The sequence below is a fragment of the Brevundimonas sp. GW821-FHT02A10 genome (genome assembly GCF_059422025.1).
This window is the reverse complement of sequence record NZ_JBWKWC010000002.1, coordinates 494,439-552,109: the sequence shown is the minus strand read 5'-3', so window position 1 is coordinate 552,109 and position 57,671 is coordinate 494,439. Positions and strand designations below refer to the sequence as shown.

Annotated in this window: 46 protein-coding genes and 2 tRNA genes (2 of these 48 cut by a window edge); 25 read left to right on the top strand and 23 right to left on the bottom strand. The window is 66.0% G+C overall.

Translation table 11 applies throughout. From position 1 onward, the window contains the following. On the bottom strand, positions 1-20 hold the start of the coding sequence (locus tag AC07U0_RS09130; protein WP_494719708.1) for a TadE/TadG family type IV pilus assembly protein. 430 nt of this gene lie to the left of the window's left edge; 20 of the gene's 450 nt are visible here — the first part of the coding sequence; its start codon is at positions 18-20; its stop codon lies off the left edge, out of view. A 270-nt stretch (positions 21-290) separates the two neighbouring features. Here AC07U0_RS09130 and AC07U0_RS09125 point away from each other — a divergent pair, with 270 nt between their 5' ends. Then, positions 291-3,728 carry a TonB-dependent receptor domain-containing protein gene (locus AC07U0_RS09125; protein ID WP_494719707.1) on the top strand — a complete coding sequence of 1,146 codons (3,438 nt, stop codon included), beginning with the start codon at positions 291-293 and terminating at the stop codon, positions 3,726-3,728. A gap of 144 nt (positions 3,729-3,872) precedes the next feature. On the opposite strand, the gene AC07U0_RS09120 is transcribed toward AC07U0_RS09125, so the two are convergent. After that, the gene (locus tag AC07U0_RS09120; RefSeq protein ID WP_494719706.1) at positions 3,873-4,805 is read right to left on the bottom strand and encodes a rhamnogalacturonan acetylesterase; all 933 of its coding nucleotides are present in this window, start codon (positions 4,803-4,805) and stop codon (positions 3,873-3,875) included. A gap of 124 nt (positions 4,806-4,929) precedes the next feature. On the opposite strand from AC07U0_RS09120, the gene AC07U0_RS09115 reads away from it, so the two are divergent. Beyond that, positions 4,930-6,570 carry a family 43 glycosylhydrolase gene (locus tag AC07U0_RS09115; RefSeq protein WP_494719705.1) on the top strand — a complete coding sequence of 547 codons (1,641 nt, stop codon included), beginning with the start codon at positions 4,930-4,932 and terminating at the stop codon, positions 6,568-6,570. Here AC07U0_RS09115 and AC07U0_RS09110 read toward each other — a convergent pair. Next, positions 6,567-7,328, bottom strand: a complete 762-nt coding sequence (locus AC07U0_RS09110; RefSeq protein WP_494719704.1) for a FadR/GntR family transcriptional regulator — start codon at positions 7,326-7,328, stop codon at positions 6,567-6,569. The two genes, AC07U0_RS09115 and AC07U0_RS09110, sit on opposite strands and share 4 nt — an antisense overlap. Before the next feature lie 107 nt (positions 7,329-7,435). Between AC07U0_RS09110 and AC07U0_RS09105 the strand changes: the two genes are divergently transcribed. Beyond that, complete coding sequence (locus AC07U0_RS09105) at positions 7,436-9,253, top strand: IlvD/Edd family dehydratase (RefSeq protein WP_494719703.1); 1,818 nt, start codon at positions 7,436-7,438, stop codon at positions 9,251-9,253. Positions 9,254-9,265: 12 nt separating this feature from the next. Here AC07U0_RS09105 and AC07U0_RS09100 read toward each other — a convergent pair whose 3' ends face one another. The 7 genes from AC07U0_RS09100 to AC07U0_RS09070 all read right to left on the bottom strand — a co-directional run bounded on the left by AC07U0_RS09100 (position 9,266) and on the right by AC07U0_RS09070 (position 17,012). Then, positions 9,266-10,096: an aldose 1-epimerase gene (locus AC07U0_RS09100; protein WP_494719702.1), complete on the bottom strand. Its 831-nt coding sequence runs from the start codon at positions 10,094-10,096 to the stop codon at positions 9,266-9,268. Next, the gene (locus AC07U0_RS09095) at positions 10,093-11,535 is read right to left on the bottom strand and encodes an aldehyde dehydrogenase family protein (RefSeq protein ID WP_494719701.1); all 1,443 of its coding nucleotides are present in this window, start codon (positions 11,533-11,535) and stop codon (positions 10,093-10,095) included. Before AC07U0_RS09095 ends, AC07U0_RS09100 begins: the two co-directional genes overlap by 4 nt. Positions 11,536-11,602: 67 nt before the next feature. After that, positions 11,603-13,036, bottom strand: coding sequence for a sugar porter family MFS transporter (locus AC07U0_RS09090; RefSeq protein ID WP_494719700.1), 1,434 nt, complete (start codon positions 13,034-13,036; stop codon positions 11,603-11,605). A gap of 60 nt (positions 13,037-13,096) precedes the next feature. Then, positions 13,097-13,855, bottom strand: coding sequence for a D-xylose 1-dehydrogenase (xylB, locus tag AC07U0_RS09085; RefSeq protein WP_494719784.1), 759 nt, complete (start codon positions 13,853-13,855; stop codon positions 13,097-13,099). Beyond that, on the bottom strand, positions 13,852-14,997 hold the full coding sequence (locus AC07U0_RS09080; RefSeq protein WP_494719699.1) for a fumarylacetoacetate hydrolase family protein: 1,146 nt from the start codon (positions 14,995-14,997) through the stop codon (positions 13,852-13,854). Before AC07U0_RS09080 ends, xylB begins: the two co-directional genes overlap by 4 nt. A 98-nt stretch (positions 14,998-15,095) precedes the next feature. Beyond that, entirely contained in the window at positions 15,096-16,085 is a 990-nt protein-coding gene (locus AC07U0_RS09075) for a LacI family DNA-binding transcriptional regulator (RefSeq protein WP_494719698.1), read from the bottom strand. 42 nt (positions 16,086-16,127) lie between these two features. Further along, positions 16,128-17,012: an SDR family NAD(P)-dependent oxidoreductase gene (locus AC07U0_RS09070; RefSeq protein WP_494719697.1), complete on the bottom strand. Its 885-nt coding sequence runs from the start codon at positions 17,010-17,012 to the stop codon at positions 16,128-16,130. A gap of 189 nt (positions 17,013-17,201) precedes the next feature. Here AC07U0_RS09070 and AC07U0_RS09065 point away from each other — a divergent pair, with 189 nt between their 5' ends. The 5 genes from AC07U0_RS09065 (at position 17,202) to AC07U0_RS09045 (ending at position 24,899) form a co-directional block, all read left to right on the top strand. Next, positions 17,202-19,385: a TonB-dependent receptor gene (locus AC07U0_RS09065; protein WP_494719696.1), complete on the top strand. Its 2,184-nt coding sequence runs from the start codon at positions 17,202-17,204 to the stop codon at positions 19,383-19,385. A 93-nt stretch (positions 19,386-19,478) separates the two neighbouring features. Beyond that, entirely contained in the window at positions 19,479-21,053 is a 1,575-nt protein-coding gene (locus AC07U0_RS09060; protein WP_494719695.1) for an AMP-binding protein, read from the top strand. Positions 21,054-21,126: 73 nt separating this feature from the next. After that, on the top strand, positions 21,127-21,882 hold the full coding sequence (locus AC07U0_RS09055) for a TetR/AcrR family transcriptional regulator (RefSeq protein WP_494719694.1): 756 nt from the start codon (positions 21,127-21,129) through the stop codon (positions 21,880-21,882). Positions 21,883-21,942: 60 nt separating this feature from the next. Continuing rightward, positions 21,943-23,259 (top strand): spinster family MFS transporter, encoded by a 1,317-nt coding sequence (locus tag AC07U0_RS09050; protein WP_494719693.1) that lies wholly within the window; start codon positions 21,943-21,945, stop codon positions 23,257-23,259. Further along, entirely contained in the window at positions 23,259-24,899 is a 1,641-nt protein-coding gene (locus tag AC07U0_RS09045) for a carboxylesterase/lipase family protein (protein ID WP_494719692.1), read from the top strand. The genes AC07U0_RS09050 and AC07U0_RS09045 overlap by 1 nt, the downstream gene beginning before the upstream one ends. 79 nt (positions 24,900-24,978) lie before the next feature. Here AC07U0_RS09045 and AC07U0_RS09040 read toward each other — a convergent pair. Next, positions 24,979-25,055, bottom strand: a tRNA-Arg gene (locus tag AC07U0_RS09040). A gap of 121 nt (positions 25,056-25,176) precedes the next feature. After that, on the bottom strand, positions 25,177-27,465 hold the full coding sequence (locus AC07U0_RS09035; protein ID WP_494719691.1) for a S8 family peptidase: 2,289 nt from the start codon (positions 27,463-27,465) through the stop codon (positions 25,177-25,179). Positions 27,466-27,656: 191 nt separating this feature from the next. Here AC07U0_RS09035 and AC07U0_RS09030 point away from each other — a divergent pair, with 191 nt between their 5' ends. Beyond that, on the top strand, positions 27,657-29,303 hold the full coding sequence (locus tag AC07U0_RS09030) for an alpha-D-glucose phosphate-specific phosphoglucomutase (protein WP_494719690.1): 1,647 nt from the start codon (positions 27,657-27,659) through the stop codon (positions 29,301-29,303). Between the two features lie 174 nt (positions 29,304-29,477). Next, positions 29,478-29,552, top strand: a tRNA-Val gene (locus AC07U0_RS09025). Positions 29,553-29,615: 63 nt separating this feature from the next. On the opposite strand, the gene AC07U0_RS09020 is transcribed toward AC07U0_RS09025, so the two are convergent. Then, on the bottom strand, positions 29,616-30,266 hold the full coding sequence (locus tag AC07U0_RS09020) for a hypothetical protein (RefSeq protein ID WP_494719689.1): 651 nt from the start codon (positions 30,264-30,266) through the stop codon (positions 29,616-29,618). A gap of 157 nt (positions 30,267-30,423) precedes the next feature. Here AC07U0_RS09020 and AC07U0_RS09015 point away from each other — a divergent pair, with 157 nt between their 5' ends. Both AC07U0_RS09015 and AC07U0_RS09010 read left to right on the top strand, forming a co-directional pair. After that, entirely contained in the window at positions 30,424-31,449 is a 1,026-nt protein-coding gene (locus AC07U0_RS09015; protein WP_494719688.1) for a class I SAM-dependent methyltransferase, read from the top strand. 89 nt (positions 31,450-31,538) lie between these two features. Continuing rightward, complete coding sequence (locus AC07U0_RS09010) at positions 31,539-32,306, top strand: class I SAM-dependent methyltransferase (protein ID WP_494719687.1); 768 nt, start codon at positions 31,539-31,541, stop codon at positions 32,304-32,306. Positions 32,307-32,318: 12 nt separating this feature from the next. Here the strand turns inward: AC07U0_RS09010 and AC07U0_RS09005 are convergent, their stop codons facing one another. From AC07U0_RS09005 to gmd, 3 genes are read right to left on the bottom strand one after another with little or no spacing between them, the layout of a single operon-like run. Then, entirely contained in the window at positions 32,319-33,422 is a 1,104-nt protein-coding gene (locus AC07U0_RS09005) for a DegT/DnrJ/EryC1/StrS family aminotransferase (protein WP_494719686.1), read from the bottom strand. A gap of 6 nt (positions 33,423-33,428) precedes the next feature. Next, positions 33,429-34,055, bottom strand: a complete 627-nt coding sequence (locus AC07U0_RS09000) for an acetyltransferase (RefSeq protein WP_494719685.1) — start codon at positions 34,053-34,055, stop codon at positions 33,429-33,431. Positions 34,056-34,100: 45 nt separating this feature from the next. Continuing rightward, the gene (gene gmd, locus AC07U0_RS08995) at positions 34,101-35,081 is read right to left on the bottom strand and encodes a GDP-mannose 4,6-dehydratase (RefSeq protein ID WP_494719684.1); all 981 of its coding nucleotides are present in this window, start codon (positions 35,079-35,081) and stop codon (positions 34,101-34,103) included. 275 nt (positions 35,082-35,356) lie between these two features. On the opposite strand from gmd, the gene AC07U0_RS08990 reads away from it, so the two are divergent. The 9 genes from AC07U0_RS08990 (at position 35,357) to AC07U0_RS08950 (ending at position 45,258) form a co-directional block, all read left to right on the top strand. Next, a complete protein-coding gene (locus AC07U0_RS08990; RefSeq protein WP_494719683.1) occupies positions 35,357-36,490 on the top strand; it encodes a hypothetical protein in 1,134 nt (377 codons plus the stop codon). After that, entirely contained in the window at positions 36,483-37,832 is a 1,350-nt protein-coding gene (locus AC07U0_RS08985) for a glycosyltransferase family protein (RefSeq protein ID WP_494719682.1), read from the top strand. Before AC07U0_RS08990 ends, AC07U0_RS08985 begins: the two co-directional genes overlap by 8 nt. A gap of 98 nt (positions 37,833-37,930) precedes the next feature. Further along, a complete protein-coding gene (locus AC07U0_RS08980) occupies positions 37,931-39,169 on the top strand; it encodes a glycosyltransferase (protein WP_494719681.1) in 1,239 nt (412 codons plus the stop codon). Next, positions 39,169-40,098 carry an FkbM family methyltransferase gene (locus tag AC07U0_RS08975; RefSeq protein WP_494719680.1) on the top strand — a complete coding sequence of 310 codons (930 nt, stop codon included), beginning with the start codon at positions 39,169-39,171 and terminating at the stop codon, positions 40,096-40,098. Before AC07U0_RS08980 ends, AC07U0_RS08975 begins: the two co-directional genes overlap by 1 nt. 32 nt (positions 40,099-40,130) lie before the next feature. Next, positions 40,131-41,441 carry a tetratricopeptide repeat protein gene (locus AC07U0_RS08970; protein ID WP_494719679.1) on the top strand — a complete coding sequence of 437 codons (1,311 nt, stop codon included), beginning with the start codon at positions 40,131-40,133 and terminating at the stop codon, positions 41,439-41,441. Positions 41,442-41,613: 172 nt separating this feature from the next. After that, the gene (locus tag AC07U0_RS08965) at positions 41,614-42,393 is read left to right on the top strand and encodes an ABC transporter permease (protein WP_494719678.1); all 780 of its coding nucleotides are present in this window, start codon (positions 41,614-41,616) and stop codon (positions 42,391-42,393) included. A gap of 38 nt (positions 42,394-42,431) precedes the next feature. Continuing rightward, a complete protein-coding gene (locus tag AC07U0_RS08960) occupies positions 42,432-43,601 on the top strand; it encodes a KpsE/RkpR family capsule polysaccharide export protein (protein ID WP_494719677.1) in 1,170 nt (389 codons plus the stop codon). Next, on the top strand, positions 43,598-44,329 hold the full coding sequence (locus AC07U0_RS08955) for an ABC transporter ATP-binding protein (RefSeq protein ID WP_494719676.1): 732 nt from the start codon (positions 43,598-43,600) through the stop codon (positions 44,327-44,329). Before AC07U0_RS08960 ends, AC07U0_RS08955 begins: the two co-directional genes overlap by 4 nt. A gap of 89 nt (positions 44,330-44,418) precedes the next feature. Then, complete coding sequence (locus AC07U0_RS08950) at positions 44,419-45,258, top strand: class I SAM-dependent methyltransferase (RefSeq protein ID WP_494719675.1); 840 nt, start codon at positions 44,419-44,421, stop codon at positions 45,256-45,258. A gap of 24 nt (positions 45,259-45,282) precedes the next feature. On the opposite strand, the gene AC07U0_RS08945 is transcribed toward AC07U0_RS08950, so the two are convergent. The 3 genes from AC07U0_RS08945 to AC07U0_RS08935 form a co-directional block, all read right to left on the bottom strand. Further along, positions 45,283-46,146 carry an FkbM family methyltransferase gene (locus tag AC07U0_RS08945; RefSeq protein WP_494719674.1) on the bottom strand — a complete coding sequence of 288 codons (864 nt, stop codon included), beginning with the start codon at positions 46,144-46,146 and terminating at the stop codon, positions 45,283-45,285. Between the two features lie 48 nt (positions 46,147-46,194). Beyond that, complete coding sequence (locus AC07U0_RS08940; RefSeq protein WP_494719673.1) at positions 46,195-47,040, bottom strand: hypothetical protein; 846 nt, start codon at positions 47,038-47,040, stop codon at positions 46,195-46,197. 218 nt (positions 47,041-47,258) lie between these two features. After that, complete coding sequence (locus AC07U0_RS08935; protein WP_494719672.1) at positions 47,259-48,440, bottom strand: polysaccharide biosynthesis/export family protein; 1,182 nt, start codon at positions 48,438-48,440, stop codon at positions 47,259-47,261. Positions 48,441-48,643: 203 nt separating this feature from the next. Between AC07U0_RS08935 and AC07U0_RS08930 the strand changes: the two genes are divergently transcribed. After that, positions 48,644-50,380, top strand: coding sequence for a gamma-glutamyltransferase family protein (locus AC07U0_RS08930; RefSeq protein ID WP_494719671.1), 1,737 nt, complete (start codon positions 48,644-48,646; stop codon positions 50,378-50,380). Between the two features lie 35 nt (positions 50,381-50,415). Here the strand turns inward: AC07U0_RS08930 and AC07U0_RS08925 are convergent, their stop codons facing one another. The 4 genes from AC07U0_RS08925 to AC07U0_RS08910 form a co-directional block, all read right to left on the bottom strand. Next, positions 50,416-51,732, bottom strand: a complete 1,317-nt coding sequence (locus AC07U0_RS08925) for a glycosyltransferase family 4 protein (protein WP_494719670.1) — start codon at positions 51,730-51,732, stop codon at positions 50,416-50,418. Between the two features lie 137 nt (positions 51,733-51,869). Then, entirely contained in the window at positions 51,870-54,086 is a 2,217-nt protein-coding gene (locus tag AC07U0_RS08920; protein WP_494719669.1) for an AGE family epimerase/isomerase, read from the bottom strand. Positions 54,087-54,253: 167 nt separating this feature from the next. After that, entirely contained in the window at positions 54,254-55,726 is a 1,473-nt protein-coding gene (locus AC07U0_RS08915) for a sensor histidine kinase (protein WP_494719668.1), read from the bottom strand. Positions 55,727-55,763: 37 nt separating this feature from the next. Further along, entirely contained in the window at positions 55,764-56,501 is a 738-nt protein-coding gene (locus AC07U0_RS08910; RefSeq protein WP_494719667.1) for a TVP38/TMEM64 family protein, read from the bottom strand. A 147-nt stretch (positions 56,502-56,648) separates the two neighbouring features. Between AC07U0_RS08910 and rpmH the strand changes: the two genes are divergently transcribed. The 3 genes in view from rpmH to yidC are tightly spaced (at most 46 nt apart) and all read left to right on the top strand, a layout consistent with a single transcriptional unit that may run on beyond the window. Next, entirely contained in the window at positions 56,649-56,783 is a 135-nt protein-coding gene (gene rpmH / locus AC07U0_RS08905; RefSeq protein ID WP_013268133.1) for a 50S ribosomal protein L34, read from the top strand. A 46-nt stretch (positions 56,784-56,829) separates the two neighbouring features. After that, positions 56,830-57,246 carry a ribonuclease P protein component gene (gene rnpA, locus AC07U0_RS08900; protein WP_494719666.1) on the top strand — a complete coding sequence of 139 codons (417 nt, stop codon included), beginning with the start codon at positions 56,830-56,832 and terminating at the stop codon, positions 57,244-57,246. Positions 57,247-57,250: 4 nt separating this feature from the next. After that, positions 57,251-57,671, top strand: partial view of a membrane protein insertase YidC gene (yidC, locus tag AC07U0_RS08895; RefSeq protein WP_494719665.1) — the start only. It continues 1,409 nt past the right edge of the window; only the first 421 of its 1,830 coding nucleotides appear in the window; the start codon lies at positions 57,251-57,253; its stop codon lies beyond the right edge, outside the window.

The window sequence follows — 57,671 nt, the reverse complement described above, 5'->3', positions numbered from 1 at the left end:
TCCAGAAGTCTCCGTCTCATGACGCCCGCCCCGTTTTCGATGGAAAGGGTCACAGATCATCGTTAAACAATGATTATGGCGTAACATTCATCGCATCGTGATGATTGAGCAGGAGTTCTAACCCCGTGTCCCTGGTGCGACGGGAAGTGCCCCAATTGTAATATGATTTGATCTTTTCAGGTCTGTGGCTTGACACCGGTGTCACGTGTCGGGTTAGTAACCGGGCCGAAACACGGCGAGATTCTGTTCAGCCTCCAGAGAGAGGCGGACGTCTTGGGAGGAGAACCGAAATGAACACGCTTCGCGTGCGCGCTCTTCAGTGCGCATCCGCCACCGCCCTGATCATGGGTGTCCTGTCCGCACAACCCGTGATGGCCCAGACGGCGCCGGCGCAGTCGGATGATGGCGCCTCCCAGGTCGACGAGGTCGTGGTCACCGGTATCCGCGGCGCCCTGCGCAGCGCCCTGAGCACCAAGCGCAATGCGAATGTGATGGTCGACGCCATCAACGCCGAAGACATCGCCGACTTCCCCGACGCCAACCTGGCCGAGTCGCTGCAGCGCCTGCCGGGCGTCTCGATCGACCGCGACAACGGCGAAGGCCGCACCATCACCGTCCGCGGCCTGGGCTCGGACTTCACCCGCGTACGCCTGAACGGCGTCGAAGCCCTGTCCACCGCTGGCGCCTCGATCGCGGGCGACAGCCCCAACCGCTCGCGCGGCTTCGACTTCAACACCTTCGCCTCGGAACTCTTCAACTCGCTGAAAGTCCAGAAGACCGCTTCGGCCGAGACGGATGAAGGGTCGCTCGGCGCCACCGTCGACCTGCAGACCGGCCGTCCGTTCGACTATCGCGGCGCCCGCTACGCCCTTTCGGTGCAGGACGCCTATTACGAGAACGGCGAAACCAACAACCCGCGCGTCGCCGCCCTGGTTTCGGACCGCTGGCGCTTCAACCATATCGGTGAAGTCGGTCTGCTGGGCTCGATCGCCTATAACAAGCGCGACCAGACCATCGACAGCTACCAGCGTCAGGCTGGGCAGTCGGACTACACCTATCGTCAGGCTACCTTCGCCGGCACGCCGAACATCGCCGCCGGCACCTCGATCCTGACCCGCCAGGGCTTCGCCGCCCCGATCGGCACCTCCTGCAACAACGGCGTCATTCCCGGCGTCAACATCACCAACATCTCCTACTGCGACGCGCTGCGCGGTTCGAACCTGGCGGCCTACAACCTGATCAACAATCCGATCGGTTCGACGCTGAAAAACAACAACGCCACCGGCACCGCCGCCGGTACGACGGTGTCCCCGGGCTCGCTGATCCGTATCCCGGCCCTGCCGACCCTGAACCAGCAGGATCTGAGCCAGGAGCGCGTCGGCATGACGTTCGGCGCCCAATGGCGCCCGAGCGACCGGACCACGATCAGCTTCGACGGCGTCTATTCGCAGCTGGACCAGGTCTCGACCAACTACCAGATCGTTCCGGTCGGCCTGAACCGCAACAACACCCAGGGCACCGCCAACCAGGCGACCTACCAGATGTCGAATGCCAACGTCGGCGGCACGGCGGCCCAGCGGCGCGCCCTGTACGCGTCCTGCAGCGCCCGCGCCGAGACAGACATCCTGGCCGGGATCGACTGCGGCCAGCAGATGTACGGAACGACGCCGGTCGCGGGCACTCTCTCGGGCTTCAGCTTTAATCCGAACAACCTCGAGCCATACGACTATTACAACAGCCCGACCTCGCGCGGTTACATTGCTGACCCGACCGGTCTGGCGATGCGGAACGCCTTGATCGGCCGTCCGTCGATTCGGCTGATCGATGCGGCCCTGAGCCCGAACGGCCAGAACGCTGACTATCTGGTGCTGGGCAATGTCGATATGCGTTCGGCCGCTGACGAAGCCCGCTACACCACCTACTTCCAGCAGGGCACGATCAACATCGACCACGAGATTACCGACACCCTGCGGGTGCACGCGATCTATGGCGAGAGCCGGTCGGTCAACAAATCCCAGGGCTCGCTGGTCGAGTTCAGCCGCATGAACTCGGGCACTGGCGTCGCGGGCGATGGCTATTTCGTCTATGACGCCCGCGGTGGTGGTGACATGCCGTCGCTGAACTTCGGCTTCGACGTCGCCGATCCGACCAAGTGGGACGTCGTCAAGGGCTTCTCCGCCATCCGCTATTTCGAACGGGTCGTGGACAACCACTACGAAGGCGGCGCGATCGACTTCGCCTATGACCACAGCGAGAACATCACCCTGAAGTGGGGCGCGTCGCAGCGCCGCTACACCTTCTACACCACCGCCCTGCAGCGGGAATCGGCGCGTGAGACCCTGAACCCCAGCCTGCTGGAAGCCGGGACCACCATCGACAAGGTCGGTCGCCTGCATTCCTTCGGCCAGGGCCTGGACCTGCCGGCGGGCACCCCGACCAGCTTCTACGCTCCGGATCTGGACGCCTTCCGCAGCCTGTTCGATTTTGAGTGCAACTGCGTCAACAAGTGGAACGACTGGCGGATTTCGACGAAGTACAACTTCGCCCAGACCTTCCAGGTCCAGGAAACCGACAGCAGCTTCTTCGGTCAGATCGACTTCAACGTGCCGGTCTTCGGCCGGACTCTGCGCGGTAACGTCGGCATCCGTCGCGCCTATACGGATCTGGACTCGGACGGCTTCACCAACCGCGGCCGGGCGATCAACGCGACCAACAACTACAAGAACGACCTGCCGTCGCTGAACATGGCCTATGAGGTCGCGGACAACATGATCGTCCGCCTCGGCATCGCCAAGGTGATGTCGCGTCCGCTGCTCGGCAACCTGGCGCCCAGCGTCACCGCGTTTACCGTGCCGAACGCTCTCGGCGCGACGACCGGCGGCGCGATCACCATCGGCAACCCGCAGTTGAGCCCCTTCACGGCGACCAACTACGACCTCAGCTTCGAATGGTACTTCCAGCCCGACGCCCTGTTCTCGGTCGCCATCTTCGACAAGGAAATCGAGAGCTTCCCGCAGACCCTGGTCGGCGACGGCACCCTGTCCTCGATCATGGACCCGACCGCGATCGCCGAGCTGCGCGCCGAGTTCGAGGCCATCGTCGCCGATCCGGCGACGACCGCCGCCAACCGTACGCTGGCCCAGAACCAGGTCGACTACATCAATGCCGACAGGCCCTTCGCCATTCGCCAGTTCCGCGATGCGCCGGGCGGCTACATCCGCGGGATCGAGCTGAACTATCAGCAGAACCTGACCTTCCTGCCCTGGTACTTCGAGAACCTGGGCATCCAGGCCAACTACACCCACCTCGAATCCGAGCTGAACTACATCCTGACGCCTCAGCCTCTGGTCACGGGCGTCGGTCCGTTCACCGGCGCCTCGCCGGACGCCTTCAACTTCACGGTCTTCTATGAAGTGCCCAAGTTCTCGGCCCGTGTTTCGGCCGCCTACCGCGCGGAATATGTGACCCAGTACCCGATCGCCTCGGGCACCACGGATCCGGGCTTCTCGGACTCGCCGCTGGTCAATGACTTCCTGGGCTCGCAGGAGACGCTGAACATCGACGCCTCGATGACCTACAAGCTGAACAAGCAGATCACCCTGACGGTCGAGGCCCTGAACCTGACGAACCAGACGACCAACCGCTGGGGTTACGCCGACGATCCGGTGGTGACCAACTACGGTTCGACCGGTCGCCAGTTCTTCGTCGGCGCTCGCGCGGTCTTCTAGGGCGAGCCGAACACTTCCCCGGGCTTCCGTCCTGCCGGAGCGTCTGAAAAGGACGCTCCGGTTCTTTTTCGGAAAGTCCGGAGCCGCAAACAGCAAAAGGCCGGGCCGTCGCGAGACGGCCCGGCCTTTCGTTTTATCAATGCGTCAGTTGATCAGGCTGCGGCGCAGGGCGGGCACGGCGATGGCCAGTTCGCGCGTCACCATGGTCGCGAAGAAGGCGGCGCCGGTCGGGCCCAGGTGGGTGTAGTCGAACGACAATTTGGCGTCGCCCATCGGCTCGACCGCGGCATTGTTCTGGGTGGGAGCCGGAGCCGGCGCTGCGCCCGCCGCCGGCGCGGGCGGAACCGGCGCGCCGGCATTGGCCGGAATCGTGGTGCCGGTCAGCAGGGCGGCGGCGACGACCGGCGAGGGCGGCGACTGGGCGAAGCCGGCGGCGAGGCTGGGGCCCATGGCCTGGACGGCGGCGGAACTGTCGGCGTTCAGATCCAGCAGGGGGGTGTTGGTCTCGGCGGCGACAGCGCGGATGGCGGCGGCCCAGGGCTCCAGGTCATTGTCCAGCTTTCCGTCCACGAACTGACGGCGCGTCAGGGGCGTGACCAGGACCGGAATGGCGCCCCTGGCCCGGGTTTCGGCGACATAGCGGCGCAGGTTCTGCGGAAACTCGGTCACCAGATCGGTCGAGCGGCCCGGCTTGCCCGGCTGGTCGTTGTGACCGAACTGAATCAGGACCCAGGTATCGACATAGGCGCCGGTGGACATCTCGGCGAGGGCGATGTCCCACGAGCCTTCCGCCCGATAGTTGCTGGTGCTGCGGCCGCCGCGCGCGAGGTTCAGACAGGCGACGAAGGACACGACGTGGTCCGAGCAGAACCGGCCGCCCCAGCCGCTGTTCGACTGGGTGGTCGAGTCGCCGATCAGGATGATTTTCGAGGCCCGGATGGGGCGCGTGGGCTCGGGGGCCGGGGCGGCGGTGGCGGCCGTTGTGGCCGCGCTCTGGGCGAAGGCGGCGGGCGCGGCGGATGCGAGCAGGGCGCCGGCGAGCGCCCCGGTTAGCAGGCGGATCACGGGATGGTTCATGGGGACGTCAACTCTCCGAAATCGGCGGCCCCCGAAGGCGATTCTTCGGCCCAGCCCCTTGTCGCCGTCTCACGCGGCGCTACGATGGATTTATAATACAAATCGGCTCGACGAGGAAACAGCCATGAAGATGACGAGACGCGGAGCCTTCGGTCTGGCCGCCCTGGGCGTGGCCGCGCCGACCCTCTCAAAAGCGCAGACGCCGTCGGCGGAAACCGCGGCGGCGCCCCTCTCCCGAGACGCCGCGCGCTCGTTCGGGGACTGGACGTCGATGACCTGGCCGAAGGGCATCGAGGGCCAGCGTCTGGCCGATCTCGGCGACGGGACCTTCCTCAATCCGATCCTGGCCGGCGACCACCCGGACCCGTCGATCCTGAAGGACGGCGATACCTATTACATGACCCATTCGTCGTTCGAATCCGTGCCCGGACTGACGATCTGGCAGTCAAAGGATCTTGTGAACTGGACACCGGTCGTGGCGGCCCTGACGAAGAACATCGGCTCGGTCTGGGCGCCGGAGCTGTGCAAGCACGACGGTCGCTTCTTCCTCTATATTCCCGCCCGCACGGATGAATACCGCTCCAGCTACGTCATTCACGCCGAGAAGATCGAGGGGCCGTGGAGCGAGCCGGTCGACCTGAAGCTGCCCAACCATATCGACCCCGGCCACGTCGTCGGCGAAGACGGCAAACGCTATCTGTTCCTCAGCGGCGGCGACATGATCCAGCTGACCGACGACGGCATGGCCACGGTCGGCGAGGTCCGCCATGTTTATGATCCCTGGCGCTATCCGGTTGACTGGGACGTCGAGGGCTTCTCGCCCGAGGGGCCGAAGGTCCTGAAGCACGGCGAATATTTCTACATGATCACCGCCGTGGGCGGCACGGCCGGACCGCCGACCGGCCATATGGTCATCGTGGCCCGCTCGAAATCCGTCTTCGGCCCGTGGGAGAACCATCCGCGCAACCCGATCGTCCGCACCGCCACCGCGCGCGAGAAGTGGTGGTCGCGCGGCCACGCCACCCTGATCGAAGGCCCCGCAGGCGACTGGTGGACCGTCTATCACGGCTATGAGAATGCCTTCTGGACCCTCGGCCGCCAGACCCTGCTGGACAAGATCGTCTGGTCGGCGGACGGCTGGCCCGACGCGACCGGTGGCGATCTGTCCCACCCGATGGCCAAACCCGCTGATCTGCCGGGCCAGCATCACGGCATGGCCCTGTCGGACGACTTCTCGACCGACAGGTTCGGGGTGCAGTGGAGCTTCTACAATCCGGGCCCGGACGAAGGCCGTCGCTTCCGTCGTGAGGGCGGGGTGCTGCACATGGCCGCCAAGGGCACGGCGCCCAAGGACTGTTCGCCCCTGACCTTCGTCCAGGGCGAGCACGCCTATGAGATCGAGTGCGAGATCGAGATCGACGAAGGCGTGACTGCGGGTCTGCTGCTCTTTTATGACTTCGGCCTCTACGCCGGCCTGGGCTTCGACGAGAAGCGCTTCGTCACCCATACCTACGGCATGGAGCGCGGTCGGCCGGGCCATTCGAACGGGCGGCGCATGCATATGCGGCTGACGAACGATAATCACATCGTCACCTGCTACTCGAGCCCGGACGGCGTGACCTGGACCAAGTTCGACCGCCAGATGGAGGTCTCGGGCTATCACCAGAACGTTCGCGGCGGCTTCATGATGCTGCGCCCCGGCATCTATGCCGCCGGCGGATCGGGCGAGGCCCGGTTCAGGAATTTCAAGTATCGGGCCCTCTAGGCCTGATGCTCGCTCTCGACCCGACGGAAGCCCGCGTCGATGACGGCGAGCATGGCGGCGGCGGCCCCCGGGCCGTCGCCCGCCTCGATGCGGTCGACGATACGTTCGTGAGCGTCGACGGTTTCGCGGTGCAATTCGGGCGCGCGGGTCGGCGGGCTGAGGGTGAAGGCCTCCAGCAGGGCGGTCTCGATGACGCTGGCGATCGAGCGCATCATCGGGTTGTTCGACGCCGCCCCGATAGCCAGGTGAAGCGACAGGTCGGCGCGGGCGAATCCGTACTCGGACTTCGTCTCCCCGCGCATGGCGGCAATGGCCATGCGCATGGCCATGAGGTCGTCCGGAGTGCGGTGCTGGGCGGCCAGCTCCGCCGCCGCCGGCTCCACCGCCCGGCGCATCTCGGCCAGATGGCGGCGGAAGTCGGCGTCCATGCCGGTGCGCACCTTCCACGACAGGACCTCGGGATCGAACAGGTTCCAGCGGACACGGTCCGACACCTTGGTGCCGACGCGCGTCTTGACCACCAGCAGTCCCTTGGCCGTCAGGGTCTTGATCGCCTCGCGCAGCGAGGTGCGCGACACCCCGAACCGGTCCAGCAACTCGGGCTCGGGCGGCAGCTTCTCCCCGGAGGCGAACCGGCCCGACAGAATGTCCTCGCCGAGCGTGCGGACGATCTGGGCATGCCCCGACAGGGCGCGATCGCCCCGTTCGGGCTGACCCTCATGTCCGATTCTGGAAGTTCTGATCGCGCGCCTGGCCATATTTCTCCGGCTGTACAGGTGTTTGCGCCGAACGACAAAATTCCGATTTGTCGGATGATAACACCAAACCTCACTCATACGCGCCGCTCTGGCGCAGGACGACCCGCGTGACCCAGACTCCCGAAAAGCCCGCCAAAGCCCTCCCCAAGGCCCTGCGTTCGCGCGCCTGGTTCGACAATCCGGACAATCCGGACATGACGGCCCTCTATCTGGAGCGCTATCTGAACTACGGCCTGACGCTGGAGGAGTTGCGCTCGGGCAAGCCGATCATCGGCATCGCCCAGACGGGATCCGACCTCGCTCCCTGCAACCGCCACCACATCGAACTGGCCAAACGGGTGCGCGAAGGCATCCGCGAGGCGGGCGGCATCGCCCTGGAATTTCCGGTTCATCCGATCCAGGAAACGGGCAAGCGGCCGACGGCGGGGCTGGATCGCAATCTCGCCTATATGGGGCTGGTCGAGCTGCTCTACGGCTATCCGCTGGACGGCGTGGTCCTGACCATCGGCTGCGACAAGACCACCCCAGCCTGCCTGATGGCGGCGGCGACGGTCGACATCCCGGCTATCTGTTTGTCAGTCGGGCCGATGCTGAACGGCTGGCTGAAGGGCGAGCGGATCGGTTCGGGATCGATCATCTGGAAGGCGCGCGAGATGATGGCGCGCGGCGAGCTGGACTATGAGGGCTTCATCAATCTGGTGGCCACCTCGGCGCCGTCGGTGGGCTATTGCAACACCATGGGCACGGCCTCGACGATGAACTCGCTCGCGGAAGCCCTGGGCATGTCCTTGCCTGGCTCGGCGGCGATCCCGGCGCCCTATCGCGAACGGCCGCAGGTCGCCTACCAGACCGGCAAGCGGATCGTGGAGATGGTGCATGAGGACCTGAAGCCGTCCGACATCCTGACGCCCGACGCCTTCCACAACGCCATCGTCGTCAACTCCGCCATCGGCGGTTCGACCAATGCGCCGATCCACATCACGGCTCTGGCCCGCCACTCGGGCGTCGACCTGCCGATCAAGGAGTGGGAGACCGTGGGCCACGCCGTGCCCCTGCTGGTCAATCTGCAGCCGGCCGGGACCTATCTGGGCGAGGACTTCCATCAGGCGGGCGGGGTTCCGGCGGTGATCAACCAGCTGATGGAACAGGGACTGATCCGTGAAGGCGCCCTGACCGTCAACGGCAGGACGATGGGCGAGAACTGCAAGGGCGCGGAGATCGTCCTGCCCGACGTCATCCGGCCGTTCGATCAGGCCCTGATGACCGACGCGGGCTTCCTGGTGCTGGGCGGCAATCTGTTCGAGAGCGCCATCATGAAGACGAGCGTGATCTCGCCCGAGTTCCGCGACCGCTATCTGACCGACCCCGAGGACCCCGAGGCCTTCGAAGGCCCCGCCGTGGTCTTCGACGGGCCCGAGGACTATCACCACCGCATCGACGATCCGGCGACGGGGATCACCGAGCGGTCGATCCTGTTCATGCGCGGGGCCGGCCCGATCGGCTATCCGGGCGCGGCCGAGGTCGTGAACATGCGGCCGCCCGCCTACCTGATCGAGAAGGGGGTCACCGCCATCGCCTGTATCGGCGACGGGCGGCAATCGGGCACCTCGGGCTCGCCCTCGATCCTCAACGCCTCGCCGGAAGCGGCTGCGGGCGGCAATCTGGCCCTGTTGCGCGAGGGGGACTGGATCCGCGTCGATCTGAAGACCCGCCGCGTCGATGCGAAGGTGTCGGACGCCGAGATGGCCGAACGCCGCGCGGCGCTGGAGGCTGCAGGCGGCTTCCAGTATCCGCCGTCGCAGACGCCCTGGCAGGAGCTGCAGCGCGCCACTGTCGGCCCGTTGCAGACCGGCGCCGTGCTGGAGCCGGCGGTCAAGTATCACCGCATCATCGACAAGTTCGGCAACCCTCGCGACAACCATTAGGGGCCGAGCGCGTCAGTCGCGCCCGATCGTCATCCAGATAGACAGGGTCCCGCCGGGCTCGAGCACGGTGTAGCCCTGCTCGCCCGGCGCCCCCTGATTGAAGACATCGGGGCGGTGTGTCACCGGCTCGACGCACAGGAAGTCCTCGCCGGTCGGGACATAGACGTGCAACCGGTCTGCGGAGGCGCGGACGGTCGTGGTCCCGGCGGCGTCGGACAGGCGCGCCTCGCCGGACCAGCCCTCGAAGCAGTGGTCCACGAACGGGGCGTCGGCGACCGCGCGGTCGGTCCAGTCGATGACCTCGGTCAGAGGGGCGAGACAGTCAGGGACAATGTCTTCGCCGGTCCAGACCCCGGTCGCGGGCGCGTTGAGGCGGCTGTTCGCATGGCGCGGGAAATAGGGGTGCAGGCCGATCCCGGCGGGCATGGGCGTCGTGTCGCGGTTGATGACCGACAGGTCGATGCGCAGTCCATCGTCGGACAGACTGAAGGTCTGGCGCGCCTCATAGCGCCAGGGCCAGCCGTCGGCGCCGAAGCTGAGGGTCAGGCGGTCGGCGGCCTGTTCCAGCACGGTCCAGACGCCCAGCCAGCCCTCGCCGTGCAGGGCGTGGGGCGCGAAGCGCGGCAGGACCGGCAGGCGGATGTCGCGGTCGTCGAAGATGAACCGGCCCTGCGCGATCCGGTTGGCGTAGGGGACCAGAGGGAAGCAGGCGAAGTCGAGGATGTCGGTTGCCCCACTGGGCGTCAGGCGCAGGACGTCTTCGCGGGCCTTCGTCAGGGCGGCGACGGCGCCGCCCTGAAGTGCGATCGTGGCGGACCAGTCGCCGTGTCGGAGCCCGATCATCCTGCGGAGTAGGACGTCTTGGTCTGGGTGAAGAATTCCTGCGCCGCGAAGCCCTGTTCGCGCGCGCCGTAGCTGGACTTCTTCGTCCCGCCGAAGGGCACGTGATAGTCGACCCCGGCGGTCGGCAGATTGACCATGGTCATCCCCGCCTTCGCCCGGCGCTGGAAGTCACGGGCGTGCTTGAGGCTGGAGGTGACGATGCCGGCGGACAGGCCGAACTCGACCCCGTTGGCGACGGCCAGTGCCTCCTCATAACTCTTCACGCGGAGGGTCGAGGCGACCGGGCCGAAGACCTCCTCGTTGTTGATCTTCATGTCCGGGGCGGTGTCGGCGATCAGGGTCGGCTGGACGTACCAGCCGGGCGTTTCCAGCGTCAGTCGCTCGCCGCCGACGGCGATGCGGCCGCCTTCGTTTTTCGCGATGTCGATATAGCGGTAGGAGGTCTCCATCTGGGCCTCCGACACCGCCGGACCCATCTGGCTGGTCGGGTCGAGCGCGGGGCCGACCTTGAGCGCCTTCAGTTTCTCACTGAGGGCGGCGACGAATTTGTCGTGGATGCCGTCCTGAACGATCAGGCGGCTGGAGGCCGTGCAGCGCTGGCCGGTGGCGAAGAAGGAGCCGTCCAGAGCGATGGCGACCGCGCGGTCGAGGTCGGCGTCGTCGAGAACGATCAGCGGGTTTTTGCCGCCCATCTCCAACTGGACACGCGCCTGACGCTTGACCGCGCCGGCCGCCACGCCCGCGCCGACGCTCTGGGAGCCGGTGAAGGAGACGGCGTCGATGTCCTGATGGTCGACGATGGCCTGACCGACACCGCCGCGGCCGATGATCATGTTGACGACGCCCTTGGGCAGGCCCGCTTCATGCAGGATGGCGACGAGGGCCTCGGCGGTCGCGGGGGTCAGGCCGGCGGGCTTGATGACGACCGTGTTTCCGAAGGCGAGGGCCGGAGCCATCTTCCAGGCCGGGATGGCGATGGGGAAGTTCCAGGGGGTGATCAGGCCGACGACGCCGACGGCCTGACGATAGGTCTGGATCTCGACGCCCGGACGGGTCGAGGCGAGGTTCTGGCCGTGCAGGCGCAGGGCCTCGCCGGCGAAATACTTCAGGATGCGACCGGCGCGCACCGTCTCGCCGATACCCTCGGGCAGGGTCTTGCCCTCTTCGCGCGACAGCAGGCGGCCCAGTTGTTCGCGGCGCTCCATGACCAGCGTCCCCGCCCGGTCCAGCACGTCGGAACGGACTTCCGGCGAGGCCTCGGACCAGCTCTCGAAAGCGGCCTTGGCGGCGGCGACCGCCTGATCGACCTCGGCGACGCCGCCGTCAGGCGTGCGGGCCACGACCTCACGGGTGTCGGACGGGTTCAGACCCTGTCCCGGACGGTCGGCGGAGACCTTCTCGCCGTTGATCCAGTGGGAGAGTTCGAGGGTGTCGGTCATGGGGATGCCTTCAAATGAAAACGGGCGGCGGGGGAGCGCCGCCCGATGGAGAAAACAGGCTGTTCGATCAGCCCTGCATGTCTTCCAGTTCGCGACCGCGCGTCTCCTTCACCCAGGCCTGGACCAGGAAGTAGGAGATCAGGGCGCAGGCGGCGTAGAAGCCGTAGGTGATCGGCAGACCGAGGCCCGCGGCCATGGCCGGGAAGCTGACCGAGATGCCGAAGTTCGCCAGCCACTGGGCCAGACCCGCCACGGCCAGTGCCGACCCGCGCATCTGGTTCGGGAACATCTCGCCCAGCATGACCCACATGACCGGGCCCCAGCTGAAGTTGAAGAAGACGACATAGAGGTTGGCCGAGATCAGGGCGATCAGGCCGACCTGATCGGGCAGGTGCATGGCGCCGTCGACGAACTGGGCCTGTGAGAAGCACCAGGCGAGGACGCCCAGCGTCACCGCCATGCCCGCCGAACCGATCAGGAGCAGGGGCTTGCGGCCGATCCTGTCGATCACGGCGATGGCGGCCAGACAGGCGAGGATCGACAGGCTGCCGGACAGGATGTTGATCAGCAGGGCGTCGTTTTCGGAGAAGCCCACCGACTGCCACAGGGTCGCGCCGTAGTAGAAGACGATGTTGATGCCGACGAGCTGCTGGAACACAGCCAGGATCAGCCCGGCCCAGAGGATCGGACGCACCTTGTGGGTCGAGGGATCGAGCAGGTCCTTGAAGCTGGGCTTGTGATCGGCGGCCAGGGAGGCGCGGATCTCGGCGACCTTGCGGGCCCCGGCTTCGGCGCCGAACAGCTTGGACAACACGGCCTGGGCCTGGGCGTCCTTGCCCTTGGCGACGAGGAAGCGCGGGCTTTCCGGGATGGCCAGAAGGGCCAGCAGATAGATGGTCGCCGGGACCACCTGCAGCCAGAACATCCAGCGCCAGGCGGGGAAGCCGCCCCAGAACTCGGCGGTCGAACTGCCCGCCGTATGGGCCAGGGCGTAGTTGCCGAGGAAGGCGCCGGTCAGGCCGGTGATGATCATGATCTGCTGCACGCTGGACAGGCGTCCGCGCATGGAGGCGGGGGTGACCTCGGAGATATAGGCCGGGGTCAGGACGCTGGCCGCGCCGACGCCCAGACCGCCGATGAAGCGGGCGATGACGAAATGCAGGGAGCTGTCGGCCGCGCCGGCCCAGAAGGCGCTGATCACGAACAGGCCGGCGGCGATCAGCATCACCGTCTTGCGCCCGATCAGGTCGGCCAGACGACCGGCGATGAAGGCGCCGACCGCACAGCCCAGCAGGATGGCGCCGACATTGATGCCGACGCTGAGCTCCGACAGATTGAAGGCGCTCTTCAGCCCCTCCTGGGTGCCGTTGATGACGCCGGAATCATAGCCGAACATAAAGCCGCCGATGGTGGCGACGGCCACGATCAGAGCGATGAAGGCCATATTGACCTTGTCGGTCCCGGCGATGTCGGGGCCATTGCCCCCGGTGGGTCCTGCCATTTGCCTCTTCTCCTCCGCATGGGGCTCTGACGGCCCCTGTTGTGATGATGGACTGTTGCCTCAGCGCCAGCCGGCGTCGACCCAGTATTCGTGGCCTGTAATGAAACGTGCATCGTCGGACGCGAGGAACATCGCCAGCGCCGCGACATCCTTCGGTTCGATCCGGCCCTTGAGGCACTGGGCGGCGACGATCTCGGCCTCGCCCTCAGGGGTGTACCATTTCATCTGACGCGGGGTTTTGACGTTGCCGGGCACGATGCAGGCGACGCGGATTCCATCCACGCCCAGCTCGCGCGCCAGACCCCGGGTCATGCCCTCGATCCCGGCCTTGGCGGTTTCATAGAGCGACAGGTCGGGCAGGCCGAGGTGCCAGGAGATGGAGCCGAGGTTCAGGATCACGCCCTGACCCGCCGTCTTCATGCCCGACGCCACGGCCTGGGCCGCGAAATAGAGGTGGCGCAGGTTGACCGCGATCCGGTCGTCCCAATAGGCGGGGGTGACTTCGTCCAGCGAATGGCGGTCGTCGTTGGCGGCGTTGTTGATCAGGACCTCGATCGGCCCGACCTCGGCGGCGATGGCCTCGAAGGTGGCCTTCAGGGCGGCGAGGTCCGTCAGATCGCAGCGGCGATAGGCGGGCGCGGGGGAAAGGCCCGACAGGCTGTCGGCCAGCGCGGTCGAATCCGCGTCGGCGACATCGAGGAAGACAACCCGGGCGCCCTGACGCGCGAAGCCCTCGGTCAGGGCCGCGCCGATGCCCGAGCCGCCGCCGGTGACGACCACGACCTTGCCGGCGAGGGAGGGATATTGATTGCTCATCAGGCGGTTCCCAGAAGGCCGCGGCCGGCGAGGTTCTTGATCAGGGCCATAACGCCCATGGTCCAGGGCGCGGCGAGGTCGCAGGTGGTGACCTCATTCTCCAGCACGCCGAGGCGCGGGGAGGAGACCTTCACCCGGTCGCCGACCTTGTGAGTGAAGCCGCCGCCGGGTGTGTCGCGATCCTGGATCGGGGCGAACATGGTGCCGAGATAGAGGGCGAAGCCGTCGGGGTACTGGTGGCTCTTGCCCGAGGCCTGTTTCGCCAGATCCTCCGGATCGCGGCTGATCAGGCGCATGGAGCTGGCGCCCGACAATACGAAGCCCTCGGGGCCTTTCACTTCCAGCGAGACCGTAGCGTCGCGGACGTCGTCCATCGAGAAGCCGGCGTCGAACAGGCGGATGAAGGGGCCGACCGAGGCGGAGGCGTTGTTGTCCTTGGCCTTGCCGAGCAGCAGGGCCGAACGGCCCTCGATGTCGCGCAGATTGACGTCGTTGCCGAGCGCCGCGCCGACCGCCTTGCCGGCCGGATCGACGACGATGACGACCTCGGGCTCGGGATTGTTCCAGTGGGAGTCCGCGCGGACGCCGACATGGGCGCCCCAGCCGACCGAGGACAGGCAGGGGGCTTTGGTGAAGATTTCGGCGTCGGGGCCGATGGCGACCTCCAGATACTGGGACCACAGGCCGTCGGCGATCAGCGCGGCCTTGAGCTCGGCGGCCTGTTCCGAGCCGGGCTTCACCTTGGCCATGTCGCCGCCGATGCGCTCGGACAGACGCTCGCGGATGCCGGCGGCGACGGAGGCCTCACCGCGCGCGCGCTCCTCAATGACGCGTTCAAGCGCCGAGACGGCGAAGGTGACGCCCGAGGCCTTCACGCATTGAAGGTCGAGCGGGGAGAGGAGGCGCAGGTCGCCATCCTCCCAGACGGAGGCCACCGTGAGATCCTCGATGGCGCCGAGATCCGGGCCGGTCGCTTTCGCCAAATCGGCGCGCGACAGGGCCTCGGCCGAGGTCGGAGCGAAGGCGGAGATGTCGTAGAGTCGGCCGCCGCGCAGCAGGACCGGGGTCGGGCCCTCGGCGGCTTCGATACGGCCCAGAAGGGTCGCGTCGCGCCAGTCCTCGGGCAGGATGTCCGTCAGCCTCATCTGTTCCTCCGCCCCGGCTGCACCGCCAGGATCATCTTGTGTTAGCGCTAACATCATCTGGCAGGGCGCGGGTTGTCAAGCCGGCTTCGGGCAGGAGGTCAGGCGGGCGGGGCGGAGGTCCCGCGTTCGATGAGGGCGTGGGGGAAGACGACGTTGCCGTCGGCCGCGCCCCGAACCAGCAGAGCCACGGCTTCGGCGGCCATGCGGGCTACGGGTTGGCGGACGGTGGTCAGGGGCGGCCAGACCGCCGTGGCCATGGGGATGTCGTCGAAGCCGACGACGGTCAGATCACGCGGCACGTCCAGCCCTCTCTGGTGCGCCACCGCGACGGCGCCCAGCGCCATGTCGTCATTGGAGGCGAAGATAGCGGTCGGTGGAGAGGGCCGGTCCAGCAGGCGACCCGCCGCGTCCAGCCCGGAGCGATAGGTGAAGTCGCCCGCCTCGATGACGGCCTCGGCGCCCGGACAGGCGTCGACCTCGAACTGGAAACCGATCAGCCGCTCGGCGCTGGCGCTCTGGTTGGCCGCGCCGGTGATGAAGCCGATGCGGCGATGGCCGAGGTCGAGCAGGCGTCGGGTCATGGCGGCGGTGGCGGCGCGGTCGTCGATGCGGACCCCGAGGGTCTCGGGCCGGAAACTCCCGGCGGCAACTATAACCGTCTTCAGTCCCAGACGGTCGGCCTCGGCGAGGGCGGCGACGGACTCTCCGTGCGGCGGCGGAAGGACCAGACCCCTTGCGCCCCCGGCCGCCAGCCGGCGCACCGCAGCGACCTCGCTCTCGGCGTCATCGTCGCACTGTTCGACCAGCAGCTGGCCGCCGTGGGTGCGGACCCCCTCCAGCGCGCCGAGCAGGAACTCGCTCAGATATCCGGCGCTGGGGTTGGACCAGATCAGGCCGATGCGGTCGAGGCCGCCGAGCGCCAGACTGCGCGCCGCGACATTGGGGGCATAGCCCAAGGCCTCGACGGCCTTGAGCACCGCCTCGCGCGTCTCGGGCTTCACCGCGCCGCGGTTGTTCATGACACGCGACACGGTCATGGCCGAGACCCCGGCTTGCGCCGCGACGTCGCTGATCCTGATTCCGCTCATCCGCTGACCATGGGGCGCGGCGGAGGAAACGTCTATCTGAAGCTACGCCGGAACGCGCTCCAGGGTGTGACGGACCTCGTGCTTGTACTGGGCGGCGCCGGAGTCGGGCACGAGTTCGCCCGCGCGATCCTGAATCACACTCCATCCGGCCTGGACCTGCTCGGCGGCGTCGGAGGCGTCGCCGACGTAGATTCCCTGGGTCATGGTGATGTGGGCCTGTTCGAAGGCGCCGGCGCCGGCCAGAAGGATGGTGCGGGTCGGGGCGCCCTCGGCGGCCAGGGCGACGACGCCGGGGCTGACCAGACCGGACGACAGGCCCTTCAGATCGTCGGCGGAATAGAGGCCTTCGGTCATCTGGGTCGCGGCGCTGGGGGCCAGGCAGTTGACGTGGATACCGGACTTGCGGCCCTCCAGCGCCAGGGTCTGCATCAGGCCGACGAGAGCCATCTTGGCCGCGCCGTAGTTCGACTGGCCGAAGTTTCCGTAGAGACCCGAGGACGAGGTGGTGAAGATCACCCGGCCATAGCCTTGCGCCTGCATGAAGGGCCAGGCCGCCTTGGTGACATTGACCGACCCCATCAGGTGGACGGACAGCACCAGCTCGAAATCGTCGAGGTCCATCTTGGCGAAGGTGCGGTCGCGCAGGATGCCGGCGTTGTTGACCAGGATGTCGATCGAGCCCCAGCGGTGGACGGCTCCGGCGACCATGTCCGAGACGGCCTGACGGTCAGTGACGCTGCAGACGCAAGCCATCGCCTCGCCACCCGCGGCTTCGATCTCGGCGACCGTGGCCTCGACGCCGGCGGCCGACATGTCGTTGATCACGACCTTCGCCCCATAGCGGGCGAGGGCCAGGGCGTGTGTGCGGCCCAGACCGCCGCCAGCGCCGGTGACGATGGCCACGCGGCCGGAAAGATCGATGGTCATGGTCCTCATCCCTGAGATGCAGCGGCCGGACTGCGCCGACCTTCATGGGGTGCAATGCAGCAAATACTAGCCGGATGGTCAATCTTCACCGGACGGCTAGTGAATGTTGACGGGCGTCGAAAAGGGTGAGAGGGTTTGCTTCGATGGCGCCGTCAGAGCGTCCGAGGAAACATCGAGGGAGGACTGACCATGGGCCGCAAGCTCTGGATTACGACATCTGCCGCCGCGCTGCTGTGGTGCGCCGCCGCATCCGCTCAGGCCCAACAGGCCGACACCGACAACAGCCGCCGCGCCGAACAGGATCAGTCGACCACCGTCGCCGACGTGGTCGTCACCGCCGAGCGCCGCACCAGCAACCTGCAGACGACCGCCGTCGCCGCAACGGTCCTGAGCGGTCAGGATCTCGAGAACAAGGCCGTCACCTCGCTGGACCAGCTGCAGTTCGCGGCCCCGTCCACGACGATCCAGAATTTCGGTCAGGGCAATTTCTTCAACGTGCGCGGCATCGGCAAGTCCGAGGCCACCACGGCCGTCGGCGTGGGCGTGATCACCTATCGCGACGGCGTCGCCGCCTTCCCCGCCTATTTCCAGACCGAGCCCTATTACGACATCGGCAGCCTCGAGCTGCTGCGCGGGCCGCAGGGCACCTTCGCCGGCGCCAACGCTACGGGCGGCGCGGTCTTCATCACCGCCCGCAACCCTGATTTCACCGGCATCAACGGCTATGCCTTCGCCCAGGCCGGCAACTACAACGACATCAAGCTGCAGGGCGCCATCAACCTGCCCCTGACCGATACGGTCGCGATGCGTCTGGCCTTCAACCATGAGACCCGCGACAGCTTCTACACCGTCACCGGCCCCTATCGCGGCCACCCCGGTGTGGTCGATTCCAACAGTGTGCGCGCCAGCCTGCTGTGGCAGCCGACCGACGCCCTGAAGGTGCTGTGGAAGACCGACTACAACAACATCGACCTGGGCGGTTACATGGCCGACCCGGCCCTGGCCACCAACGACCCGTTCACCATCACCTCGAACGGCCCGAATGAGGCCCATGACGAGTTCGTCCGGACCTCGCTGAACGTCAGCTACGTCTTCGACAACGGCATGACCCTGAAGTCGATCACCGGCTATCAGAACGGCACCTCGCGCTTCGCGACGGATCTGGACGGCACCTCGGCTGGCAACAACACCTTCTATGACCAGCTGGACGAACAGGTCTGGTCGCAGGAGTTCAACCTGATCTCGCCCGATCAGCAGCGTCTGACCTGGCTGCTGGGGCTGTACTACCAATACGACATGGCCCAGTTCCCGGCGACGACGCCGGGCAAGGGCGAGTACCGGATCGGCTTCCCGGAAAATGTGGTCGATATCTATCTGTACGGCGACACGCCCAAGGAGACGGCGGCGGCCTTCGGTCAGATCAGCTACGACATCTCCGACCGGCTGCAGCTGCAGGTCGGGGCGCGTTACGCCCATTCGGTTTCGACCAATGACGACGTCTACCAGACCTATCCGCAGTTCGGGATCACCCTGTTCCAGGACGACAAGGTCGAGGACGACAAGCTGACCGGCAAGGTCACCCTGAACTGGAAGCTGGACGACGCCAACTTCGTCTATGGCTTCGTGGCGACGGGCCACAAGATGGGCGGGTTGAACGGGCCGAACCTCTATCAGCCGGCCGCCCACTTCGGTGCGGAAAACCTGGTCGACTATGAGCTGGGCTGGAAGTCGACGATGCTCGGCGGCCGCCTGCGCACCCAGCTGGGCGCCTACTATACCGTCTACGAAGACTACCAGGTCAGCATCGGCGACCCGATCTACCCGCAGATCAGCCGGATCCAGAACGTCCAGGGCGACACGACCATGATGGGTCTGGAAGCCTCGGCCCAGGGCCGGTTCGGACCGCTGTCGTTCGACATCGCGGGCTCCATCTCGAACTCGGAGATGGGTGACTTCTTCGGCGCTGATCCGCGTCTGGGCCGCACCGGCGTCTGCAACCCCTCGACCGGTCCGACCAGCGCCAACTGCGTGAACATCTCGGGCAACACCAAGCCTTATGCGCCGGAGTTCACCTTCAATGCGGGCATCCAGTACGCCTTCGCCCTGGGGCCGAACATGACCCTGACGCCGCGGGTCGACTATGCCCACATCGGCGAAAGCTGGACGACGATCTTCAACAACGCCGCCCAGGGCGATCTCCTGTCGGAGCGCGACATCGTCAACGCCTCGATCAAGCTGAACACGGGCGAGTGGACCTGGACGGCCTATGCCGTCAACGCCACCGACGAGACCTATATCGCTGCGATCAACTCGGGCCTGCGCTATGCCGGACCGCCGCGGCAGTACGGGATCAACCTGACCAAGACCTTCTAGCCGGCCTGCGAGCGTGGGCGGCGATCCCGCCCACGCTCGTTTTTTTAGTTCGCCATTCGCTTGACTGTCTGCCTCCCCGAAAGCCGCCTTTTGATGACCCTCGATCCCGGTTTCATGCAGGACTACGCCCTGACGGTGGACCGCTTCCTCGACCACGGCGCCAAATGGCACGGCGGGGCGCGGATCGTGACGGCGGGTCTCGAAAGCGACGATGATGTCACCGGCTATGCCGACATCCGCGACCGCGCCAACCGCCTGTCGGGGGCCTTCCTCGATCTGGGCCTGAAGCCCGGCGAGCGCATCGCCACCCTGGCGTGGAACACCCGTCATCATCTCGAGGTCTGGTACGGCGCCATGGGCGTGGGCCTCGTCTGCCATACCCTCAATCCCCGGCTGACCGTCGCCCATCTGGCGGCCATGATCATCCAGGCGGAAGACCGCGTCCTGATCGTCGGCGCGGGTCTGGCCGCCATGGCCCGGACCCTGATGGACGAATGTCCCTGTCTGGAACGGTTGATCCTGCTCGACGGCGACGCTGGTCCCGGCGCCGTCACGCTGGAAGAGCTTCTGGCCGCCTCGGGCCGTCCCGCCGTCTGGGGCGACTTCGACGAGCGGACCCCGGCGGGTCTCTGCTTCACCTCGGGCACGACGGGCGCGCCCAAGGGCGTCGTCTATACCCACCGCTCCAACTATCTGCATACGATCCGGTCGTTGCAGGCCGACGCCATGGCCCTGACCGACGTCGATACGGTTCTGGTCGCGGTGCCCATGTTCCACGCCAACGCCTGGGGCCTGCCGTTCGCGGCGCCGGCGGTGGGGGCGAGCCTCGTCCTGCCCGGCCGGGTCACCGACGGGCCCTCACTGGCGCGGCTGATCAATGCGCATGGCGTCACCGTCGCCGTCGGGGTGCCGACAGTGTGGATCGGCCTGCTGGACCATCTCGACGCCACGGGCGAGGACGTCCCGACCCTGAACCGCGTCATGATTGGCGGCTCCAGTTGCCCCGACACCCTGCTCAAGCGGATGGAGAGCCGTCTCGGCGTCGTCGTCCAGACCAGCTGGGGCATGACCGAGCTGTCGCCGCAGGGAACCATCTCGCCCATGACCACGCCGGACGGCGTGTCGCGCGGTTCGGGCCGTCCGCCCATGGGCATGGACCTGCTGCTGACGGACGCCTCGGGCGCCGCCCTGCCGGAGCAGAGGAATGTCGTCGGCCATCTGAAGGTGCGCGGCCACAGCGTCGTCGGCCGCTATTTCGGGGCCGAACAGCCCGCCGTCGGCGCCGATGGCTGGTTCGACACCGGCGACCTCGCGATCATCGACGACAACGGCGCCCTGACCCTCGCCGGCCGGTCCAAGGACCTGATCAAGTCGGGCGGGGAGTGGATCAACCCGGTCGAGATCGAGGAGATCGTCGGGGCCCTGCCGTCCGTCGGCCTCGTCGCCGTTATCGGCCGCGCCGACCCCAAATGGGGGGAGCGGCCCCTGATGGTCATCGAACCGCGGCAGGGACAGGAGATCGAGGACGCCGAACTTAAGGCCAGCCTCAAGGGCCGCGTCGCCGACTGGTGGATCCCCGACCGGATCGTGCGGGTCCCGGCCATGCCTCTGGCGGCGACCGGCAAGATCAACAAGATCCAGCTCCGCGCCACCTACGGAGCGTCCTGAAATGGCGGCTGTTTTCACCACGGAAACGGCGGAGCGGTTTTCCGCAGCGTCGAACCGTGCTGAGGTTCAGCCCATGTCCGAGACGCCCCCCAGAACGGCCCCGAAAACGCCCGCCCGCCCCGTCGCCAAAACCGCCACGCGCACCCCGCGCCGCAAGGCGGAACAGCGCGCCGAGAGCCTGGAACAGATCCTCGACGCCGCCGAGGAGCTGTTCTCCCGCCACGGCCTGCACGGGGTCACGGTGCGCGACATCGCCGACAAGGTCGGCGTTCACAAGTCTTTGATCCACTACTACTTCACCGACAAACAGGACGTCTTCGACAAGGTCATGGCTCGTCGGGCGCCGGTCACCTCCGGCCGCCGGATGGAGGCGCTGGACGCCTATGAGATCGCCTGTGGTGGCAAGCCGACGGTGGAGGGGGCGCTGCGGGCCTTCCTCGACACCGATCTGGACACCTATTCGACGGGCGGGGAGGGGTGGCGAAATTTCGGCGCCCTCAGCGCCCAGATCAACAACACCCCGGCGTGGGGCGCCGAGGTCATGGATCGGCTCTATGATCCGGTGGTGCTGCGCCTGATCGGCCTGTTGAAGGCAGCCATGCCCGACAGTTCGGAAGAGGACATCTTCTGGGGCTACCACTTCGTCACCGGCGCCCTGACCCTGAGTCTGGCGCGCACCGGACGGATCGATCACCTGTCGGGCGGGCTGTGCCGGTCCGACGACTTCGAGGCCATCAAGGAGCGGATGGCCGCCTTCATGGCCTTCGGCTTCATCGGTATCTGCAAGAGCCGTGCGGCCGAACGACTGGGCGCCGCCCCACCGGGCTGAGTCCGGTATCCCCTTCCAGAACAGAGACGGGTCTGAAGGCCCGCAGTCCGAGGAAACGACATGAGCGAGATCGAGGCGACTGCGACGCCGGGCAAAGCCCGAACGTCATCCGTGGGGGCGAGGGCCTGGATCGCCCTGGCGACCCTGTGGTTCATCTATGTACTGAATTTCCTGGACCGGCAGTTGCTGTCGATCCTGGCCAAGCCGATTCAGGACACCCTTCACGTCACCGACAGCCAGTTGGGCCTGCTGGGCGGGCTCTACTTCGCCTTCTTCTACTGCTTCATCGCTATTCCCGTCGGCTGGCTGGCTGACCGGACCAATCGTGTGGCGGTGGTTTCCGTCGCCTGCGGCATCTGGAGCGCGGCGACCATGGCCTGCGGCCTGTCGCGCAATTTCGGCGAGCTGGCCACGGCCCGGATGACCGTCGGCTTCGGCGAGGCGGGTGGCGTTCCGCCGTCCTATGCCATCATCACCGACTACTTCCCGGCTGGCCGACGCGGCATGGCGCTGGGCCTGTTCAACCTCGGCCCGCCCGTGGGCGCCGCCCTGGGCATCGCCTTCGGGGCTACGATCGCCGCCGTCTTCAGCTGGCGTGACGCCTTCGTCGCCATCGGGATCGTCGGCCTGATCGTCGCCGTCGCCACCCCCTTCCTCGTCAAGGAGCCCAAGCGTGGCGGTCTGGATCAGGTCGCAGGCGCGCCCTTCGTCGCTCCGGCCAAGGCCCCCTTCTGGGCCACGGTGAAGATGTTCTTCTCGCGTCCGGCGCTCGTGCTGGCGGCGCTGGCCAGCGGGATCACCCAGATCATCACCTATGGCATGGGCAATTTCTCCGTCCTGTTCCTGATGCGCGAGAAGGGCATGGGCCTCGGCGACGTCGCCATCTGGTACGCCCTGGTCGTGGCCATCGGCATGAGCGGCGGCATCTTCGTCTCGGGCTGGCTGCTGGACCGGTTCACGCGCAAGTCCAAGAAGGCCTACGCCCTCCTGCCCGCGATCTCATTGTCGCTGGCCCTGCCCTTCTACATCGCCTTCGTCTGGGCCCCGTCCTGGCCACTGGCCCTGGCCCTGCTGATCGGGCCGACCTTCCTGAACTACTTCTATCTGTCGTCCTCGGTGGCTCTGGTGCAGGAAGAGGTGAAGCCGAACCAGCGCGTCATGTCGGGCGCCCTGTTGCTGCTGGTGATGAATTTCATCGGCATGGGGGTCGGGCCGACCTTCGTGGGCATGGCCAGCGACTTCTTCCATGCGTCTCATCCCAACTCCCTGCAGCTGGCCCTTTACGCCTTGGCGCCCGTCTACCTCGTCGCCATCGGTCTGTTCCTGTGGCTGGCTAAGGTGCTGGGCCGCAAACCCCAAACGAACGGAGACGCCTGATGTCCGTGCGTACCCTTCTGACGGCGGCTGTCGCCGCAGCCGCAGTCCTGACGACCGCCTTCGCGCCTCCGCCGACGGATCGGCCCACCGTCCACGCTCCGGCCGGCGCGGTGCAGGGCCGGGCCGCCGACGGTATCGAGTCCTTCAAAGGCATTCCCTACGCCGCCCCGCCGGTGGGCCAGAACCGTTGGCGGCCGCCTGCGCCCATCGCGGCCTGGTCGGGGGTGCGGGATGGCTCCGACTATGGCGCAGCCTGCATTCAGCCCTCCCGGGGGCAGCCCTCGATCTATTCGTCCGATCTGGGCCGCACGAGCGAAGACTGTCTGACGCTGAACGTCTGGACCCCGGCCACCACCGGCAAGGCGCCGGTCATGGTCTGGATTCACGGCGGGGCCCTCGTCGCGGGCTCCAGCAAGGAGCCTCTCTATGACGGGGCGGCCCTGGCGAAGCAGGGGATCGTCGTCGTCTCGATCAACTATCGGCTCGGCGTTCTGGGCTTCCTCGCCCACCCCGATCTCAGCGCGGAATCTCCGGTCGGCATTTCGGGCAACTACGGCGTCATGGACCAAGTCGCGGCCCTGACCTGGGTCAAGCGCAACATCGCGGCCTTCGGCGGCGATCCGGATCAGGTGACCATCGCGGGCGAATCCGCCGGCGGGCTCAGCGTCATGTATCTGATGGCCTCGCCCATCGCCCGGGGCCTGTTCCAGCGCGCCATCGCCCAGAGCGCATACATGATCTCGACGCCCGAGCTGAAAGACGCCCGCTACGGCGCGCCTTCGGCTGAGGCGGCGGGGACCAGTCTGGCCCGGGCGCTTCAGGCGCCGAGCCTTCAGGTGCTGCGCGGGAAGGATGCCCAGGAACTGACCGACGCCGCGGCCATGTCCGGCTTCTCGCCCTTCGGCGCCGTGGACGGCAAGGTCCTGACCGGCCAGCTGGTCGACGTCTTCGCGCAAGGCAGACAGGCGCCTGTGCCGATCCTCGCCGGCTTCAACAGTGGCGAGATCCGTTCGCTGCGGGTCCTGGCTCCGCCCGTGCCGCGCACGGCCGCCGACTATGAGGCGGTGATCCGCGCCCGCTATGGCGATCTGGCCGACGAATTCCTGCGGCTCTATCCGTCATCGGACCTCGGGGAGAGCGTTGTGGCCACCACCCGCGACGCCCTCTACGGCTGGACCTCGGAGCGGCTGGTGCGCGACCAGACGGCGCTGGGCAAGCCGTCCTTCCTTTATCTGTTCGACCACGGCTATCCGGCGGCGGATCAGGCCAATCTGCACGGCTTCCACGCTTCCGAACTGCCCTTCATGTTCGGCAACATCGACCGCACCACGCCGCGTTGGCCGGCCATCCCGGACACGACGGAGGAACACGCTCTTTCGCAGGCCATGGTGGGTTACTGGGCCAGCTTCGTGAAGACCGGCCGCCCCGAAGCCCCCGGCGCCGCCGCGTGGGCGCCCTACGGGACCGATGAAGCGTATCTGACCTTCAAGGCCACGCCTGAGGCCGGGCGCGACCTCATGCCCGGGATGTTCGACCTGCACCGCGCCGCCGTCTGCCGGCGTCAGGCCCTGAACCTGGCCTGGAACTGGAACGTCGGGGTGGTGTCGCCGGACCTGTCGGCGAGGGCGCCCGGCTGCTAAGCCGCAAGCCTCGGAAACCCAAAAGTAAAAAGCCCCGCCATCTTGCGATGGCGGGGCTTTTTAGTCGCTGAAGGAGAAGTGGCGCACCCGGAACGATTCGAACGTCCGACCCTCAGATTCGTAGTCTGATGCTCTATCCAGCTGAGCTACGGGTGCGTGCTGCCTCTCGGCGAGGGCGGCTATCTAGCGGCTCGTTCCGGTGGGCGCAAGCGCCTTTCGTCACAATCGTCACACGATGTCGGTGCGGACCCTGCAGGGCCCGCACCGTGTTTCGCAATCAGAAGCCGCGCGCCCAGCTGGCCAGCAGGGCATAGCCCATGTCGGCGTCGCGGCGATGCTGTTCCTGGCTGATGGCGACGGCGTCCAGACGCAGGGCCGAGCCGTCCGGCAGGCGGTGCAGGCTGCGCAGGGTCCAGTCGATTTCCCGCCCCGACGGCGAGGCCGAGAAGCGACGCGTCGAGAAGGTGGTCGCGTCGAAATACTCAAGCGGCACATCGGCCAACCGGGCCGAGAAGGTCCCGCTTTCGATGCGGAGCGGCTGGGACGCCTCAAAGGTGAGGCTGGCGCACCAGGGGGCCCAGGACGGGCAGTCGGCGGTCAGGGACGCCCGCCAGGTCGAGGACACAGCCGCGCCGTCCAGGCTCAGCAGCCGGCCGTCCAGCTCGGTGCGGCCCACGCCGAACTCGCCGCTCAGCCAGGCGTGTTTCGAAATCCGCCAGTCGCCGCCGATGGCCGAGAAGGTCGTCCTCGACGGCAGGGCGAGATCCGATCCGACCGGGAAATAGGCGCCCAGCGGCCCCATCCGCTCGTCGAGCGATCCGAAGCTGAGGTTCAGCCCGCCCTGGGCCGTACGCCAGTCCAGCGCCGCGCGGGCATAGGTGGAGGCGTCGCGCGCCACCGGGCGCAGGAACGCCGTGCGGTCTCCGCCGCCCGTTTCGGCGGTGAAGGTCAGGGCGCCGAGCGATACGGCGCCGCGCACGGCGTGATCGGCGTTGGCCAAAGCGGCGAAGCCGTCGCCCGAGGCCGCATGGAACGGCGAGCGCGCGCCGCCCTGACCCTGCCAGGCCGAGAAGCCGTAACGGCCGACGGTGAGGTCCAGCATGGCCGCCTGACGCGTCTCGGCGCCCAGCCAGGGGGCGTTGAAGGGGGTGACGCGCGCCACCACCGCCTCAGGCTCGGGGGCCGGAGTGGAGGCCATGAGGTTCAGCCGGGTACCGTCGGGCATGGCGAAGTCCAGCCGGGCCGTCTGCGACGCCTGACGCGCCTCGGGCTGATAGCTGCGCCTCGGAGCCATCGGATAGGCGGCGCCAAGGTCGGTGCTGAACAGCCGGTCGTATTCGTCGCGGGTGATGGTCTCCAGCGCGGTGGTGCGGGTCAGCGCATCGCCGAAGGGGCCGCCGATGAAACTGCCGGGCTCGACCGACACCTGCACCAGGCCGCCGGTCGATGTCGGGGTGCTGGTGGTCCCGACCGGAGCGAAGGCGCGGGCCAGGTCCAGCAGGCCGCGTCCGTAGACGATGTCCGTACCCGCGTCGCCGGCGTCACGGGCCGTGCGCAGCAGCAGATCCACCGCCTGTTTGCCGGTCAGATTGGGGAAGGCCTCGATCAGCAGGGCCAGGGCGCCGGCCACGGCAGGCGCGGCGAAGGAGGTCCCGCTGCCGCGGAAACAGCTGGTCCCGTCGCAGACGCTGATGATGTCCACGCCCGGGGCGCTGAGGAAGTCCTGGGCCGACACGCCGGCCCGGTTCGAGAAGTCGGCGATGGTGTTGGCCGAGTTGTGGGCCCCGACCACAATGATGCTGCCGGCGAAGCGGGGATCGGTGGCGTAGCGGCCCGGATATTCGGGGTTGGTCCCGCTGTCGTTACCCGAGGCGATGGCGAAGACCACGCCGGCGTTGACGGCGCGCAGCAGGGCGGCCTCGAAGGTCGCGCCCAGGGTTCCATCGCCGCCCAGCGACAGATTGATCACCTTGGCGCCGTTGCCGACGGCGTAGTCGATGGCCCGGGCAAGGTCGCTGCCGCGGAAGCAGGTGTCGTCGTCCGGATCTGTACAGGTGCTGACGTCGGCCCGGATCGACAGGACAGTGGAGTTATAGGCCACGCCCACCGTACCAAAGCCGTTGAATCCGGCGGCGATAACGCCCGAGACGAAAGTGCCGTGGTTGGAGGTCCCGGTCGGGGTGTTGCGGCCCGTGACGATGTCAGTCGAGAGGGGCGAAATCCGTCCGGCCAGATCGGCCTGATCCAGCTGGATGCCGGTGTCGATGACCCCGACGGTGACGCCGGTCCCGGTCCAGCCGCTGTTCCAGGCCGTCATGGCGCCGGTGTTGGCCACGCCGTAGTTGCGCAGATATTCGGCCGAGGTCGCCGAGGGGACCGCAGGAGGCGGCGGTGGCGGAGGGGGAGGCGGGGGCGGCGGCGGCGTTACCGGCGGGACGACGGGCGGCGTGACCACCCCGCCCCCGGTGCCTCCGCCTCCCCCGCCACAGGCGGCCAGGGGCAGGAGCAGCAGCCCGCCCAGACAGGCGCTGACGCCCAGACTTTTCCAGCGAAGATGAACCCCCACGGCGAACTCCCCAGTACGCGACGAAACCCAGAACCCCCGGTCAATTGCATCATTTCTGAAACAAGCGGTTATGGCCAGCGTCACAGTTAGGGGCTTGGCCGCAAAGGCTGTTCCCGGCGGTTTGTCGGTGCAAATCCACGGCTGCTGTGTTCAAAACCTTCCCGCCTTTCCGGCAGCGTGAGGACAGCTTTTTGATTTCGACCATTTCGGTGACCCCGTTCTCCGACCAGAAGCCCGGCACCTCCGGCCTTCGCAAGGCGGTCGGCGTGTTTCAGCAACCTCACTATGCCGAGACCTTCATCCAGTCGGTCTTTGACGTGCTGGCCGAGAAGGCAGGGGCGACCCTGGTTATCGGCGGCGATGGACGCTTCCTGAACCGCGAGGTCATCGACAAGGCGGTCCGCATGGCGGCGGCCAACGGCTTTGCACGGGTGATCATCGGCCGTGGCGGCATCCTCTCGACCCCGGCGGCCAGCCATCTGATCCGCCTGCACAAGGCGCTGGGCGGGCTGATCCTGTCGGCGAGCCACAATCCCGGCGGTCCCGACGGCGACTTCGGCATCAAGTACAATATCGCCAACGGCGGCCCCGCGCCGGAAGGCGTCACGGGCGCCATCCATGCCCGCAGCCTCGAACTTGACCGCTATCTGATTCTGGAAGGCGGTCAGGATCTCGATCTGGACCGGTTGGGCGAGACCCGCGTGGGCGATATGGTCGTCGAGGTCGTCGATCCGGTCGCTGACTACGCCGACCTGATGGAGACCCTGTTCGACTTCGACGCCATCCGCGCGCACAGGGCGGCAGGCTTCAGCCTGTCCTTCGACGCCATGAGCGCGGTCACCGGACCCTATGCCCACGAAATTCTTGAGCGCCGGCTCGGCTTCGCGGCCGGCTCGGTGGTCAACGGCGTTCCGCTTGAGGATTTCGGCGGCCATCACCCCGATCCCAACATTGTCCACGCCCGCGAACTCTACGACCGGATGATGGGGCCTGATGCGCCCGACTTCGGGGCAGCCTCCGACGGCGACGGCGATCGCAACCTGGTCATCGGTCGCGGCCGGTTCGTGGCGCCCTCCGACGCCCTGGCGATCCTGGCGGCCAATGCGCACCTCGCGCCCGGCTATGCGCGGGGCCTGTCCGGTGTCGCCCGTTCGATGCCGACCAGCGCCGCCGTGGATCGGGTCGCCGCCGCCCTGGGCATCCCGCTCCATGAGACCCCGACCGGCTGGAAATTCTTCGGCAATCTGCTCGACGCCGGCCAGGTCACCCTGTGCGGCGAGGAAAGCGCCGGGGCGGGCTCGGACCATGTGCGCGAGAAGGACGGCCTCTGGGCGGTTCTCCTGTGGCTGAACATCCTCGCCGCCCGCGGGGTGTCGGTCGACGCGCTGATCCAGGAACACTGGCGCCGGTTCGGCCGCAACTACTATGTCCGCCATGACTATGAGGGCGTGTCCAGCGAGGGCGCCGACGCCCTGATGGCGGCGCTGCGGGGCCGGCTGGCCGAGCTTCCAGGCCAGAGCCTTCCGGGCCAGGGTCAGGGCGACCTCGTCATCGCCGCCGCCGACGACTTCGCCTACACCGATCCTGTCGATGGGTCGGTCAGCGCGGGTCAGGGCCTGCGGATCCTGTTCGAGGGCGGATCGCGCGTCGTCTATCGGCTGTCCGGCACCGGGACCTCCGGGGCCACCCTGCGGGTCTATATCGAACGCTATGAGCCCGCCGACGGTGTTCTTGACGCCGATCCGGCCGAGGCCCTGTCCGCCCTGGTCGATGCCGGCAAGGCCATCGCCGGCATCGAAGCCTTCACTGGCCGAACTGCACCGGACGTCGCGACCTGATCTGCAGCGCCTCGGGCGGCCACATATTTCGCATCACGTCGGCTGACGAAATCGCCTTCGCAACGGGATGCGCGAGAGGGCGCAAAATCACCCCATAAAGGCCTTGCGGTCCGCACAGATCGCGGGTTATAGAGCGCGCCTTCCCGTCCGGAGAGCGTTCTTCGGACCTACGGCGGATGCGTAGCTCAGCGGGAGAGCACCTCGTTGACATCGAGGGGGTCACAGGTTCAATCCCTGTCGCGTCCACCATTCTTTTCCCCTTATCACGGTCCGGCCTGAAGTCGCTGATGGGCGTTGGCGCGGGACTCGCGACTATTTCCGCTTTCCTGTCTTCCTGTTCGCCACGGGAGACTCATTTTCGGGCGCACGCAGTCTCAGGGGTTGGTGCGCGCGCAGAATCTGCCCGGATTCGTGACTCCGCCATTCGGCCCCGAGACCGATCGCGACCTCCAGGGCGCCGGCGAGGTCGGGCGAGGAAGACAGGGCGACGAGCGACCTTAGCCGGGCGCAGCGCTCGAGGATGTTGGACGCCCAGATCAATTCCGGGTCTTCACTTGTGAGCGCGCCGAGTTCCTCGATCCGGGCAAAGCGCGCGCCAGCTTTTTGATCCTGGGCAAGGACCAGAGCCCAGCGCTCTTCCGGGGTCAGGGACTCGCCGAGGAATTTCCAGGCCGCCCTGCGGCGCGAGCGGGCGTAGTGGCCGGAGCGAGTGGGGAGGCCATGTCTGGCGTAGACGGCCAGAGCCGCCGTCTCGATATCCTCGAGCAGGCTCATCCCGGATGCGGCCTCATCCTCCTCGACGGGGAGGACTGCCGGCGCTTCCCTGCCCGCAGCCGGATCGGAGGCCGGAGAGGCGACGTCATGGACGACCATGGCGCGGGCCAGCCGCATCGCCCGGGCTCGCCAGTCGACAAACTTCTTGGACACGCCCTGGACCTGTTCGCAGTGAGTTTCGACCAGCATCCCGGCCTGCCCGACCGGGTCAATCGAAAAACCCGCCGTGGGACGGAAAGCGCCGTAAGTCTTGCGTCGATTTGAAGGATGAGGGGATTACGCCTTTTGAGCGACACGGTTAGGTAGAGGCGATCAAGGCCAAACCTCCCCCGGGGAACTCCACCGCATGCCCGATTCGCATTCAAGGCTGCTCATCGAGACGCTGCGTCAGATCTGGGAAAGAAGGATTTTCTTCGTCGGCAATCGGAACGCCAGCCGGACGATGCGCCGCCTTACCCGCCTTGAGGAAAGGATGGACGAGCATCATCGGGAGATGCGGCTCCTTCTCACTCAACTGTCGTTGCCGGATCCCGCCGTCTTCGCCCGCCTGGCGCACGCCGAAGGATCACAGCCCGTCCGGGACGTCTTCCCCTTCTCGTCGGTGTGCCGGCAGGTGTCTTTCGAACACCCGAGTTTCGCCTACTGGACGCGGCGAATGGGCGGGCATCCCCGCTACCATCGCAAGCAGTGGGAGCTGGTCTACATCGTCCAGGCGCTGTGGGAGCGTGACGTGCTCAAGCCTGGCGCGAGGGGTCTGGGGTTTGGTGTCGGTCAGGAGCCCCTGAGCGCGCTCTTCGCCTCCCTGGATTGCGAAATCATGGCCACGGACATGGTCTCCGAACAGGCGCAGGAAGCGGGCTGGATCCGGTCCCAGGAACATGCGGCGGGCAAGGAAAGCCTCAGGCATCCGGAGATCTGCGATGAGGCCAGGTTCACGCGCAATGTCTCCTTCCAGGTTTGCGACATGAACGCGATTCCGGACGATCTCAGGGGATTCGATTTCTGCTGGTCGGCCTGCGCCTACGAGCATCTGGGGTCCATCGAAGCCGGCCTGCGGTTCGTCGAGAACTCGCTCGCTACCCTGAAGCCCGGCGGTTGGGCGGTGCACACGACGGAATTGAACGTCTCCTCCAACGAGGACACTATCGATCACGAGGCGACAGTCCTGTTCCGCCGGCGTGATTTCGAAGCCTTTGCGGAGCATCTGCGCGCCCAGGGCCATTTTGTCGCACCGTTCGACTTCGTGCCGGGTGACCAGCCGATGGATCGATTCATCGATACGCCGCCCTATCGCGCGGAGCCGCACCTCGTGCTGGCGCTGCAGGGATATGCGACGACCTCGTTTGGCCTGATCGTCCGGAAGGCCGGCTGACGCGTCACAGACCGGAAACCTCGGATGCATCTCCGCAGGCCGGAGACGCGAGAGGGTAGCCGACCGCCCAAATCTGCTAGGGATCACCGATGACCCATGATCGTATCGGAACCATTGAGGCGTATCTGGTCGCGGCCAAGCACGCGGCGCTGGATCGGGAGTATGACCGCACCCGGGTTGATCGTGTTCTGCAGTGTCCCGTGTGCTCGGCGCGTGCGCCATACGCGGCGCTGAAGCGCAATGAGTCCCTCTGCCGGTTCAACGGCGGGCGTCTTGAGCGCCACTATTGCCTGGTCTGCAATGCGCTTTTCGGTCCTGCGAAGATGCTCGACATGACCCCGGGGGAGCTGTCGACCGAATACGCAATCCTCTATTCGTCGTACCAGGAGGGAGACACCGGCGTCGACACGATCCGGACCTTCCGGTCCATGGAGCCCGAGCGCGGACCGGTCTATCTGGACTGGGGCTCCGGCTGGTGGTCGGACGCCGTCCGGAACCTCCGCCTGGAAGGGTGGAACGTGTGGGGATTCGAGCCCACGCCCGGTGGCCCGAAGGACCATATCGTCACTGACTATGGCCACATTGCTCCGGGCCTGGCCGGGATCTATTCGAACAATGTCATCGAACACCTGCAGGATCCCGTCGCCGAGTTCCTGCGGATGCGGGCCCTTCTGGGCGAGGGCGGCAAGATGGCGCACTCCTCGCCCTGCTACGAGGAGCGCTACCTCGATACCCGCTTCCACACCGTCTTCTTCCTCGACGATTCGATAGAGGTGCTGGCGGAACGCACCGGCTTTGAGGTCGTGCTCAGGGAAAAGGACGACGAATATATCAATACGGTCTTCAGGGCCGTGTGAGGCCTGCTCGGCCTAGGCCAGCGCCTTTTCTACCGCTTCGCAGACCCGGTCGACGTCCTGTTCCGTCAGGCGTTCGTGCGTCGGCAGGTTCAGGCCGCGCGACGCGCAGGAAACCGCATTGGGGACGACCAGAGTATCGTCCCGGTAGGGAGGCATCTGGTTCAGCGGATAGAAGACTGGCCGGGTTTCGATCCCGTCCTGGTCGAGGCGCGCCATCAGGGTGTCGCGATCCACGGCCTCTCCCTCCGCGAGCATGACCGTGTACATCCAGAAGGCGTGGGTGCAGTCCTGGGCTTCATAGGGGCGAATGATCCGGTCCCCGAGGTGCGCGAGGCGCGCGCCATACCAGTCTGCAATGCGCCGCCGGTTGGCCAGGGCCGTCGGCAGGCGCTCCATCTGAGCCACGCCGATCGCGGCGGTCAGATTGGTCATGCGGTAGTTATAGCCGATGACCGGATGCCAGTAGCGCCGGTGGGGATCCATCCCCTGGCTGCGGTAAAGCCGCATCCGTGCGGCCAGTTCGGCGTCGTCGGTCGTCACCGCGCCGCCTTCCCCGGTGGTGATGATCTTGTTGCCGAAGAAGCTGAAGCTTCCGCATTGTCCCATGCCGCCGACGGGCTGCCCGCGATACTGTGCGCCGTGCGCTTCCGCGGCGTCTTCCAGCACCCACAGGCCATGGCGTTCGGCGATCTCGAGGATCGGCGCCATGTCGGCGGAGTGGCCATACAGGTGCACGACGACGATACCCTTGGTGCGCGGGGTGATTGCGGCCTCAATGGCCTCGGGGAGGATGTTGAAGGTGCGGGGATCGTTGTCGACCAGCACCGGAACCGCGTTGCAGTAACGGGCGCAGTTGGCGGTGGCGATATAGGTCAGGGCGGGCATGATGACTTCGTCGCCTTCCCCAAGCCCCAGTCCGACCATGGCCAGATGGAGAGAGGTCGTCCCGTTGTTGCAGGCGACGGCATGGCTGACCCCGGCCATCTCCGCCACCTGGGCCTCGAAGCGATCCAGGAACTCGCCGCGGGACGAGATCCAGGTGCTGTCCAGCGCCTGGTTCACATAGGCTTTCTCGTTTCCGTCGAGGGTGGGCTCGGCCACATGGATTCTGGTCATCGGCGTCTACTCTTGGCCTGAAGGGTTCAATATGCGGGCCGGAGAACCCACTGCGGTGGCTCCAGCCGGAACGTCGCGAACGGCGACGGAGCCGCCGCCGAGGATCGCACCGGCGCGGATGTGGATGTTCGGAAGAACCGTTGCGCCGACGCCGATCAGGACTTCATCGTCGAGGCGGACGGAGCCTGACAGGGAGGCTCCGGGGCCGACATGGACCCCGTGGCCCAGAACGCCGTCATGATCGACGCCCGCCAGCGTGTTCACGATCGCGAAGTCTCCGACTGTGGTGTCGGCGTTGATGACAGCGCCGGCCATCACGACCACCCCGTCCCCGAGCCTGACACTGGGGGAGAGCGTCGCTGAAGGGCTGACGAGCGCCGGCAGGGTAAAGCCCGACGCCTGCAACCGCCGTCCGGTCCGAAGACGGAGGCTGTTGGCCCCCAGCGCGACGGCGGCGAAGGTGACCCCCGAAGCGAGGAGGCCTTCAAGCACCGTGTCATCGCCGATGATGGGGGCTCCGACGACGGCCGGGCCATTCACCTTCGGGTCGGTGCAGCCGACCACCTCGAAGCCATTGTCTCTAGCGAGATCGACGACAACCTTGGCGTGGCCGCCCGCGCCGATGACGACCATTCGCCGTCCGTTGCCTGTGGCCCCCGGTGCAGACGTCATCGACGCCTATCCGACCTTGCGCTTGAGGCGGGCGATATCGGCGTCGACCATCTCGCAGATCATGTCCTCGAGACTGGTCTTCTGCTTCCATCCCAGTTTGGCCTTGGCCTTGGCCGGATTGCCCAGAAGGACATCGACTTCCGCGGGGCGGAACAGTTTCGGATCGATCACCAGGTGATCTTCCTTGTTCATGCCCGCGTGCTGGAAGGCGATATCGACCATCTGATCGACGGTCCAGGTCTGGCCGGTCGCGACCACATAGTCATCGGCCTTGTCCTGCTGCAGCATCAACCACATCGCCTCGACGTAGTCGCGAGCATGGCCCCAGTCGCGTTTGGCGTGAACGTTGCCGAGCATCAGCTTGTCGGCAAGGCCCAGTTTGATCCGGGCGACGCCGTCGGTCACCTTGCGGGTCACGAACTCCTGACCGCGCAGGGGAGACTCGTGGTTGAAGAGAATGCCCGAGCTGGCGTGCATGCCGAAGCTCTCGCGATAGTTGACGGTGATCCAGTGGCCGTAGAGCTTGGCGACGGCGTAGGGTGACCGGGGGTAGAAAGGCGTCGTCTCGCTCTGCATCTCGTGCTGGATCAGCCCGAACATTTCAGACGAGGACGCCTGATAGAAGCGCGCGTCGCTCTTCAGCAGGCGCAGGGCCTCGAGCATGTTGAGGACGCCGAGACCCGTGACGTCGGCCGTCAGGTGTGGCTGCTGCCAGGACGTGGCGACGAACGACTGGGCGGCGAGATTATAGACTTCGTCCGGTTCGACCTCGGCGATGATCCGCATCAGGCTCGAGAGGTCCGCGATATCGCCTTCGACGATGTTGACGCGATCAAGGACTCCGAGCCACTCAAGGCGGTCCAGATGCAGTCCGCCAGAGCTGGACCGGCGGGCAAGTCCCCAGACTTCATAGCCTTTTCCGAGCAAGAATTCGGTCAGATAGGCGCCGTCCTGTCCGGTCACACCGGTGATGAAAGCTTTAGGCAAGGGGTCCTCCCACGACGGCGCAAAACAGGTCTTCGTCATCGCGCGTGCTGCTAGTGATGCCCTCCTAGCCCGCTTTCCCGCGACCGGCCAGTGGTCCCGGCCGCGCCATCAAAAGTGGTCAATGAGAGATTTGCAAACTGTGACGCGCGCCCCTATTGCGGAGGCCACCAACCGTTTCGAACAGATCGATTGAGCTCCAGTTGAAAATCGCACTTCTTTTGCCGGCAGTGGCAGATCTCGGCGCACGGAGACAGGCGCGCCAACTGGCGATCACCTTGTCGGAAACGGCTGATCCCGATGGTTCTCCGGTCGAGGTCGTGATCGGCCTGCCGCGCCTCGAGGAAGAAACCTGGCGCAGACAGGAAGAAGAACTTCGCGCCGGCTGGGCCGGGTGCGTCGTTCGCCATCTCGGTTGGGAACGCGTCGGAGGCGACCTCGCCAAACGGATGTATCCGAAGACTTCCAGCGTGGATGTCGACGGCATTCCCGATGTCATGTTGCCGCGCGACTGGGGCTGGAATTTCGTCGATTGCGACGCCTGGATCGTACTAGCGGACGCCGGTCTGGGCGCTGTCATGCCCGTCAAGCCGACGGCCTACTATGTCAGGGACCTGGCCCAGAGATATGTCCCCGCAGGCTTTGCGAGCGGCATCCAGGACGCCTTCTGGACCCGCCAGACCGAGGCCTTCAGGCTGTGGCGCCAGTCACCCTGTGTCTTTACGACCGACCCGGCGACCGCCACCGACATCACCAGCTACGCCGGCGTGCGTCGGGATCGGATTTCACTGGTTCCCGGTCTTCCGGTCGTGCGTGAAGACATTTCCCATCGTCCCGGCGGCGGCGAGCCGAGGGTGCTGTGGCTGGCTGAACCGAATGCGCGTCACGACGTCGCGGCGGCGCTGGACGGCCTGCGCCTGTTGTTCGCAGAGGGGCTGGAGCCGCGAATCATCGTCGCGGGTGAAGCCGCCGCTGCTTTCGCCGACGCCGCCGCCCTCACACTGGCCGGAGCCGCGCCGCGCGCGCTTGGCGTTCTTCCGCAGCTCGAGATCGAAACGCTGACGTCCGAGGATGACATCCGGCGTCTCCTGCGGCGTGTCGACCTGGTCTGGGGCAGTGCGGTCGCCGAGGGTGAAAACGAAGCGATCGTCCGGGCGGCGCAAGCCGGGCTTCCGTTCGTCGGGCTGGACTACCCCCAGAACAGGCGGTTCGCGGAGCGTCTGGGCGTGAAGTCGTCCTGGTACTCGGCCTCCACCGCCGGAGCCGTCGCCGACACACTGTCCGACGCCCTGGCGGGCCTCGGCGGCGCCAAACCCGCAGCCGCGGCCAAGGCTCGCCCTTCGGCCAAACGGTCCAGGATCACGCCGCTTTCCGTGGTCGTCGAACGTCTGTGGAGTGGCGAAGGTGAGTGAGATCTCCCGGTCACCCATCGGCGTCTGGAGCGAATTGCCGCCCGGCGCACGGTGGGCCAATGAGGGTATCTCGCGCATTGTCGGCTTCCTGATCGAAGGCGGGGCGGAGACCGGACAGTATCTGTTCCGCGTTCTGGTCCCGAACGGCATGGCCGAGACCGTCCGCGCGGACCTCCGCACCCTGCAGGCCACCGAAGACGTGGACTGGACCGTGGATGAGCCCTCCACCGCGTTCGAGGAGGAGTATCGCCGCGGCCAGTACGGCGCGAACCTTTCACCCAAGGAACAGCGCAAGGATATCCTCGCCCGGTGGGCCAACACCCAGATGCAGGTGGACGGGTGGATCAACACCTTCCCCCACTTCACCGGCACGCGGCTGCTGGAGCAGCGTAAGGCCGTCCTGCTCCCCGACGCCATTCCCTACGATTTCCCGATTGGCTGGGACTATGCCCACTACTGGGGCCCCAACGGGGAATGGGTGGAGTGGAAGGATATTGCGCGTGAAACCCTGGCCGACGGTCAGGCGATCATCGCCCACTCCAAGCACGTGGCGCGCCGCCACGGCGTCAATCTGCTGGGCCTGCCGGAAGAAAAGATCCGGGTGGTTCCTCACGCGCCACCGGATCTCGCGCCGATCCTGCCCTTCATTGAAGGGCGCCGGAAAACGGCTGAAACGGTGCGTCAGGCCGCAGGCATCATTCGTGACTACGCCGCCACCAATTCGATCGAATACCTTCGGAACTTCCCCTTCGAGGAAGTGCCGTTCGCGCTCGTCGCCACCCAGGATCGGGTGACCAAGAACGTCGGTCGCGCCGCCGAGGCCGTACGGCGAATGGTGCGACGCGACCGTGAGGACTTCAAACTGTTCACGACGGCTCCCATGCATTGGGGAGCGAACTGGACGCTGTTGCCCGATCTGGTGGAACGGCAGCAATTCCAGACCGACCTGGTCTCCCTGCCCGACGTGCCGCGAGACGTTCACGCGGCCCTTTTCCACTGCGCGCAGGTCACCATCCACCCGACGTTCTACGAAGGCATCGTCGGCACCCTGACCTTCTATGAGTCCGTCAGCGTCGGAACGCCCTGCATCATGGGGGTCGGCCCCCATGTGCTGGAGCTGCTCGAGACGGAACCGGAGCTCGCGCCCCTGGTGTTCGATCCGTATGACATCGAGGGCATGATCGCCTTGCTCCGGTCGGTGCTCGCGGATCCCGAGATCGCCGTCGATCTGCAGAGGCCGGCCTACGAACGACGTCGCAAGCGAGGTTGGGACAAGGTCGCCCAGGCCTACGCCAATGCGGCATCCGGCGCGGATCAGGCCCCGGGAGACGTCCGACCTTGAAATCTCCCCAGGCTTCGCCTCCCCCGCAAGCTTCTGGTCGTATCCCCGTAGGCGTCTGGACCGAGTGGCCCGCCGGCGCCCGCTGGAGCAACGAAGGCATGACGCGGCTCCTCGGTTTCATGATCGAGGGTGTTGCTGTCGGCGGTGAGTATGTTTTCAGGATCGTGCTGCCCAACGGGGTGGTCGAGGAAGCTCGTCAGGACCTTGCCTCTCTCAAGGCCGAATATGGCGTCGACTACACGATCCACGCCCCGCCCAATGGAGAGCTTGACGACGCGGACTTCGCAGGCCTGGCGGCGTTCGCCAACAAGTCCGTCCCGGTCCAGGGGTGGATCGTGCTGTTCCCCTATTTCCGGAACGCCCTTCTGCTGGACGCCCCGATCGCCACCATATTCCCGGACGGAATCCCGGTGGTGTTCCCGGTTCCCGATCAGGGCGCCTGGGGGCCTAACGGCTATCACGTGCGCTGGCGAGACCAGGTACAGGCGCTCCTGAGCGGATCCGACCGGGTCGTGACCTTCTCCGAGCATGTCGCCGGCGAACAGGCGGGAGCGTTGTTCGGCGTTGAAAGGGACCGGATCCGGGTCGTGCCCCACGCGCCGCCCAATCTGGCGCACCTCCTTCCGTTCGTCCGCAATGGTGTGAAGACCGAAGAAACCCGGGCGATCGCCGCCGACATGCTCCGCGCCCATGCGCGCGAACGCGGCTGGATTTCGCTGCAGGACTATCCGTTCGAGGAGGTCGACTACATCGCGGTCTCGACACAGGACCGCGTCACGAAGAACATCCGGTTGATCGCCGACGCTATCAGCACGCTCATCCGCAAGGACCGGATGGACCTCAAGCTGTTCATGACGGCTCCCCTGCACTGGGGGGCCACCTGGACGCCGCTGCCGGCGCTGCTTCAGGCCGAACAACTGATGGGGGATGTCGTTTCGATGACCGATCTTCCCCGTGACGTGCACGCCGCCTTCTATCACTGCGCGGCGCTGACCGTTCACCCCTCGATCTTCGAAGGCGGCCTCGGGCCCTTCCCGTTCTACGAAGCGGTCAGCGTAGGGACGCCGTGCCTGATTGCCGACGGCCCTCACGTGCGGGAGTTCGCCGGACAGCAGCCCCTGTTGGCGCCCTATATCTTCGACCCGAACGACGTCACGATGTTGAGGAACCTCGTCGTATCGACGTTCGCGGATCGTGACGGCGCCTTGTCCGACCAGGCTGCAGTCCTGAACAATCTGAGCGACTATGGCTGGAAGGACGTGGCGTCCGCCTACGCTCGGGCAGCCATCGAGCCGTCAACCAGAGCGACACCACGCAATACTTCGGAAGCCCGGTGATGCAGGAAGCCGCCCTGTCCGCGAGAATCCTGGAAACCCTGGAGGGCATGTCCGCAAGGATGGCTCTTCTTGAGGCGCGCATGGTGCACCTCTACGACATGACGAGCGCGGTCTACCAACGCCAGACGGTCGCACTGGATGACGGTTTCATGGGCGTTCGGACGCCTCTGGGCTGGGTGGTGCTCGGGCAGGAGGAATACCGTTCAGCGCTTTACCTGGCGGGCGGCCTCTTCGGGCATGAACCGGGGACCACGGCCGTAGTCCGCCGCTGGCTGGAGCCGGGTGACCGGGTTGTCGACGTCGGCGCCCATATCGGCCTGATGGCGATTCCGATGGCCGAGGCGGTCGGTCCGGACGGGTTCGTCTTTGCGTTCGAGCCCAACGCCCGGTCTGCCGAGGCGGCCCGCCGCACCCTGGTGGCCAACGGCTTCGCCGAGCGTTGCTCGATTACGGTCGCGGCCGTATCCGACAAGGTCGGCAAGGCGACCTTCTACCGCGGCTACAACAGCATGATGGGATCCCTCTATCAGCTCGAGGAACTGGCGGATTCGTTCGTCATCAACACCACAACGCTGGATGCGGCCCTCCCGGCGGAAGCGCCGGTCGCTCTGGTCAAGATCGATGTTGAAGGCGCCGAGACCGATGTCCTCGCCGGTATGGGGCGCATTGTGGGCGAAAATCCTGACCTCGGGATCATTGCGGAGTTCGGACGTTCCCACCTGCAGCGCGTCCGGGTTTCGGTGGAGGACTGGCTCGGAAAATTTGCCGGCCTTGGCCTGACCGAGGTTCATGCGATCGATGAATCCAGTGGAGCTCTGCGCCCGATCGACGCCGCCCGGCTCGAGGACGTGGTGTCCGCCAATCTGATTTTCGCAAAGCCCGGAAACGCACGTCTGGAGCGGCTTTCAAAAGCCGATGTGTTGCCTTAACAGGGACGGGCAGGTGAGGGTGAAGCAAGCATATGAGTGACACTGCGGTTCGACCGAACGATGGGCCGATCGCGGGCTCTCAGTCCGAGCCTGCCCAGGCGTTTCAGGCCGTCAGGCGCGATGTGGTTGAGCAGGGCGCCCTGCTCAAGACTGTCGACGAGCGCGTGGACCTGCTGGTCGAGTCGATCAGCGGACTCGGCGACCAGCAGCATGCCATGCAGGACATCCTGGTCCGGGTGGCTGAGCTTGAGGCGATCAGAACCGAACTGAAAGAGGCTCACGAGGAAATCGACTCGCTCAGGACCGCGAGGAAGGCGGACCTTGCGCGCATCCGGTCTCTCGCTGGCGACCGCGACGCCCTCGAAAATGAAATCCAGGCCAATGCCGCCCGGCATCGGCAGGAGCTGGCGCAGTATCGCGCACCGCGCACTCCGCAAGCGATGCCGCCCGCGCGATCTTCCGCGCCCTTGCCGGTCCCGTCCAATGGCGCGCCTTCCGTAACAGCGGGCCACGCTCCCGTTGCGACCGGCGCTCCGAGAATCCCCGTCGGGCAGACGCCGATGCCGGTACTGACGCGTCAGGGCCCGCTCGATGCCGCTCATGCCCAGACCCTGCTGGAGCCGGCCAAGGCGGCGATGCGGTCGCGCAACTGGCCTGCCGCAGTTGAGGCCTATTCCGCCTTCCTCAGCTATCAGCCCTCCAAGGCCGGGCCGTGGAAACAATTCGGCCACGCCCTGAAGGAGATGGGGGATCTCGGGTCCGCCGAGCACGCCTACTTCCGCGCCCTGGCGCTGGATCCGTCGGACGCGGACACTCCGATCCATCTCGCCCATGTTCTGAAGAACCAGGATCAGCTCGATCTGGCGGCGGAGGTCTTCGCCGGGGCCTTGCAGATGAACCCGGGTTCGGAAGAGGCCCGCAACGGGCTGAGCTTCATGGGGTATCCGGTCCCCGACTTCCAGGCGCCCCAGCGCGCCGCGACGCCCCGTCTGTCGTTCGTGCAGCGCTATCTGTTCAAAAAGGGCCTCGCCAGGGCGAAACATGCCGCCAGAAGCCGGGACTGGACGGCGGCTGCGGAGGCCTATGGCAAGCTCATCGGGTCGGCGCCGACGAATACGCGTCTGCTGATCCAGCGCGGGCACGCCTTCAAGGAGATGGGCCAGTTGGACAAGGCGGCGGCTCTCTATCGCGAGGCGCTTGCCATTGAGCCGCTGAACTCCGACGCGCACCTGCAACTCGGTCACATCCTGAAACTGCAGGGCGATCCCGAAGCAGCCCGAGCCAGCTATCTGCGCGCCGTCCGCTTCAACCCTGACAACCAGAGCGCCCTTGATGAGTTGTGAAATCGGCCAGTCAGGACGCTTTCGAAACAAGCCGCTAGCGCTCGGATGGGTGTCAGAATAGAACTCCAGATATCTGTTCGGTCGGTACAACGTTGTCCCCAGCGTTAGGTCTATCGTTGGGCAGACCGCCCCCGCATCCGCGGTGGGCGGGGCGGACTAACCTTTGCGGCACATGAAGCTTTTCGACACATTGGCGCACCATGGCCGCATCATCGGCGCCCTGATGATGCGCGAAACCACGACCCGGTACGGCCGCGAGGGGTTGGGCCTTCTGTGGCTGATCGGTGAGCCCCTCGTCTTCTGCTTCGGCGTGATCATCATGTGGTCGATCATCAAGCCGGCCTATGAGCACGGCCTCCGCGTCGCGCCGTTCATCATGACAGGGTATATGTGCCTGCTGTTACTCCGGCACCTGATCGGGGCGAACATGAACGCGCTGCAGGCCAACGGCGGCCTCCTTTTTCATCGCCAGATCAAGATTCTTCATCTGTATTTCTCTCGGTCGATACTCGAGATTGCCAGTAACACCCTGGCTTTTATGGTTGTTTATGCGACGCTGGTGGTTTTAGGCCAGGTTTCTGCGCCGGCGAACGTCCTTCTCTTTTATTGTGGATGGTTCCTGCTGGCTTGGATTTGCTGCGGCATCTCCTTTGTCTTTTCGGCCCTGGCGCTCCGTTACGAGCTGTTCGAACGCGTCGCCCCGGTGCTTCAATACGCAATGATTCCGTTGTCAGGCGTGTTTACAATGGTGGCCTGGGTTCCCCCCACCTACCGGACTGTGCTTTTGCTCGTGCCCATTCCACACGCCGTGGAAATGGTCCGGGCGGGGATGTTCGGAGAGTTCACGGCCACCACCTATCATCCCGTCTATGCGATTTCCTGGGCAGCGGGGCTCAACCTTCTCGGCCTCCTGCTTCTGGCGCGGGCCAAACATCACCTTGAAATCGAATAGCTGTCGCCTCGACGGCAAATCACATTCTCTCGGACATCATGAGCACTCCAAAACTTAACTATATTGGTCCGGCGGAGACTGGCAGCCTGGCTCCCCGGCAATCGATGTGGCGCGACGTGTGGGCCCGGATTCCGAAGTCGTTCCTCCTGTGCGTCGTGCTGCCGACGCTGGCCGCGATGATCTACTTCCTGTTCATCGCCTCGCCATTGTATGTATCAGAGGCCCGCTTCGTCGTTAGGCAGGCCAACAAGAGCCAGCCGTCCTCGCTGGGACTCGCGCTTCAGGGCGTGGGCGTAAGCAGCAGCCAAACCGACGCCTTCATGGTCCACGAGTATATCGAGTCTCATGACGCGGTCCGGGATTTGTCGGCCAAGGTAGACCTCGGACATGTTCTGGCGCGACCGGAGGGAGATCTGTTCACGCGGTTCCCGAGGCCTTGGGAGACGGTATCGGCGGACAGCTTGCATAAGGGGTTCGCCCGGTTCGTGACCGTCGGCTACAATTCCACCAATGGAATGAGCACGCTGCGGGTCAAGGCGTTTCGGCCGCGAGACGCGCAGCTGGTCGCCAACACCCTGCTGGACGGCGGGGAACGCCTGGTCAACGAGCTGAACGAACGGTCCGATCGCGGAGCGGTCGCCGATGCACAACGCAGTGTCAGCGAGGCGGAGAGCAGACTGACCGCCGCCCAGATTCGGTTGACCGCGTTCCGTAATCGCGAACGGATCATCGACCCGGCTCGAACGGCGGTGGAAAATTCGGAACTCATTGGCGGTCTTCTCGCCACGGTGGCGACCCTTCGAGCGGAAAGGGCCCAGGAAGCGGCCTCGGCTCCTCAGAGCCCCCAACTGCCCATTCTGGACGGCCGTATCGCAGCGTTCGAGCGTCAGATCGAACTGGAGCGCGCCAAGGTCGTCGGGAATGCGGATTCGCTCGCTCCCAAGATCGGAACCTATGAGTCGCTCGACCTCGATCGCCAGTACGCCGACAAGGCGCTCGCCGCCGCCAGAACAGCGCTGGACAACGCGGAGATCGATGCCCGGAGCCAGCGCCTCTATCTGGACCGCGTCGTGTCTCCGAACCTGCCTACCGACGCCAGTCAACCAAAACGTTGGCTCGCTATTCTGACGGTGCTCGTGTCGCTGCTCGTCGCCTACGGCACCGGCTGGCTGATCGTCGCCGGTCTCAGAGAACACCAGCAGGTATGAGCGTGAGCCCCGGCGCCAGCCTTCATCCCGACAAGACCCGGCGTCTGCCGCCGCCGGGCGCCGTGGGCCTGACGGTGGAGGGACTGACAAAATCCTATCCCGTTGGTCATGGCGGCAAGGACAGGACGCTGTTTCGTGACCTGACGTTCGATCTGAAGGCCGGCGAGCGCATGGCCATCCTCGGGCGCAATGGGCAGGGCAAGTCCACGCTCATAAAGATACTGGGCGGGATACTCCCGGTTGATGCCGGTCGGGTCAATTGGGCCATAAACCCGTCCTGGCCGATCGGCTTTGGCGGCGGATTTCAGGGCAGTCTCAGCGGCGTCGACAATATCCGCTTCATCTCCCGGATCTACGGGCGTCCATACAAAGACATGCTTGAACGAGTGGATAGCTTTGCCGAGCTCGGTTCCGCATTGTTGCAACCGGTCAAACACTATTCGTCCGGAATGCGAGCGCGTCTGGCCTTTGGTTTGTCGCTGGCGATCGAGTTTGACTGCTACCTGATCGACGAGCTGATGGCCGTTGGCGATGCGCGCTTCGCAGCAAAATGCAACGAAGAGCTTTTCAATCAGAGATCCGACAGAGCCTTCATAATGGCTTCACATGACATGGTCTCGATCAGGAAAGTATGCAGTCGGGCGATGATTATCGAAAGCGGCGAAGTGAAGATGTTCAATGACATCGACGAAGCCGTGGAAATCTATACATGGCTGCGGAGCCCGTAGCGCACGGGGCTTGGGCGTGATGCCGCAGCCCGGTTGGCTTTATGATATGTGCCTGTTTGAATACGGGCGGCAGGAACGAGAGATAAACGATGGTCAAGAAAGTCGCAGCGAAGAGCGTTGTCGCCTACAATGGCGCGCTGCAGCTTGAGCATTTTGCGGACCCAGCGTTCCAGGCGGTCGTTCGCGACGTCTTTCAGCACTGGGTTCCACACCACGACAACTATCCAGTCGGAAATGAGGTCGCGAAGGTCTGGGAAATTTCGCAGGCCGTTCGAGGGCTGCGGGACTTCGGAGCTCTGCGGCCTGACGCCCAGATCATGGGTGTGGCCGCGGGTCATGAGCACACCGTCTTCTACCTGACAAATCACGTAGCCCGCGTCTTCGCGACGGACCTGTATGCGACCAACGAGGACTGGTTCGAGGCGGCACGCGGCATGCTCAGCGAGCCGGAAAAATACGCCACCCCGGGAATGGCGTGGAACCCCAATCGCCTGGTTGTGCAGCACATGAACGCACTGGACCTTCGGTATGAGGACAATTCGTTCGATGGCATTTTCAGCTGCGGCTCGATCGAACATTTCGGTTCGGTTGAAAATGTGGCCCAAGCCGCAAGAGAAATGGGCCGTGTCCTGAAGCCAGGTGGCATCATGACGCTTTCGACGGAGTTCCGTATCTCGGGCCCTGACGATGGCCTCGGTGTGCCGGGCGCCATCATCTTCACGCCACAGATGGTGATGGACTCGATTGTCGCGCCCAGCGGCCTGGATCTGGTTGATGCATTTGACGGCACGATCACCCCGAAAACGGCAAAGCTCGCCTACCCTCTTGCCGAGGCCATCGAGCAAGGCACGCGGACGCAATCCATCGCCTTGATCCACGACGGCTATGTCTGGACGTCGGTTTCCTTGTGCCTGAGAAAGCCTGGCTGAGAGTGATCCGGACGTTATTTCAGGTCACAGCCCGGCGGGCTTTTCCCGGGACACAATAAGATCACAGGTCTCAAGCGTCGCCAGCGCTTGGGGCTTGACCGCCGTCAGGGTGGCGTCCTCCTGTATGCGCCAGAAGTGCAGGCCTTGTCGGACAAGCCATTCGATGAATTCGGGCACATCCACGCGCGACCCCATCTGCACAACGTCCCACTCCATGCAGATGATGATGTCGCGCTGACTCAAAAGGCGTTCGGCGCCTCTCAGGATCAGGGCTTCGGACCCCTCCGCATCAATGCGGATCAACCGGATCGGCCCGTCCACGTCGAGGTCGTCCAGCCGGATGCCCTGGATCTCGACGTCGATCTCGTCGCCCTGTGACTCTGAAGCCAGCCCCACGTGCCCTCCGCCGGAGTTTGAGCGAGAGGTCCTGAAGTGAACCGGGCCGGGGTCGCGGGTCGCTGCGGCCTGAAGGACGGTCACCCGATCATTGTAACCATTGAACTCGACAGACCGCTCCAGCAGGCCGGTCAGGCGCGGATTGGCTTCAATCGCGATGATATGGCCTTGCGGGCCTGCGCGCCTTGAAAGGGCGACGGTATAATAGCCCAGATTGGCGCCCACCTCGATGACGCGGTCGCCCCGGCGAACCAGTTTGCATACGACGCCATGGATCCATTTCTCCCAAAAGCCATGGGCGATCAGGTGCATGCTGATGGTGCGATCCTGCGGATCCACGAAAAGGAAATGACCGTCGATCAGCCGGGTGAGGGCGGCGTTCTCGCCCAGGAAATAGTACGGGCGCTGTTGCGCTCCCTGGCGAACCCGGCGTGCGCGCCCCGCCCGCTTCACGAGTTTCAACCAGCTATCGCTAAACGACGTTCGGCTCACGAAATAAACGGTTGGTCGAGAACGCCCGGTTCCGGGGGCATCTGTGGCTCATCCATCGTTCAGCCGTTCCACGGTCATGGCCAGCAGCGTCAACCGGCCGGAAAAGGCGGCGCGCTCAAGACTGACTCGTAGCTCCGCGACCTCTGCCTTTTCCCAGACGTGGTCGAGGACAGCTTCGTGAATGCCTGGAGTTCCGGGACACGCCGTCAGGCGCGTGTGCGAACTCAATGACCCCCAGTCAAACGCCAGATGCTCTCTCGCCGCCGCCGCATCCACCTGGATTCGGAGGGTTACCCTCCACCGCCCACCAGATAGGAAGATGTGCGGCCCCCAAGCAAAAATCCGGACGTAGCCTGAAATGTCCACACTCGGGAGGCCTGAGTCGTCCCGTACGACGTCATTTGAGAAATGCAGGAAATCGAGCGGCCAGTCCGCCTTGTCGCCCGGTGCAGGGTGGCCGCGGTGATAGAGATCCAAAGCCGGCGGAAGGCCAGCCCGGGGTTGGGGATCAGGGGCGAACACCCGGCGGTCCATGACCGCTTCCGGCGTGAGAACGACCGATTCTGCGCGGGCCAAGGTGCTGGCGTCGATGACATTAACCCAGCCGCCTGCATCTGCGGCGCGAGCCAGGGCCCGGGAGATGTCGCGAGCACGGTTGCCGTCGATTGCCGGGTCTGCGTGACTATCGAACGTCGGAAGGAAAATTGTCCAGTTCCGCGCGGCGTACCGAAGGGCCTCATCGACATCCGCTGTCGCCAGTACGCGGGAGTCCAGGCCCGCGTCGGATATTACTTTTCGGATCTCGGCCAACCACGTCGGGGTGGAAGGCGAGGGTGTCACCAGGATGCAGCTTGTGTCGGCTTCGACCTGCGCAACAACAGGATGGGTTTGCAATTTCTGCGTCTCTTCAACGTTTCGCCGGTGGAAGCCTGTGCCTTGTAGACGCATATGGCCGGGGTTGCACAGTCGCACGACGTCGCTGGCTTGCCCGGTGAAGGCGCAAGGCTCCCCGCTTCCTCGTGTTCCGCTTCGGGGAGCCGTCTGCAAGCGGGGACCTGTCGAAACCCCAGGGTGTAGGAGCGAGGTCATCTGCGCATACGGATATTGCGGCGTTAGTTCGTGCTGAGCGAGCTCGTAACCGAGATATCGTAAACGACCCGGGACACGGTCTGCACGAGAGTGAAGAACTTGCCCAGCTCCGCCGAGTCGGAGCGCGGGACGTAGAGGATGTCGTTCGCTTCAACCTCGAAGTTGTTCGCCGTGAACAGGCCGGTCGCGTCCTCGAAATTCAGCCGATAGACAATCGGCACGCCGCGGGGCACCGCAGGCTGGGTGACCCCCAGGGCGCGGGCCACTTCAGGCCGCTCAAAACGGAACACGAGGACCGAATTGGCGTCTGCGGAGTTCGTATCCAGCCCGCCGACGCGACTGAGGGCGTCCGTCAGGTTGAGGGAGCCGGCCCCCATCTCGGCGAGGGCCACTGCCCCCAGGGCGCCGAAGGTGCTGAAGCGGCGGGGCGTATAGGCCAGTTCGATCTGGTCGCCCCGGGCGAGCCGGATGTTTTCATCCGCCTGGCTCATCACGACTTCGAGCGGAGCACTGTAGGTCTTGCCGTTTCTGTGGATGACGACCTGCACATCCTGGACTGGGCGGGTCGAGCCCCCGCGATCCGCGATGACGTCGATAATCCGGTCGGAGTTGACCGAGAGCGGAGCCCGGCCCGGGCTGCGAATTTCCCCGAGAACGGTCACGGTGTTGAAATTGCCGGAGGCGACGGAAACCAGAACCTGCGGATTCGGAACCTTGCCGCTCAGTGCACGGCGAATGGCTGCGGCGGCCTGGGCCGAGGTCAGGCCCTCGACGCGCACGGGGCCGGCGAACGGAATATTGACCGTGCCGCTCGTATCCACGGTCATCGGCGGCAGGCCCTGGGTGGACCCTCTCGGACCGGAGTCCGAAGAGTTCGACGATCCGGATGATCCGCCGAACAGCGTACCGCCAGGCGCGAAGATCGAAACGGCGATCACATCCCCAACGCTGATTTCGCCGGTCTGCCCCTCAGCCGCCGAGCCTTCCGTCAACGATCCGAGAAAGGCCGCAGGAACGGCCTTGATGCGCTCGCTCTTCTCATAGTCGAGGTCGACCATCGCATAGGCCCCGTCCGGGCTCACGTTGGACGAGCCGGCCACAATGGATCGTCCGGTTGGTCCGTCGCGGGGAAGGGTCGAACATCCGGCGAGCACGGCGACGATTGCAAGCGCCGATACGGTCCGGGCGAGAGTGTTCACGGTCATCATAAGGCCTTTGATTAGAGGCGTTTTGAACGGGTCGCCAGTGTCTTTGATAAGTCCGGCCAGCACTTCAGGAGAGAAAAATTTCGCCTGCCGGCAGGTGGACCGGGCGCGGGCGGCCGACTGCGCTCCAGGCCGCCGTAGTCTTGGCGACGGCGGGCCGCAGGGATAAGGGTTTGTCACCACCCTCCGGATGCAGAGACGATATGAAGATTGCCGCCCGCGTCCTGATGCTCGCCCTCCTCGTACTCGCGAATTGTCAGAGTATTCCGGCTGCTTCGGTCGCCAATGTCTCCCCGCCTCCGACTGCGCCCCCTGCGCGCGGCCCCTTCGTCGCCGCCGCCAATCCTCTGGCGGTCCAGGCGGGCCTCGACGTACTCAAGCGCGGCGGCTCGGCGGTCGATGCGGCTGTTGCGGTCCAGGCGGTTCTGGGTCTGGTGGAGCCGCAGTCCTCGGGTCTGGGCGGCGGATCCTTCATGATGGTCTATGACGCCGCGACGAAGTCGGTCACCGCCTATGACGGGCGTGAGACGGCTCCGGCCGCCGCGACCGCCGAACTGTTCTACGAAGACGGCAAGCCCCTGCCGTTCCAGCAGGCGGTGCTCAGCGGGCGCTCGACGGGCGTGCCGGGCGCTATCGGCATGCTCGGGATGGCCCAGAAGGATCACGGCAAGCTGGCCTGGAGCGACCTGTTCGGCGACGCCGAGCGTCTGGCCCGCGACGGCTTCGTGGTCAGCCCGCGTCTGGCCTCCATGATCGCCCTGCCGGCCAATTTCGGTCAGGGTCACACTCGCTGGGCCGACGCCTATTTCACGAAGCCGGACGGAACCCGTTACGTCGCCGGGGATGTGATCAGGAACCCGGCCTATGCCGAGACCGTCGCGACCCTCGCCCGCGACGGCGCCCGCGCCCTCTACGAAGGTCCCATCGCCGAGGCGATCGTCGCCGCCACCCACGAGGCGCCGCGTCCCGGCTCCCTGACGATGGCGGACATGGCCGCCTACAAACCCATCGAGCGCGGCGCCCTGTGCCGCCCGTTCCGTGTCTATGTGATCTGTGTGCCGCCGCCGCCGTCCAGCGGGGTCGCGGTGCTGCAATTGCTGGAGATGTCGGAATATGCGCCGGACCTGGCCTGGGGGCCGGATAATGCCGCGTCCTGGGTCGCCTTCGCCCAGCTGCAGCGGCTGATGTACGCAGACCGCGACCGCTATGTCGGCGATCCCGCCTTCGTCGGCGTGCCCGTCGAGGGTCTGCTGGATGAGGACTATGTCGCCGGGCGCGCCGAACTGGCGTCCGGTCTGACCGGAGCGGCGACCGCGGGCACGCCTCCGGGCGGGATCTTCCGCGGCGGCGACGCCACCAATGAACCCGGCGGCACCAGCCACATGGTCATCATCGACGCCGACGGAAATGCGGTCAGCATGACCACCACGGTCGAGAGCATCTTCGGCTCGGGACGGATGGTCGACGGCTTCTTCCTGAACAACCAGCTGACCGACTTCTCCTTCGTCCCGACCCGTCCCGACGGTGGCGAGGCGGCCAATGCGGTGGCGGCGGGCAAGCGGCCGCGGTCATCGATGTCGCCCCTCATCATCCTGGATCAGCAGGGCAATCTGGTCGGGGCCATGGGCTCGCCCGGCGGTTCGTCGATCCTCGCCTACAACACCAAGGGGCTGATCGGGACCCTGGTCTGGGGCCTGCCGGTCCAGGCGGCGTTCAACCTGCCCAATCTGGTGGCCAAGGGCGACGGCTTCGGCGCGGACACCGACCGCTTCAGCCCCGCTTTGCGCGCGGGCATGGATGCGGCCGGCATCCACATCCAGCCGAACGCGTCAGAGAACTCGGGCCTGCACGGCGCCCTGTGGCGGCGCGCCGCGGACGGAACCTGGGGCTGGGACGGCGGGGCCGACGACCGGCGCGAGGGTCAGGCCAGAACCCATTGACGCGCACGCACTGACGGCCTCGGCGTCCCGTGCTGTCATCGGGCTGCATCGGACTCCTTGTCGAGAGACACGCCGGCCGCCCTGTAGGCGGTGGCCAGCCGGGTCCGGTGCGAAGCCTCGTCGAACATGGCGGCTCGGGCGAGGCCGCGGGCCTCAAGCCCGGATCGAAGGTCCGGGTCCTTATCGAGCGCCCGGATGCCTTCACGAATGGATTCGACGCTGGTCGGATCAACCAGCAGGGCGGCGTCTCCGGCGACTTCCGGGATCGAACCTGCCGTCGATGTCAGGACAGCAGTCCGTCTCAGCATGGATTCCAGGATCGGAAGGCCGAACCCCTCGTAAAGGGACGGGAATACGGTCGCCTTCGCGCCGCGAATGATCAGGTTCAGCAGCGCCGGAGGCAGGTACTCCAGCTGGCGTATGCCTGATTTTCTGTCGGGGCCCTCGTGTTCGAGCGCGTTGTTGATCAGCGTCACTTCGGTTTCGGCCAGCCAGGACCGACCCGTCACCAGAACCAGGGGCGTGGATGTCCGAAGGCTCAGATAGGCCTCGACGAGCCTGCCTATATTCTTTTTGGGCTCTACGGCGCCGAAGAAGAGGAAATAGCCTTTCCAGTCCAGGCTGAAGAGACTCTCGACCTGCCGCGCCGCCTCGGCGTCATCCATGGCCTGCTCTTCGGCGCCGAGGGTCACGGACTGATAGGTCGTGGTGATCTTGTCTTCCGGCGCACCCAGCACGCGGATCATGTCCTGCCGGGTATGTTCGGACACGGTGATGATGTGGTCGGCGCGCTCGATCACCTTCTGGCAAAGAAGATGGAACCCGCGTTTGTCGTCCAGGGTCGTGCTGGGCAGCCGCAAGGGGATGATGTCGTGGAAGGTGACGATATTGACCGCGTCCGGCGCATGGACCGGCATCGGACAGGTCCAGTGCACGACGTCCGGTCTCGGCGCGTCGGTCTGGCCGGGGACGAACCGCACCGGGGTCATTGTGCGGTAGAGTTTGAAGGCCCGATTGCCGAGATTGTAGAGGTCGGTCGAACTCCAGAGATGGTCGGCCGCCGGCTTTCTCTGACCTTCCAGTGGCCAGACCACCTCGCCGGTGATCGGCACGGGATAGGCGGTGCGGCCAAAACGGGCAGTCAGGGTCCTCAGGGCGCGGGCGGCCCCGGCCTTCTCGCGTTGGCGTGCGCCGGCGTCCACGAGCGCAATCTCGTTCAGAACCGGGTCCGGGCTGCGCGGTGTCGCGGGGCCGTACAGAACCTGGGTCTGCGCCCCCAGTGCATTCAGATTGGCCAGCAGATTGTGCCCATAGGTCGCGATCCCCGAGCCCCTGGCGAGCGCCAGGTTCATACCGTCAACGCATACCGATGTCACAGTTCCATCCTTGATCGGGCCATATCTCGCCGCCCCTGCGATAGCCGCTCGCCGCGGCGGCGACTATCACGAACGTAGCGGAGCAGGGAAGATCGCCTTCCGGGACGGGCCGGTCAGTCCAGTGTCAGCTTCCGGCCGGCGGCGAGGTCGAGAGCCTCATAGGTTTTGGCCAACTGATCGAAGGCGGCGATGATGTGATAGAAGGAACTGGCGGGCGCCGGTTCGTCCAGGAACGTCCCGTCGGGGAAGCGCTTGTCTCGCCACACACCATTCTCGGTCAGATACAGCCACAGGGCGCGCAGGGCGGTCGCGGCGTCTTCGAGATAGGCGGCGCGCAGGCCGTCATCGCTGTGTTCGGCGAGGATCAGCGAGGATTTCAGCCACTCGGTCTGGGGCCAGAGCCGCGCCCGGTGGCTGCGGATGGTCATGTCGTCGTTCATGGCGTCCAGCGCGACCGGCGGGCGCTGGCCGATGCCCTTGACGCCATTGGCATAGAGGGCGCGGGAGGCGGCGCTCGCGCGGGCGTCGCCCCGCAGCAGGCCGTAACGCGCCAGCAGCCAGGCCCATTCGAACTGATGGCCCGGTTCGAACAGCTGGCCGTCCTCGCCGTCGGCGGGCGCCCAGTCCTCGTTGAAGAACTCGCGCAGGAAACCGCCCTCGCGGTCTATGAAGACATCCATGGCGAGGCCGGCGATCCGGTCGGCCATGGCGGCCCACGCCGGGTCGTCACTGAGGGCTTCCCAGGCCAGGCTGGCCTCGAACAGATGCATATGGGCGTTGGACTGGAACGGGTGGTCGCCGACCTCGCGCATGGCGCCGTTCGGCATCGCCTCGGACAACAGCTGCTCACGCAGCTTGACCGCATCGGCCTCCAGTTCGGCGTCGTCGATCCCGGCCTGCTGCGCGGCGGCCAGGGCGAACAGGACGAAGGCCTGATCGTAGAGCGCCGCCGTGTCATCGACCACGCTCCAGTCGGCGCCGATCAGGGCGCGGGTCTTGCCGTCCGGGCGTAGATAGGCAGTTCGCAGGCGCTCCAGAGCGGAAATGATGATCGGCTTCCACGGCCCTTTCCAGCCCATGGCGCCGGCCTGGGCATAGACGAAGATCTGGCGGGTCTGGACCCGGGCGCGGCGGTTCCCGCCGGGCGCCTGTCCATCCAGGGTCAGGGATTCGCTGAAGCCGCCGTCGGAGCCGAGACCCAGGGTCGACCAGATCGGCAGGGCGCGCAGCCGTACCCAGTCCGCGAAGCGCCGGGCGCCGGCCTCCAGGTCTTCCGGTCCGGACTTCTGGAAGTCGAGGTGGCGCGGCGAAATGACCTTCATCCGCTCGACCAGGCGTTTGACCTCCTGCGAGCGCGCCAGATCGCAGACCAGGACCGCATCGTCCTCGACGATGATTGCGAGGTCGCTGACCCCGAGGGCCGCGATCACCTTGCCGTCCGGCGCCCGGGCCAGAATGCGTTCGGCGTCCTCAAGGATATGGAGCCCGACGCCGCCTTCGCCGCTGGCGGCGATGGCGTCCCAGGCGCCCAGGTCAGACCAGCTGAAGTCCACTTCCAGAACCGACGCGCGGTGGGTCGGCTCCATCACCGCATAGTCGATGGAAATCTTCGGCGCGTTGCGGAAGCCCTCGCCCAGGATCAGAACGGGAGACGCCGATCCTTCAGCGTCAAAGGCCGACGACGCAGCCGCCAGAACCGCCGGGGCGTGCGCAGCCAGTTCCTCAATGAGGGTATTGGCGGAAACGATGAAATTGCCGCTGTTCCATAGATAGCCTGCGTCGATGAAGGCGCGCGCCGTCTCGGGTTCGGGCTTTTCGTGGAAGGAGGCCACGACGGACAGTCCGGCGCCTTCCGGCTTGATATAGCCATAGGCCGAGGAGGGCTCGGTCGGTTTGACGCCCAGGGTCACGATCCGCCCTTGGGCGGCGGCTGAGGCGGCTTCCGTCACCGCGCTTCGGAAGGCCGCAGCATCAGGGATATAGTGGTCGGAGGCGACGAAGACGATGATCCCTTCCGGGTCCCGCCGCCGCACCCAGAGCGCCGCCGCCGCCATGGCTGCGGCGGAATCCCGGGCTTCCGGCTCAAGCAGGATCTGCCCTGCCGCGCCGATTTCCTCCAGTTGGGTCTCGATCGCCTCGCGGTGCGATACGCCCGCGATCACCACGACCTTCCCGTCATCGCCCGCCAGCGCCGCGACCCGGGCGACGGTGTCCTGAAACAGGGAGCGGTTGCCGGCGAGCGCGATGAATTGCTTGGGACGCGACGGGCGGGAGGCGGGCCACAAACGGGTGCCGGCGCCGCCGCACATAATGATCGGATAGAGGGTCATGGATCGACTTATAGGGGAGGGAGACGGGGAACCAAGGGCCTTGCAGCCGAAATATCGACGCTACGCCTGACCGGTTAGACCTGTCACATTCACGCGACATGTCAGTGACTTCGGGAAAGGGACGCGCAGCGTTTCGGTCCCTGACGCGACCGGACCAGCCAGATGCTTCAGAGCAAATTCGGCAGCCGGATCTCGAATGTCGTCCCCGCCGGACCCGTGTCGACCAGTCTCAGCTCGCCGCCGTGGTTGGCCGCCAGTTCGCGCGAAATGGTCAGGCCCAGACCGGTGCCTTCTGACGCCTTGCCGCTGACGAAGGCCTCGAACAGCCGCTCGGACAGGCGCGGCGGAATACCCGGACCGTCGTCGGCGATCAGGATCACCGCGGTATCGCCGTCCGTCTCGGCGGTGATGCGGATGACGCCCTTGCCCTTGCGCGCGCCACGGGTGGCGTCGGCCTCGATGGCCTGCCGGGCGTTGCGCATCAGATTGACCAGAATGCGATGAAGTTGGTCGCTGTCGGCGACGACGGCGAAACGGGCCGGGATGGCCTTGGTCAGGCGCACGCCGGCCGGATCCAGTCCGGCGTCCTCCGCGGCGCTGGCTGCGGCGGTGGCCAGCGGGATGCGGATCAGGACCGGCGCCGGTTCCTCGGACTTGCCGTAGTCGAGGACATTGCGGGTCAGGGCGGCGGCGCGGCCCAGGGCCCGCTCCAGACGCGGCATGGCCTTGGCCACCTGCGGGTCGGCGGACGAGGCCAGACGTTCGGACGCCATCTGGGCCGAGGTCAGCATGTTGCGCAGGTCGTGGTTGATCTTGGCCACCGCCTCGCCCAGCGCCACGAGGCGTGAGCGGGCGCGCAGGGACTGGCGCACCTCGTCCTGCATCCGCGCCAGTTCGCGCTCAACCCGGCCGATCTCGTCGTGACGGTCCGAGGGGGTGGGGGCGATGGTCTCCACGTCGGCGGCGAAGCCTTCGATCGACCGGGTCACCCGGCGCAGCGGCTGCAGCACCAGGAAGGCCAGACCGGCGTAGAGCAGGGCGCCCGCGACGATCGAGATCAGCATCGACACCAGAAGGCTGTTCAGCAGGAAGGCGCGCAGCTCCAGCTTGAGCGGCTGGGCCGGGGCCACCACGTCGATGAAGTCGCCCGAGCGATAGCGCGGCTTGGCCCGGACCCGGATCGAGCGATCAGGCTTGCCGCTCAGGGTGACGACGGGGTCCCACAGCCGCGCGGCAAGGCCCCGGCGGCGCAGGTCGATGAAGTCCGGCGCCCGGGTCAGCTGTGGCGCCTGCAGGAGCTGGCGCATCACCCCCTGATCCGAAATGGCCACGGCCGAGACGCCGCCGATGCGCAGCATGCTCTCGGCGGTGTTGTCGTCCACGGCGTTGTACGGCAGGGCCTCGACCCCGACGGAGGCCAGTTCGGCGGCCTGTAGCCGGTCCGAGAGCCAGCGCTCGTGGAAGGAGGCGGCGCTGGGAGCGATGATCAGGGCCTCGACCGCCAGGGTGAAGGCGACGGTCAGCAGCAGCAGGCGCGACGACAGGCCGTCTGGCGCATGCGGCGTCAGCCGTTCGCGCCAGTCGGCGGGAATCCTGAGGCGCTCGCGCACCTTGCTGGCCAGATCGTCACCCAGACTCATGCGTCCGGTCCTGCAAGGATCGCGCCGCTGTGACGCTTCATGGGGCGACCTTGGGCGTTTGCGACCTCGCTGTGAATCGGGTCTGCACCCCCTTCAGGGCGAAAGGCAGAACGACGGCCAGGATGAAGACGCCCAGCATCGGGGCCCAGAACTGGCCGAACAGGGCCTGGAAGTCGGGATTGGGGTCACTGGCCAGCAGGGCGTTCAACCGCGCCCCGATCCAGCAATAGATGATGTGGGCGGGCAGCAGGCCGATCACGGTCGCGATCACATAGGGCAGGAGCCGCACCCCCATGACCCCGGCGGCGATATTGATCATGTGGAAGGGCACTACCACGGCCAGCCGTGAGGCCAGCACATACCAGAACGTGTCCTTGTCGATGGCGACGCAGACCTTCTGCATCAGGCCGGCGTTCTGTTCCGCCCGCTCGCGCATCGACCGGCCCAGCGCCGAACGCGCGACGCCATAGACGATGAGGGCCCCCAGGGTGGCGGCGATCGAGGTAGAGACCCCGCCGACCCACGGGCCGAACAGATAGCCGGCGGTGATGGTCACGAAGAAGACGCCCGGCACCACGCTGGCGGTGGCGATGGTGAAGATCGCCATCAGGGTCAGAAGGCTCAGGATCCAGTGGTCGGCGGTGAAGGCGCGCAGCTCCGCGCCATGCACGCGCAGGGTTTCCAGCGACAGATAGCGGTTCCAGCCCATGCCGAAGATCAGGGCCGCCACACCGGCCAGAAGGATGAGGGGCGCGAAACGCCTCAGACGATTCATTCGAACTCCGACACGCGACTGCGTGCGATAAGGGCTTTTGGGCTCGTTCCGGCGTTGACTCATGCCGACAGGCCCCTTATACGCCCGCCCTCCTGCAGCGGACGCTTATCTGTCCGTAGCGATCATATTCAACCCGAGGAGCCGACCGTGAAGCGGACCTATCAGCCGTCGCGACTCGTGCGCAAGCGCCGTCACGGCTTCCGTTCGCGGATGGCCACCAAGAACGGGCAGAAGATTGTTGCGCGCCGTCGCGCCAAGGGCCGCAAGAAGCTGACTGCTTAAGCGGCCTGTATTCTTCCCCCCGATTCCTTACCTTGGGGGAGGAACCATGACGGATGTTCTGAAAATCGAACGCCTGACTTCGCGGCCCCAGTTTCTGGCGGCCGCGAAAGGCGTTTCTCAGGCCCGGGGCGCCGTGGTCGTCCAGCGTCTGGACCGGGCCGACGGCGATCCCGTCGTGCGCGTCGGTTTCACCGCCACCCGCAAGGTCGGTGGGGCCGTGGTTCGCAACCGGGCCAAACGCCGTTTGCGTGAGGCTGCCCGGGCCCTCGTTTCCGATCATGGCGTGCCGGGCAGCGACTATGTGCTGATTGCGCGCATGGGCACGACGGCCCGCGAGTGGCCCCGTTTGCTTGACGACGTGAAATCGGCGCTTACAAGGCTGGCGACCGCGCCGGCGCCTCCGGCAGGGACTTCTGGCGACACGCCATCCGCTGCCCGCGACAAAACTTCCCAGGACCGCTGACCGAATGAAATTCGATAACGCCCGCAACACGGTGATCTTCGTGATCTGCACCGTGGTGATCCTGATCCTGTATCAGGTCTTCGTCATGGAGCCCCAGAACAAGGCGCGCCGGGCGGCGCTGGCTGCGGCCGAGACCGCCCAGACCGTCAAGCCGAACGCGGCCGGCGCCATCGGGCCCCAGACGACGCCGACGAGCGCCGTCTTCGTGACCAACCGCACCCAGGCCCTGGGCGGTGCGGCGCGGGTGCCGATCTCGACCCCGACCCTGCGTGGCTCCCTGTCGCTGCAGGGCGGCCGTATCGACGACCTGTTCCTGACCAAATACCGCACCACCATCAAGCCCGACTCCGGCCTTGAGGAACTGTTCCGCCCGCAGGGCATGGAGCACGCCTATTTCGCCCAGTTCGGCTGGGCCGCGGCCAACC

Bases quoted from the DNA above. Each gene is read 5' to 3' on its own strand.
- AC07U0_RS09125 (WP_494719707.1), top strand. From the start codon at position 291: ATGAACACGCTTCGCGTGCGCGCTCTTCAGTGCGCATCCGCCACCGCC.
- AC07U0_RS09120 (WP_494719706.1), bottom strand. From the start codon at position 4,805: ATGAACCATCCCGTGATCCGCCTGCTAACCGGGGCGCTCGCCGGCGCC.
- AC07U0_RS09115 (WP_494719705.1), top strand. From the start codon at position 4,930: ATGAAGATGACGAGACGCGGAGCCTTCGGTCTGGCCGCCCTGGGCGTG.
- AC07U0_RS09110 (WP_494719704.1), bottom strand. From the start codon at position 7,328: ATGGCCAGGCGCGCGATCAGAACTTCCAGAATCGGACATGAGGGTCAG.
- AC07U0_RS09100 (WP_494719702.1), bottom strand. From the start codon at position 10,096: ATGATCGGGCTCCGACACGGCGACTGGTCCGCCACGATCGCACTTCAG.
- AC07U0_RS09095 (WP_494719701.1), bottom strand. From the start codon at position 11,535: ATGACCGACACCCTCGAACTCTCCCACTGGATCAACGGCGAGAAGGTC.
- AC07U0_RS09090 (WP_494719700.1), bottom strand. From the start codon at position 13,036: ATGGCAGGACCCACCGGGGGCAATGGCCCCGACATCGCCGGGACCGAC.
- AC07U0_RS09080 (WP_494719699.1), bottom strand. From the start codon at position 14,997: ATGAGGCTGACGGACATCCTGCCCGAGGACTGGCGCGACGCGACCCTT.
- AC07U0_RS09075 (WP_494719698.1), bottom strand. From the start codon at position 16,085: ATGAGCGGAATCAGGATCAGCGACGTCGCGGCGCAAGCCGGGGTCTCG.
- AC07U0_RS09070 (WP_494719697.1), bottom strand. From the start codon at position 17,012: ATGACCATCGATCTTTCCGGCCGCGTGGCCATCGTCACCGGCGCTGGC.
- AC07U0_RS09065 (WP_494719696.1), top strand. From the start codon at position 17,202: ATGGGCCGCAAGCTCTGGATTACGACATCTGCCGCCGCGCTGCTGTGG.
- AC07U0_RS09060 (WP_494719695.1), top strand. From the start codon at position 19,479: ATGACCCTCGATCCCGGTTTCATGCAGGACTACGCCCTGACGGTGGAC.
- AC07U0_RS09055 (WP_494719694.1), top strand. From the start codon at position 21,127: ATGTCCGAGACGCCCCCCAGAACGGCCCCGAAAACGCCCGCCCGCCCC.
- AC07U0_RS09050 (WP_494719693.1), top strand. From the start codon at position 21,943: ATGAGCGAGATCGAGGCGACTGCGACGCCGGGCAAAGCCCGAACGTCA.
- AC07U0_RS09045 (WP_494719692.1), top strand. From the start codon at position 23,259: ATGTCCGTGCGTACCCTTCTGACGGCGGCTGTCGCCGCAGCCGCAGTC.
- AC07U0_RS09020 (WP_494719689.1), bottom strand. From the start codon at position 30,266: ATGCTGGTCGAAACTCACTGCGAACAGGTCCAGGGCGTGTCCAAGAAG.
- AC07U0_RS09015 (WP_494719688.1), top strand. From the start codon at position 30,424: ATGCCCGATTCGCATTCAAGGCTGCTCATCGAGACGCTGCGTCAGATC.
- AC07U0_RS09010 (WP_494719687.1), top strand. From the start codon at position 31,539: ATGACCCATGATCGTATCGGAACCATTGAGGCGTATCTGGTCGCGGCC.
- AC07U0_RS09005 (WP_494719686.1), bottom strand. From the start codon at position 33,422: ATGACCAGAATCCATGTGGCCGAGCCCACCCTCGACGGAAACGAGAAA.
- AC07U0_RS09000 (WP_494719685.1), bottom strand. From the start codon at position 34,055: ATGGTCGTCATCGGCGCGGGCGGCCACGCCAAGGTTGTCGTCGATCTC.
- AC07U0_RS08980 (WP_494719681.1), top strand. From the start codon at position 37,931: ATGACGCGGCTCCTCGGTTTCATGATCGAGGGTGTTGCTGTCGGCGGT.
- AC07U0_RS08975 (WP_494719680.1), top strand. From the start codon at position 39,169: ATGCAGGAAGCCGCCCTGTCCGCGAGAATCCTGGAAACCCTGGAGGGC.
- AC07U0_RS08970 (WP_494719679.1), top strand. From the start codon at position 40,131: ATGAGTGACACTGCGGTTCGACCGAACGATGGGCCGATCGCGGGCTCT.
- AC07U0_RS08965 (WP_494719678.1), top strand. From the start codon at position 41,614: ATGAAGCTTTTCGACACATTGGCGCACCATGGCCGCATCATCGGCGCC.
- AC07U0_RS08960 (WP_494719677.1), top strand. From the start codon at position 42,432: ATGAGCACTCCAAAACTTAACTATATTGGTCCGGCGGAGACTGGCAGC.
- AC07U0_RS08955 (WP_494719676.1), top strand. From the start codon at position 43,598: ATGAGCGTGAGCCCCGGCGCCAGCCTTCATCCCGACAAGACCCGGCGT.
- AC07U0_RS08950 (WP_494719675.1), top strand. From the start codon at position 44,419: ATGGTCAAGAAAGTCGCAGCGAAGAGCGTTGTCGCCTACAATGGCGCG.
- AC07U0_RS08935 (WP_494719672.1), bottom strand. From the start codon at position 48,440: ATGACCGTGAACACTCTCGCCCGGACCGTATCGGCGCTTGCAATCGTC.
- AC07U0_RS08930 (WP_494719671.1), top strand. From the start codon at position 48,644: ATGAAGATTGCCGCCCGCGTCCTGATGCTCGCCCTCCTCGTACTCGCG.
- AC07U0_RS08925 (WP_494719670.1), bottom strand. From the start codon at position 51,732: ATGAACCTGGCGCTCGCCAGGGGCTCGGGGATCGCGACCTATGGGCAC.
- AC07U0_RS08920 (WP_494719669.1), bottom strand. From the start codon at position 54,086: ATGACCCTCTATCCGATCATTATGTGCGGCGGCGCCGGCACCCGTTTG.
- AC07U0_RS08915 (WP_494719668.1), bottom strand. From the start codon at position 55,726: ATGAGTCTGGGTGACGATCTGGCCAGCAAGGTGCGCGAGCGCCTCAGG.
- AC07U0_RS08910 (WP_494719667.1), bottom strand. From the start codon at position 56,501: ATGAATCGTCTGAGGCGTTTCGCGCCCCTCATCCTTCTGGCCGGTGTG.
- rnpA (WP_494719666.1), top strand. From the start codon at position 56,830: ATGACGGATGTTCTGAAAATCGAACGCCTGACTTCGCGGCCCCAGTTT.